Annotated in this window: 55 protein-coding genes, 1 pseudogene and 1 riboswitch (1 of these 57 running past the window's edge); of the genes and pseudogenes, 29 read left to right on the top strand and 27 right to left on the bottom strand. The window is 72.0% G+C overall.

Annotation, left to right across the window (positions count from 1 at the left end; all coding sequences use genetic code 11):
- On the top strand, positions 1 to 619 hold the 3' portion of the coding sequence (locus tag ACF08N_RS33030; RefSeq protein WP_392328405.1) for a transglycosylase SLT domain-containing protein. Its footprint begins 92 nt before the window's first position; only the last 619 of its 711 coding nucleotides appear in the window; the start codon falls outside the window, past its left edge; the stop codon is at positions 617 to 619.
- 105 nt (positions 620 to 724) lie between these two features.
- On the opposite strand, the gene ACF08N_RS33025 is transcribed toward ACF08N_RS33030, so the two are convergent.
- On the bottom strand, positions 725 to 3,256 hold the full coding sequence (locus ACF08N_RS33025; RefSeq protein WP_392328404.1) for an FHA domain-containing protein: 2,532 nt from the start codon (positions 3,254 to 3,256) through the stop codon (positions 725 to 727).
- A 309-nt stretch (positions 3,257 to 3,565) separates the two neighbouring features.
- On the opposite strand from ACF08N_RS33025, the gene serB reads away from it, so the two are divergent.
- Positions 3,566 to 4,810 carry a phosphoserine phosphatase SerB gene (gene serB / locus ACF08N_RS33020; protein ID WP_392328403.1) on the top strand — a complete coding sequence of 415 codons (1,245 nt, stop codon included), beginning with the start codon at positions 3,566 to 3,568 and terminating at the stop codon, positions 4,808 to 4,810.
- A 115-nt stretch (positions 4,811 to 4,925) separates the two neighbouring features.
- Here the strand turns inward: serB and ACF08N_RS33015 are convergent, their stop codons facing one another.
- The 4 genes from ACF08N_RS33015 to ACF08N_RS33000 form a co-directional block, all read right to left on the bottom strand.
- Positions 4,926 to 5,477: a SixA phosphatase family protein gene (locus tag ACF08N_RS33015; protein WP_392328402.1), complete on the bottom strand. Its 552-nt coding sequence runs from the start codon at positions 5,475 to 5,477 to the stop codon at positions 4,926 to 4,928.
- 73 nt (positions 5,478 to 5,550) lie between these two features.
- Positions 5,551 to 5,766 carry a hypothetical protein gene (locus tag ACF08N_RS33010; protein WP_392328401.1) on the bottom strand — a complete coding sequence of 72 codons (216 nt, stop codon included), beginning with the start codon at positions 5,764 to 5,766 and terminating at the stop codon, positions 5,551 to 5,553.
- A 295-nt stretch (positions 5,767 to 6,061) separates the two neighbouring features.
- Positions 6,062 to 6,178, bottom strand: coding sequence for an SGM_5486 family transporter-associated protein (locus ACF08N_RS33005; RefSeq protein ID WP_392328400.1), 117 nt, complete (start codon positions 6,176 to 6,178; stop codon positions 6,062 to 6,064).
- Between the two features lie 4 nt (positions 6,179 to 6,182).
- Positions 6,183 to 7,481 (bottom strand): CynX/NimT family MFS transporter, encoded by a 1,299-nt coding sequence (locus tag ACF08N_RS33000; RefSeq protein WP_392328399.1) that lies wholly within the window; start codon positions 7,479 to 7,481, stop codon positions 6,183 to 6,185.
- Positions 7,482 to 7,596: 115 nt separating this feature from the next.
- On the opposite strand from ACF08N_RS33000, the gene ACF08N_RS32995 reads away from it, so the two are divergent.
- Positions 7,597 to 8,283 (top strand): FadR/GntR family transcriptional regulator, encoded by a 687-nt coding sequence (locus ACF08N_RS32995; protein ID WP_392328398.1) that lies wholly within the window; start codon positions 7,597 to 7,599, stop codon positions 8,281 to 8,283.
- Here ACF08N_RS32995 and ACF08N_RS32990 read toward each other — a convergent pair.
- The 3 genes from ACF08N_RS32990 to fabG form a co-directional block, all read right to left on the bottom strand.
- The gene (locus ACF08N_RS32990; RefSeq protein ID WP_392328397.1) at positions 8,246 to 8,629 is read right to left on the bottom strand and encodes a hypothetical protein; all 384 of its coding nucleotides are present in this window, start codon (positions 8,627 to 8,629) and stop codon (positions 8,246 to 8,248) included. The genes ACF08N_RS32995 and ACF08N_RS32990 overlap by 38 nt on opposite strands.
- 179 nt (positions 8,630 to 8,808) lie before the next feature.
- Positions 8,809 to 9,576 (bottom strand): enoyl-ACP reductase FabI, encoded by a 768-nt coding sequence (gene fabI, locus ACF08N_RS32985; protein ID WP_392328396.1) that lies wholly within the window; start codon positions 9,574 to 9,576, stop codon positions 8,809 to 8,811.
- A gap of 4 nt (positions 9,577 to 9,580) precedes the next feature.
- Positions 9,581 to 10,285, bottom strand: coding sequence for a 3-oxoacyl-[acyl-carrier-protein] reductase (fabG, locus tag ACF08N_RS32980; protein WP_392328395.1), 705 nt, complete (start codon positions 10,283 to 10,285; stop codon positions 9,581 to 9,583).
- Between the two features lie 281 nt (positions 10,286 to 10,566).
- On the opposite strand from fabG, the gene ACF08N_RS32975 reads away from it, so the two are divergent.
- The 3 genes from ACF08N_RS32975 to tyrS are packed head-to-tail and all read left to right on the top strand — an operon-like array spanning position 10,567 to position 14,831.
- Entirely contained in the window at positions 10,567 to 12,120 is a 1,554-nt protein-coding gene (locus ACF08N_RS32975; protein ID WP_392328394.1) for a TldD/PmbA family protein, read from the top strand.
- Positions 12,117 to 13,508 carry a metallopeptidase TldD-related protein gene (locus tag ACF08N_RS32970; RefSeq protein ID WP_392328393.1) on the top strand — a complete coding sequence of 464 codons (1,392 nt, stop codon included), beginning with the start codon at positions 12,117 to 12,119 and terminating at the stop codon, positions 13,506 to 13,508. The genes ACF08N_RS32975 and ACF08N_RS32970 overlap by 4 nt, the downstream gene beginning before the upstream one ends.
- A gap of 54 nt (positions 13,509 to 13,562) precedes the next feature.
- Entirely contained in the window at positions 13,563 to 14,831 is a 1,269-nt protein-coding gene (tyrS, locus tag ACF08N_RS32965; protein ID WP_392328392.1) for a tyrosine--tRNA ligase, read from the top strand.
- An 81-nt stretch (positions 14,832 to 14,912) separates the two neighbouring features.
- On the opposite strand, the gene ACF08N_RS32960 is transcribed toward tyrS, so the two are convergent.
- A complete protein-coding gene (locus tag ACF08N_RS32960; protein WP_392328391.1) occupies positions 14,913 to 15,191 on the bottom strand; it encodes a GlsB/YeaQ/YmgE family stress response membrane protein in 279 nt (92 codons plus the stop codon).
- Positions 15,192 to 15,416: 225 nt separating this feature from the next.
- Between ACF08N_RS32960 and ACF08N_RS32955 the strand changes: the two genes are divergently transcribed.
- Together ACF08N_RS32955 and ACF08N_RS32950 are read left to right on the top strand one after the other, a co-directional pair.
- Positions 15,417 to 15,782, top strand: coding sequence for a DUF3099 domain-containing protein (locus ACF08N_RS32955; RefSeq protein ID WP_392328419.1), 366 nt, complete (start codon positions 15,417 to 15,419; stop codon positions 15,780 to 15,782).
- A 188-nt stretch (positions 15,783 to 15,970) separates the two neighbouring features.
- Positions 15,971 to 16,210, top strand: a complete 240-nt coding sequence (locus tag ACF08N_RS32950) for a hypothetical protein (RefSeq protein ID WP_392328390.1) — start codon at positions 15,971 to 15,973, stop codon at positions 16,208 to 16,210.
- Here ACF08N_RS32950 and moaA read toward each other — a convergent pair.
- The 3 genes from moaA to ACF08N_RS32935 all read right to left on the bottom strand — a co-directional run bounded on the left by moaA (position 16,193) and on the right by ACF08N_RS32935 (position 19,319).
- On the bottom strand, positions 16,193 to 17,182 hold the full coding sequence (moaA, locus tag ACF08N_RS32945; RefSeq protein ID WP_392328389.1) for a GTP 3',8-cyclase MoaA: 990 nt from the start codon (positions 17,180 to 17,182) through the stop codon (positions 16,193 to 16,195). The genes ACF08N_RS32950 and moaA overlap by 18 nt on opposite strands.
- Positions 17,183 to 17,334: 152 nt before the next feature.
- Positions 17,335 to 18,957, bottom strand: coding sequence for a cation acetate symporter (locus ACF08N_RS32940; RefSeq protein WP_392328388.1), 1,623 nt, complete (start codon positions 18,955 to 18,957; stop codon positions 17,335 to 17,337).
- A complete protein-coding gene (locus ACF08N_RS32935) occupies positions 18,954 to 19,319 on the bottom strand; it encodes a DUF485 domain-containing protein (protein WP_392328387.1) in 366 nt (121 codons plus the stop codon). The genes ACF08N_RS32940 and ACF08N_RS32935 overlap by 4 nt, the downstream gene beginning before the upstream one ends.
- Positions 19,320 to 19,598: 279 nt before the next feature.
- Here ACF08N_RS32935 and ACF08N_RS32930 point away from each other — a divergent pair, with 279 nt between their 5' ends.
- Positions 19,599 to 21,131 (top strand): S8 family serine peptidase, encoded by a 1,533-nt coding sequence (locus tag ACF08N_RS32930; RefSeq protein WP_392328386.1) that lies wholly within the window; start codon positions 19,599 to 19,601, stop codon positions 21,129 to 21,131.
- Positions 21,132 to 21,210: 79 nt separating this feature from the next.
- Positions 21,211 to 22,593: a CoA transferase gene (locus tag ACF08N_RS32925; protein ID WP_392328385.1), complete on the top strand. Its 1,383-nt coding sequence runs from the start codon at positions 21,211 to 21,213 to the stop codon at positions 22,591 to 22,593.
- 37 nt (positions 22,594 to 22,630) lie between these two features.
- On the opposite strand, the gene ACF08N_RS32920 is transcribed toward ACF08N_RS32925, so the two are convergent.
- The gene (locus ACF08N_RS32920) at positions 22,631 to 23,353 is read right to left on the bottom strand and encodes a VIT family protein (protein WP_392328384.1); all 723 of its coding nucleotides are present in this window, start codon (positions 23,351 to 23,353) and stop codon (positions 22,631 to 22,633) included.
- 182 nt (positions 23,354 to 23,535) lie between these two features.
- On the opposite strand from ACF08N_RS32920, the gene ACF08N_RS32915 reads away from it, so the two are divergent.
- The 5 genes from ACF08N_RS32915 to ACF08N_RS32895 all read left to right on the top strand — a co-directional run bounded on the left by ACF08N_RS32915 (position 23,536) and on the right by ACF08N_RS32895 (position 28,392).
- Positions 23,536 to 24,648 (top strand): DEDDh family exonuclease, encoded by a 1,113-nt coding sequence (locus tag ACF08N_RS32915; RefSeq protein WP_392328383.1) that lies wholly within the window; start codon positions 23,536 to 23,538, stop codon positions 24,646 to 24,648.
- A gap of 63 nt (positions 24,649 to 24,711) precedes the next feature.
- The gene (locus tag ACF08N_RS32910) at positions 24,712 to 24,945 is read left to right on the top strand and encodes a hypothetical protein (protein WP_005319131.1); all 234 of its coding nucleotides are present in this window, start codon (positions 24,712 to 24,714) and stop codon (positions 24,943 to 24,945) included.
- An 83-nt stretch (positions 24,946 to 25,028) separates the two neighbouring features.
- Entirely contained in the window at positions 25,029 to 25,817 is a 789-nt protein-coding gene (locus ACF08N_RS32905; protein ID WP_392328382.1) for an SURF1 family protein, read from the top strand.
- Between the two features lie 30 nt (positions 25,818 to 25,847).
- Positions 25,848 to 27,632 carry a glycoside hydrolase family 15 protein gene (locus ACF08N_RS32900; protein ID WP_392328381.1) on the top strand — a complete coding sequence of 595 codons (1,785 nt, stop codon included), beginning with the start codon at positions 25,848 to 25,850 and terminating at the stop codon, positions 27,630 to 27,632.
- Positions 27,633 to 27,636: 4 nt separating this feature from the next.
- The gene (locus tag ACF08N_RS32895; RefSeq protein ID WP_392328380.1) at positions 27,637 to 28,392 is read left to right on the top strand and encodes an SDR family oxidoreductase; all 756 of its coding nucleotides are present in this window, start codon (positions 27,637 to 27,639) and stop codon (positions 28,390 to 28,392) included.
- 201 nt (positions 28,393 to 28,593) lie between these two features.
- On the opposite strand, the gene amaP is transcribed toward ACF08N_RS32895, so the two are convergent.
- Genes amaP through ACF08N_RS32870 form a run of 5 tightly spaced genes read right to left on the bottom strand, consistent with a single transcriptional unit; the run spans position 28,594 to position 30,917 of the window.
- The gene (gene amaP / locus ACF08N_RS32890; protein ID WP_392328379.1) at positions 28,594 to 29,175 is read right to left on the bottom strand and encodes an alkaline shock response membrane anchor protein AmaP; all 582 of its coding nucleotides are present in this window, start codon (positions 29,173 to 29,175) and stop codon (positions 28,594 to 28,596) included.
- A 19-nt stretch (positions 29,176 to 29,194) separates the two neighbouring features.
- Positions 29,195 to 29,845 (bottom strand): DUF6286 domain-containing protein, encoded by a 651-nt coding sequence (locus ACF08N_RS32885; RefSeq protein WP_392328378.1) that lies wholly within the window; start codon positions 29,843 to 29,845, stop codon positions 29,195 to 29,197.
- Entirely contained in the window at positions 29,842 to 30,207 is a 366-nt protein-coding gene (locus ACF08N_RS32880) for a hypothetical protein (RefSeq protein ID WP_392328377.1), read from the bottom strand. The genes ACF08N_RS32885 and ACF08N_RS32880 overlap by 4 nt, the downstream gene beginning before the upstream one ends.
- 6 nt (positions 30,208 to 30,213) lie before the next feature.
- Positions 30,214 to 30,405 (bottom strand): hypothetical protein, encoded by a 192-nt coding sequence (locus ACF08N_RS32875; protein ID WP_392328376.1) that lies wholly within the window; start codon positions 30,403 to 30,405, stop codon positions 30,214 to 30,216.
- Between the two features lie 11 nt (positions 30,406 to 30,416).
- Positions 30,417 to 30,917 (bottom strand): Asp23/Gls24 family envelope stress response protein, encoded by a 501-nt coding sequence (locus ACF08N_RS32870; protein ID WP_392328375.1) that lies wholly within the window; start codon positions 30,915 to 30,917, stop codon positions 30,417 to 30,419.
- 91 nt (positions 30,918 to 31,008) lie between these two features.
- On the opposite strand from ACF08N_RS32870, the gene ACF08N_RS32865 reads away from it, so the two are divergent.
- Positions 31,009 to 31,677 (top strand): hypothetical protein, encoded by a 669-nt coding sequence (locus ACF08N_RS32865; RefSeq protein WP_392328374.1) that lies wholly within the window; start codon positions 31,009 to 31,011, stop codon positions 31,675 to 31,677.
- 79 nt (positions 31,678 to 31,756) lie between these two features.
- On the opposite strand, the gene ACF08N_RS32860 is transcribed toward ACF08N_RS32865, so the two are convergent.
- From ACF08N_RS32860 to ACF08N_RS32850, 3 genes are all read right to left on the bottom strand, one after another.
- Positions 31,757 to 32,548, bottom strand: coding sequence for an enoyl-CoA hydratase/isomerase family protein (locus ACF08N_RS32860; RefSeq protein ID WP_392328373.1), 792 nt, complete (start codon positions 32,546 to 32,548; stop codon positions 31,757 to 31,759).
- 135 nt (positions 32,549 to 32,683) lie between these two features.
- A complete protein-coding gene (locus ACF08N_RS32855) occupies positions 32,684 to 32,905 on the bottom strand; it encodes a helix-turn-helix domain-containing protein (protein ID WP_392328372.1) in 222 nt (73 codons plus the stop codon).
- Positions 32,906 to 33,267: 362 nt separating this feature from the next.
- The gene (locus ACF08N_RS32850; RefSeq protein WP_392328371.1) at positions 33,268 to 34,866 is read right to left on the bottom strand and encodes an ABC-F family ATP-binding cassette domain-containing protein; all 1,599 of its coding nucleotides are present in this window, start codon (positions 34,864 to 34,866) and stop codon (positions 33,268 to 33,270) included.
- A gap of 269 nt (positions 34,867 to 35,135) precedes the next feature.
- Between ACF08N_RS32850 and ACF08N_RS32845 the strand changes: the two genes are divergently transcribed.
- Positions 35,136 to 35,540 carry a VOC family protein gene (locus tag ACF08N_RS32845; RefSeq protein ID WP_392328370.1) on the top strand — a complete coding sequence of 135 codons (405 nt, stop codon included), beginning with the start codon at positions 35,136 to 35,138 and terminating at the stop codon, positions 35,538 to 35,540.
- 36 nt (positions 35,541 to 35,576) lie between these two features.
- Here ACF08N_RS32845 and ACF08N_RS32840 read toward each other — a convergent pair whose 3' ends face one another.
- The 3 genes from ACF08N_RS32840 to ACF08N_RS32830 all read right to left on the bottom strand — a co-directional run bounded on the left by ACF08N_RS32840 (position 35,577) and on the right by ACF08N_RS32830 (position 39,228).
- Positions 35,577 to 37,019, bottom strand: coding sequence for a hypothetical protein (locus ACF08N_RS32840; RefSeq protein WP_392328369.1), 1,443 nt, complete (start codon positions 37,017 to 37,019; stop codon positions 35,577 to 35,579).
- Positions 37,020 to 37,099: 80 nt separating this feature from the next.
- On the bottom strand, positions 37,100 to 38,221 hold the full coding sequence (locus tag ACF08N_RS32835) for an alpha/beta hydrolase (protein WP_392328368.1): 1,122 nt from the start codon (positions 38,219 to 38,221) through the stop codon (positions 37,100 to 37,102).
- 338 nt (positions 38,222 to 38,559) lie between these two features.
- Complete coding sequence (locus ACF08N_RS32830; RefSeq protein ID WP_392328367.1) at positions 38,560 to 39,228, bottom strand: class II aldolase/adducin family protein; 669 nt, start codon at positions 39,226 to 39,228, stop codon at positions 38,560 to 38,562.
- A 210-nt stretch (positions 39,229 to 39,438) separates the two neighbouring features.
- Here ACF08N_RS32830 and ACF08N_RS32825 point away from each other — a divergent pair, with 210 nt between their 5' ends.
- From ACF08N_RS32825 to ACF08N_RS32795, 7 genes are all read left to right on the top strand, one after another.
- Positions 39,439 to 40,665: an anion permease gene (locus ACF08N_RS32825; RefSeq protein WP_392328366.1), complete on the top strand. Its 1,227-nt coding sequence runs from the start codon at positions 39,439 to 39,441 to the stop codon at positions 40,663 to 40,665.
- Between the two features lie 12 nt (positions 40,666 to 40,677).
- Positions 40,678 to 40,899, top strand: a complete 222-nt coding sequence (locus tag ACF08N_RS32820) for a hypothetical protein (protein ID WP_392328365.1) — start codon at positions 40,678 to 40,680, stop codon at positions 40,897 to 40,899.
- Between the two features lie 155 nt (positions 40,900 to 41,054).
- Positions 41,055 to 41,190, top strand: a riboswitch (cobalamin riboswitch).
- 89 nt (positions 41,191 to 41,279) lie between these two features.
- Positions 41,280 to 42,230 (top strand): cobalamin biosynthesis protein, encoded by a 951-nt coding sequence (locus ACF08N_RS32815; protein ID WP_392328364.1) that lies wholly within the window; start codon positions 41,280 to 41,282, stop codon positions 42,228 to 42,230.
- Entirely contained in the window at positions 42,227 to 43,759 is a 1,533-nt protein-coding gene (locus ACF08N_RS32810; RefSeq protein WP_392328363.1) for a cobyric acid synthase, read from the top strand. Before ACF08N_RS32815 ends, ACF08N_RS32810 begins: the two co-directional genes overlap by 4 nt.
- Positions 43,760 to 43,949: 190 nt before the next feature.
- Positions 43,950 to 45,980, top strand: coding sequence for a putative cobaltochelatase (locus ACF08N_RS32805; protein WP_392328362.1), 2,031 nt, complete (start codon positions 43,950 to 43,952; stop codon positions 45,978 to 45,980).
- On the top strand, positions 45,981 to 46,589 hold the full coding sequence (gene cobO / locus ACF08N_RS32800; RefSeq protein WP_392328361.1) for a cob(I)yrinic acid a,c-diamide adenosyltransferase: 609 nt from the start codon (positions 45,981 to 45,983) through the stop codon (positions 46,587 to 46,589). It begins immediately after the preceding gene.
- Positions 46,583 to 47,977, top strand: coding sequence for a cobyrinate a,c-diamide synthase (locus ACF08N_RS32795; protein ID WP_392328360.1), 1,395 nt, complete (start codon positions 46,583 to 46,585; stop codon positions 47,975 to 47,977). Before cobO ends, ACF08N_RS32795 begins: the two co-directional genes overlap by 7 nt.
- A gap of 11 nt (positions 47,978 to 47,988) precedes the next feature.
- Here ACF08N_RS32795 and ACF08N_RS32790 read toward each other — a convergent pair whose 3' ends face one another.
- Positions 47,989 to 48,708, bottom strand: coding sequence for a ZIP family metal transporter (locus tag ACF08N_RS32790; RefSeq protein WP_392328359.1), 720 nt, complete (start codon positions 48,706 to 48,708; stop codon positions 47,989 to 47,991).
- A gap of 107 nt (positions 48,709 to 48,815) precedes the next feature.
- On the opposite strand from ACF08N_RS32790, the pseudogene ACF08N_RS32785 reads away from it, so the two are divergent.
- Positions 48,816 to 49,226: pseudogene (locus ACF08N_RS32785) on the top strand (cobalamin biosynthesis protein); the annotation flags it as partial.
- Positions 49,227 to 49,327: 101 nt separating this feature from the next.
- Positions 49,328 to 50,431, top strand: coding sequence for an Rv2231c family pyridoxal phosphate-dependent protein CobC (cobC, locus tag ACF08N_RS32780; protein ID WP_392328358.1), 1,104 nt, complete (start codon positions 49,328 to 49,330; stop codon positions 50,429 to 50,431).
- 362 nt (positions 50,432 to 50,793) lie between these two features.
- Here the strand turns inward: cobC and ACF08N_RS32775 are convergent, their stop codons facing one another.
- Entirely contained in the window at positions 50,794 to 51,723 is a 930-nt protein-coding gene (locus ACF08N_RS32775; protein ID WP_392328357.1) for an SCO1860 family LAETG-anchored protein, read from the bottom strand.
- Positions 51,724 to 52,100: 377 nt separating this feature from the next.
- Entirely contained in the window at positions 52,101 to 53,186 is a 1,086-nt protein-coding gene (locus ACF08N_RS32770) for an amidohydrolase family protein (protein WP_392328356.1), read from the bottom strand.
- A 105-nt stretch (positions 53,187 to 53,291) separates the two neighbouring features.
- Here ACF08N_RS32770 and ACF08N_RS32765 point away from each other — a divergent pair, with 105 nt between their 5' ends.
- The 3 genes from ACF08N_RS32765 to ACF08N_RS32755 form a co-directional block, all read left to right on the top strand.
- Positions 53,292 to 54,389, top strand: a complete 1,098-nt coding sequence (locus ACF08N_RS32765) for a pyridoxal-phosphate-dependent aminotransferase family protein (RefSeq protein WP_392328355.1) — start codon at positions 53,292 to 53,294, stop codon at positions 54,387 to 54,389.
- Positions 54,390 to 54,736: 347 nt separating this feature from the next.
- Complete coding sequence (gene ectA, locus ACF08N_RS32760; RefSeq protein WP_392328354.1) at positions 54,737 to 55,285, top strand: diaminobutyrate acetyltransferase; 549 nt, start codon at positions 54,737 to 54,739, stop codon at positions 55,283 to 55,285.
- 23 nt (positions 55,286 to 55,308) lie between these two features.
- A partial coding sequence (locus tag ACF08N_RS32755) for an aminotransferase class III-fold pyridoxal phosphate-dependent enzyme (RefSeq protein WP_392328353.1) occupies positions 55,309 to 55,565 on the top strand: 257 nt, incomplete at its 3' end.

Below are 55,565 nucleotides of genomic sequence, written 5' to 3'. Positions count from 1 at the left end.
GACCCTGACTCCGGCGGACGCCGAGGCCGGCACGACGACCGAGGTCGCCGCGGCCGCCCCCGTGGCCTGGAAGGTCAACGAGAAGCAGGCCGCCGCGGTGCAGGAGAGCATCGCCAACCAGCAGACCGCCTTCGAGGCCCAGTTCAAGGCCACGCAGGCGAAGAAGAAGGCCGAGGCCGCCGCCGAGGCGAAGAAGAAGGCTGAGGCCAAGAAGAAGGCCGAGGCCGCCGCGAAGAAGCGCGCCGCCGAGCAGGCCGCCAGCCGGTCCGCCGCCCGCAAGCCCGCCAAGGTGACCTACCCGAACAACCTGGACGGCTGGATCCGCGAGGCGCTGTCCATCATGAAGAAGCACAACATCCCCGGCACCTACGAGGGCATCCACCGCAACATCATGCGGGAGTCCAGCGGTAACCCGCGGGCCATCAACAACTGGGACATCAACGCGATCAACGGTGTCCCGTCGAAGGGCCTGCTGCAGGTCATCAAGCCGACCTTCGACGCGTACCACGTCCCCGGCACCTCCTGGGACCAGTACGACCCGGTCGCCAACATCGTCGCCGCCTGCAACTACGCGGCCGACCGCTACGGCTCCATGGACAACGTGAACAGCGCCTACTGAGGCACTGCCACGGACGGCACCGCGACGAAGCGGTAGCAGGACATACGCCGAAGGGCGCACCCCGTGCGGGGTGCGCCCTTCGGCGTCGTCAGCGGACGTGCGCCCTCACTTGCGCATGACCTCGGGCTCGTGGCGGCGCAGCAGGCGCTGGACCACGAAGCCGCAGATGATGCCGATGGCGAGCAGGACGGTGATGTTCATGCCCCACTGGCCCGCCGTGTGCTCCCACAGCGGGTCGAGGTCGGTGGGGTTCTTCGGGTCCCACGGCGGCATGAGGTGTGCCAGGTCGAGCGTCGTACCGGCACCGGCGATGGCCCAGCGGGACGGCATCAGCCAGGCGAACTGCTCCAGGCCGGGCGAGCCGTAGACCTGGAAGAGGATGCCGGTGAAGACGACCTGGACGATGGCGAACATGACCAGCAGCGGCATGGTCTTCTCGGCGGTCTTCACCAGCGAGGAGATGACCAGGCCGAACATCATCGACGTGAAGCCGAGCGCGATCACGACGAGGCAGATCTCGACGGCCGGCGGCATGATCAGGCCCTCTTCGGGCAGCTCGCGGGTCGCGAAGCCGATGCCGCAGATGATCACGCCCTGCAGGGCGGTGATCACGCCGAGCACGATGACCTTGGACATCAGGTACGCCGAGCGGGACAGACCGGTGGCCCGCTCCCGTTCGTAGATGACCCGTTCCTTGATCAGCTCTCGTACGGAGTTCGCGGCGCCGGAGAAGCACATGCCGACCGCGAGGATCAGCATGATCGTGCCGGCGTCGCCGTTGAACCTGGACGGCGGCTCGGGCGCCGCGAGGCCGAAGTCCGCGGGGATGACGACCGAGACCAGGCCGAGGACGGCAGGCAGGATCACCATCAGGCCCATGAAGCCCTTGTCGGACGCGATCACCGACGAGTAGCGGCGGATCAGGGTCCACAGCTGGGAGCCCCAGCTCTGCGGCTTGGGCGGGTTCATCTGCTGCGGCGGCGGCATGTTGACCGCCTGCGGGGCGACGGCGTCGAGGTCGGCCGCGTACATCTGGTAGTGCTGCGAGCCGCGCCAGCGGCCGGCCCAGTCGTAGTCGCGGTAGTTCTCGAACGCCGAGAACACGTCCGCCCACGTGCTGTAGCCGAAGAAGTTGAGCGCCTCCTCCGGCGGGCCGAAGTAGGCGACGGAGCCGCCGGGCGCCATGACGAGGAGCTTGTCGCACAGCTGGAGCTCGGCCACGGAGTGGGTGACCACCAGGACGGTGCGCCCGTCGTCGGCGAGGCCGCGCAGCAGCTGCATGACGTCGCGGTCCATGCCCGGGTCGAGGCCGGAGGTCGGCTCGTCCAGGAAGATCAGCGACGGCTTGGTCAGCAGCTCCAGCGCCACGGAGACGCGCTTGCGCTGGCCACCGGACAGGGAGGTGACCTTCTTGTCCTTGTGGATGTCGAGCTTGAGCTCGCGCAGCACCTCGTCGATGCGGGCCGCGCGCTCGGCCGGCGTGGTGTCCGCGGGGAAGCGGAGCTTGGCCGCGTACGTGAGCGCCTTCCGGACGGTCAGCTCCTTGTGCAGGATGTCGTCCTGCGGGACCAGACCGATGCGCTGGCGCAGCTCGGCGAACTGCTTGTAGAGGCTGCGGTTGTCGTAGAGGACGTCACCCTGGTTGGCGGGCCGGTAACCGGTCAGCGCCTTGAGCAGGGTGGACTTTCCGGAGCCGGACGGGCCGATGACGCCGATCAGGGACTTCTCCGGGACACCGAAGGAGACGTCGCGCAGGATCTGCTTGCCGCCGTCGACCGTGACGGTCAGGTGACGGGCGGAGAAGGAGACCTCACCGGTGTCGACGAACTCCTCGAGGCGGTCACCGACGAGCCGGAACGTGGAGTGACCGACACCGACGATGTCGTTCGGGCCGATGAGGACCGAGGACGACTTGGCGATCGGCTGACCGTTGACGTAGGTGCCGTTGTGGGATCCCAGGTCGCGGATCTCGAAGCGGCCGTCGGGCGTCGCGACGAATTCGGCGTGGTGGCGCGAGACCTGCAGGTCGGAGACGACCAGCTCGTTCTCGAGAGCACGACCGATGCGCATCACCCGGCCGAGGGCCAGCTGGTGGAACGTCGTGGGACTGCGGTCGCCGTAGACCGGCGGGGCGTCCTGCGCCTTCTGCACGCCCTGCTGGTGCGGGACCTGGGGCGGCTGCTGTGCGTGCGGCTGCGGGGCTTGCGGCTGCTGCCATCCCTGCTGCGCGGCCTGCGGAGCCTGGCCCTGCGGCCAGCCCTGCTGGGCGGCCGGGGCCTGTTGGGCAACGGCCTGCTGAGGGGCTGCGGCCTGGGCGCTGTAGGCGCCGGCCGCTGCGGCCGTGAGGCTCAGGCGCGGACCGTCGGTGGCATTGCCCAGATGTACGGCCGAGCCGGCGCCGATCTCCATCTGGTGGATCCGCTGGCCCTGTACATAGGTGCCGTTGGTGCTGCCGTGGTCCTCGATGACCCAACTGCGCCCGCCCCAACTGATCGTGGCGTGCCGCCACGAGACCCTGGCGTCGTCGATCACCAGATCACCCTGCGGGTCGCGGCCGAGGGTGTACGACCTGGACGGATCGAGGGTCCAGGTCCTTCCGTTCAATTCCAGTACGAGTTCCGGCACTCCATGCCCCACTAGTTGTCCCCCGAGCTCCCCCCGTTGCCGAGGGTCTAGGGATGGCGAACATCGTGGGGAACTATTTCAGGCCCGGGTCCGTATCCGAAAGTCGGGCCTTGTGAAGACCCTGTTCGGTACGGAGTTGGGACCTTCGTCGCCGCTCCGGGACGTGTCGCGGGGCGGCACATCGCCCGCACTGCGCACGGATCACTGCCAACAGTCTGTAATCGTGACGAACCAGGCCGTGAGCGGCGTCCCGGGCCACGAATGTCCGGCAGGCGGGACAGGAGGTGGGATCGCGCCCCCGCCCGATACGGTGGTAGCACCATGAGCGCATCACAGCCCCCTCTCGGCCCGGACGACCCGACACTTGCCGACGTCCCGACCCTTCTCGTCAAGATCTTCGGGAAGGACCGTCCCGGTATCACCGCCGGGCTCTTCGACACCCTCGCGTCCTACGCGGTCGACGTGATCGACATCGAGCAGGTCGTCTCGCGGGGCCGGCTCGTCCTGTGCGCGCTCGTGACCGCGCCGACGACCGGCGGCACCACGGAGGGCGAGCTGCGGGCGACCGTGCACAGCTGGGCGGAGTCCCTGAAGCTGCAGGCCGAGATCATCTCCGGTACGGGCGACAACCGGCCGCGCGGCAGCGGCCGTTCCCATGTGACCGTGCTCGGCCACCCGCTGACGGCCGAGGCCACGGCGGCCATAGCGGGCCGGATCAGCGACATGGGCGCCAACATCGACCGCATCTTCCGGCTCGCCAAGTACCCGGTGACCGCCGTGGAGTTCGCGGTGTCCGGCGTGGAGACCGAGCCGCTGCGCACCGCGCTGGCCACCGAGTCGCACGAGATCGGTGTCGACGTGGCGGTCGTGTCGGCGGGCCTGCACCGCCGGGCCCAGCGCCTGGTCGTGATGGACGTCGACTCCACGCTCATCCAGGACGAGGTCATCGAGCTGTTCGCGGCCCACGCGGGCTGCGAGGACGAGGTGGCCGCGGTGACGGCCGCGGCGATGCGCGGCGAGCTGGACTTCGAGCAGTCCCTGCACGCGCGGGTGGCGCTGCTGGAGGGACTGGACGCGTCGGTCGTGGACAAGGTGCGTACCGAGGTACGGCTCACGCCGGGGGCGCGCACCCTGATCCGTACGCTGAAGCGGCTCGGCTTCCAAGTGGGCGTCGTCTCCGGCGGGTTCACCCAGGTCACCGACGATCTCAAGGAGCGCCTCGGCCTCGATTTCGCCTCGGCGAACACCTTGGAGATCAAGGACGGCAAGCTGACCGGCCGGGTCGTCGGCGACATCGTGGACCGGGCGGGCAAGGCGCGGCTGCTGCGCGCCTTCGCGGCGGAGGCCGGGGTGCCGCTGGCGCAGACGGTCGCGATCGGCGACGGCGCCAATGACCTGGACATGCTGAACGCTGCGGGTCTCGGGGTCGCGTTCAACGCCAAGCCCGTGGTCCGCAAGGCCGCGCACACCGCGGTGAACGTGCCGTTCCTGGACACGGTGCTCTACCTGCTGGGCATCACCCGCGAAGAGGTCGAGGCGGCCGACGACGGCACCGAGGAGCACTGACCCCCGCCTGCGTAAAGGCCCCGGCGCACGGTGTGTGCGCCGGGGCCTCGCTCGTCCGGGGCTTTGCTGGTCCGGGCCTCGCCTTTGCTGGTCCGGGGCCTCGCTGGTCCGGGGCTCAGTCGTGCGGGGTCCAGTAGTCGAGGAGCCTGCCCACGCCGTGCTCGACCGACTTCCAGGAGCCGGTGAACGAGACGACGGCGAACGCCGAGGTCGGGAAGCCGTCCCGGGTCATCCGGGCCAGCGCGTCGCCCTCCGCGGAGCCCGCGAGGGCGTCGGCCAGCGCGTGCATACCGGGGTTGTGGCCGATGACGAGCAGGTCGTCGACCTCGTCGGGGGTCTCGTTGAGCAGGGCGATCAGTTCGCCCAGGGATGCCTCGTACAGCCGCTCCTCGTAGACCGTCCTGGGGCGGTGCGGCAGCTCGTGCACGGCGAGCTTCCATGTCTCGCGCGTTCTGGTCGCGGTGGAGCACAGGGCCAGGTCGAAGGCGATACCGGTCTCGGCGAGCCTGCGGCCGGCCACCGGGGCGTCCTTGCGGCCGCGCTCGGCGAGCGGGCGCTCGTGGTCGGACACCTGGGGCCAGTCGGCCTTCGCGTGCCGGAGGAGGACGATCCTGCGGGACTCGGGGGATCCGGGGGACGTCCCCCCGGAAGACACAGCGGCGCTCATGCACCCCAGCTTCGCATGAAATGCGCCAGTGGGCGCAGGGTGTTGACGGGCTCTCCCCCGAAGGGGGATGGGGTCAGCGGACCAGTATCCGCAGGATCTGCCGCAGGACGTCACCGGCCGCCGGATCGGCCGCGGCCGCGTGCGCGTCGCCGGGAGCGGCGATGAGCGCCAGCAGTGCGACGAAGGCGAGCACGGGCAGCGCGAGCGCCCACCAGGGCAGCTTGGCCACGACGACGCCCGCGGTCGGGGAGGTCGCGGAGTGGGACCGGGTGTGCGGCTGGGCCGGCATGGCCGCCTCCGTGAGGTCTGAGGTCGAGTGCCTCAAACGTACGGATCATGAGGGGCCGGGCCCATCCGGTGACCCACCCACTTCACCCTGAGCCCGACCCCCTAGGGGTCGGTGGGGCTGGCACCACCTTTTCCGGGGCTCGGTTCTCCTCCGGGGCGCTTTGAGCGGGTGTCGACGGTCGATCGTGCTCGACTGCTCGTTCCTCGCAGCCTCCGCTCCCCCAGCCACCGCTGGGAGGTGCCCCCACCGCCTTTCGACACCCGCGCGCCGCTTCGGCGCCACGGGGTGGGCTGCGTCAGGGCGCGGCGATCGTCGCGATGATCGCGATCACCACACCGATGAGAAGCATCGCGCCGAAGACTCCGAGGAGCTTCTTCTGGCCGTTCTGGGGGTTCGGGTCGAGCACAGGCATGGGATCAGTCTCGCACCCGCGTCTCGTCCTCGATCGTCCGGTCCCGCCCTGCCATCACGCCCAGGATCATCTGGGGCACCAGCAGGCCCGCCATCAGGCCCAGCGGCAGTGTCCAGCCGCCGCTGTGCTGGTAGAGCACACCCACCAGCAGCGGGCCCGGGATGGAGATCAGGTAGCCGGTGGACTGGGCGAAGGCCGACAGCCGTACGACTCCGGAGCCGGTGCGCGAGCGCATGCCGATCATGGTGAGGGCGAGAGGGAAGGCGCAGTTGGAGACGCCCAGCAGCAGCGCCCAGACCCAGGCGCCGGCCGCCGGCGCGAGGAGCAGGCCGAGGTAGCCGGTGAGTCCGCACACGCCCAGGGCGATGACGATCGGGCCCTGGTTCTTCATGCGGCTCGCGAGCCTGGGGATGACGAAGGCGAGCGGCACGCCCATGACCATGGTGACGGCCAGGAGCACCCCCGCGGTGGACGCGGAGACGCCCGCGTCGCGGAAGATCTGCGGCATCCAGCCCATCGTGATGTACGCGCCGGTGGCCTGGAGCCCGAAGAAGCAGGCGAGGGCCCACGCCGTGCGGCTGCGGGTGATGCGCAGCGCGGGAACGTCCGCGGCGGCGGGCGCACCGCTCGCGTCCCGGCGTGCGCGGCCACGGTCGCGCACCAGGGCGATCCAGGGCAGTACGGCCACCGCGGCGACCGCGGCCCACACCGCGAGCCCGACGCGCCAGCTGCCGCCCAGGGCATGGGTGACGGGCACGGTCGCGGCGGCGGCGAGCGACGTGCCGAGCGCCAGGGCCATGGAGTACAGGCCCGTCATCGAGCCGACCCGGTCAGGGAAGTACCGCTTGACGATCACCGGCATGAGGACGTTGCTGACGGCGATGCCCATGAGGGCGAGCGCGCTGGCGGCGAGGAATCCCGGCGTGCCGCCGGCGAAGGGGCGGACCACGAGTCCGACGGCGATGGCCGCCATGCCGGCGCAGACGACGGCGCCGGGCCCGAAGCGGCGCGCCAGCCGGGGCGCGGCGACGCCGAAGACGGCGAAGCACAGCGGAGGCACGGACGTGAGGAGTCCCGCGACGCTGCCGCTCATGTGCAGGCCGACGCGGGCCTCTTCGAGGAGGGCACCGAGGCTGGTGATGGCGGGCCGCAGGTTGAGCGCCGCGAGGACGATGCCGACGACGACGAGCCGGATGGTCCACACCGAGGGCCGCGTGCTCTCGGGGGCGGTGGAGTCCGGGGATGCGGCGGAGGAGGAAGGCGCCGTGGCGGCGGGGCGGAGGGTCCGGGTCTCGTCGGGCATGGGTCCATCATAGAATCATGGGATGATTGGTTGTCCAATCCCGTACGAACCCTGGTTCCCCGCGGCCGGGTCGGCGTACGACCATGAGTGGGCGACTTCCACGACAAGGAGCACCATGGCGCTGTCCTCTCCCCGGCGTTCCGCGCTCTCGGACCAGGTGATCGCCGAGCTGCGGAACCAGATCACCTCGGGCGAGTGGCCGGTCGGTTCGCGGATCCCGACCGAACCGGAACTGGTCGAGCAGCTGGGCGTGGCCCGCAACACCGTCCGTGAGGCGGTGCGCGCGCTCGCCCACAACGGTCTGCTGGACATCCGGCAGGGCTCGGGCACCTATGTGGTCGCCACCAGCGAGCTGGCCGGCGTGATGCACCGCCGGTTCGCCGACGCCGACCCCCGCCATGTCGCCGAACTGCGCTCCACGCTGGAGTCGTCGGCCGCCCGGCTGGCCGCCGAGCGCCGCACCGCCAAGGACCTCAAGCAGCTGGACGCGCTGCTGGCCCGCCGCGAGGAGGCGTGGGCGTCCGGCGACGCCGAGCGGTTCGTCGCGGCCGACGCGACGTTCCACCTGGCCGTGGTGGCCGCCTCGCACAACGAGGTCATGACCGAGCTGTACGCGGACCTGGCGGACCTGCTGCGCGACTGGCTGCGCGACGACGTCGGCGGGGAACTGCGCGAGGAGAACTACATGGACCACGCGCGGATGGTCGAGGCGATCCGGGCCGGGGACGGCGAGGCCGCCGCGACGGAGGCGGCGGGCTATCCGTTCATGTGCCTGCGGCGGCCCGCTGGGGCTGGTGGCTGACCCAGGCGGCCCGGATCTCCTTCCAGCACCGCTGGGTGAGCTCCGCGTATCCCGCGGGGTGCAGCTCGACCGGCTCCGAGTCGGCATCGACGTCCCACCATCGCTTGCACTCGACGTGCAGCTGCACGCGGTCGGTGGCGGGATAGGGGTTGTGGCAGTACGCCGTGACCTCGGAGCCCTCGATCACGGTGCCGCAGTCGGCCCGGTAGTCGGGGGGCTGCTCCCGCGTGTGCTGCCGGGGGCTCTGCCGCTCCTGACGACTGCCGGTCTGGGACGCCGTCGGTGTCGCCCACAGCAGGACCGCCACTGTGGCGAGTACGCAGGCATGACGCCAGTTCGTACGCACAAGCAGTACCCCCTCGGCCGAGCTGCGGCGCGAGCGCCGCAAAAGCACCACAAGGAAGAGTCGCCCCTCCAGCATCACCGCGCCCCGGCCGCGCCGCCCACCCGTAGGGCCGAACGGGCGACGCCCCGCCCCCCGCGCGCTGCGGGGGACGGGGCGTCGCTCGTGTACGTTCTGCCTGGTCAGGCGCCCATCATGTGCACGCCGCCGTCGACGTGGATGATCTCGCCCGTGGTCTTCGGGAACCAGTCGGACAGCAGCGCGACGACACCGCGGCCGGTGGGCTCCGGGTCGGTCATGTCCCACTCCAGCGGGGAGCGGTGGTTCCACACGTCCGCGAGATCGGAGAAGCCCGGGATGGACTTGGCGGCCATCGAGCCGAGGGGGCCCGCCGAGATCAGGTTGCAGCGCACGTTCTGCTTGCCGAGGTCGCGGGCGATGTAGCGGCTGGTCGCCTCCAGCGCGGCCTTGGCCGGGCCCATCCAGTCGTACTGCGGCCAGGCGAACTGCGCGTCGAAGGTGAGGCCGACGACCGAGCCGCCCTCCTGCATCAGCGGCAGGCACGCCATCGTCAGCGACTTCAGCGAGAACGCCGAGACGTGCATGGCCGTCGAGACCGACTCGAAGGGGGTGTTGAGGAAGTTGCCGCCCAGGGCGTCCTGCGGCGCGAAGCCGATGGAGTGGACGACGCCGTCGAGGCTGCCCAGCTCCTCGCGGACCAGGTCCGCCAGCCGGTTCAGGTGCTCCTCGTTGGTGACGTCGAGCTCGATGACCTTGGCGGGCTTGGGGAGCTTACGGGCGATGCGCTCGGTCAGCGTGGGACGCGGGAACGCGGTCAGGATGACCTCGGCGCCCTGCTCCTGCGCGAGCTTGGCGGTGTGGAAGGCGATGGAGGACTCCATCAGCACACCGGTGATCAGGATGCGCTTGCCGGCGAGGATTCCACTCATGTGATCAGTGACCCATGCCCAATCCGCCGTCGACGGGAACGACGGCTCCAGTGATGTACGAGGCGTCGTCGGAGGCGAGGAAGCGCACGGTGGCGGCGATCTCCTCCGGCTGCGCGTATCGGCCGAGCGGCACCTGGGAGACGATCCCGGCGCGCTGCTCGTCCGTGAGCGCCTGGGTCATGTCGGTGTCGACAAAGCCGGGCGCGACGACGTTGAACGTGATGTTGCGCGAGCCGAGCTCACGCGCGAGGGAGCGGGCGAAGCCGACGAGACCGGCCTTGGAGGCCGCGTAGTTCGCCTGCCCGGCGGAGCCCAGGAGCCCCACGACGGAGGAGATCAGCACGACGCGGCCCTTCTTGGCGCGCAGCATGCCGCGGTTTGCCCGCTTCACGACCCGGAAGGTGCCGGTGAGGTTGGTGTCGAGGACGGAGGTGAAGTCCTCCTCCGACATGCGCATCAGCAGCTGGTCCTTGGTGACACCGGCGTTCGCCACCAGCACCTCGACGGGACCGTGCTTCTCCTCGATCTCCTTGTACGCCTGTTCCACCTGCTCGGCGTCGGTGATGTCGCACTTGACCGCCAGGAAGCCGGCCGGGGGCTCCCCCGAGCGGTAGGTGATCGCGACGTTGTCGCCGTTCGCGGCGAACGCGCGGGCGATGGCGAGGCCGATGCCCCGGTTACCTCCGGTGACGAGAACCGAGCGGCTCAACGGATCACCCTTTCCCTATGCGGTCTGGTACGTCTGCAAACTATCGGTCCGGCACGGCGTACGGAGAATCGGGGCCTGACAGCGCCTTCCACCCTTCGCTGTCGGATCCCTACAGAAAGTCCCGCCCAACCGGGTGAACGTCACCCCGGCGTCCGAGGGGAAAGGTCTCCGCTGTCTCCGCGAAAAAGGCACCGGGCCGCCGTCCCGGCGAACTCGCTGGCGACGGCACCGCCCGGCGCGACATGATCGGGGCGACCACGTCTCGACGACAGGAGACATTCGTGCCTCATTCCATCGACGCGGCCTTCACGGCGCTGCCGCTGCGGGCGCTCGCCGACGCGGCGCTCGCCCGGGCGCGTGCGCTCGGCGCCGAGCATGCCGACTTCCGTCTGGAGCGCGTCCGCAGCGCCTCGTGGCGGTTGCGCGACGCCAAGCCCGCCGGATCGGCCGACTCCACGGACCTCGGATACGCGGTGCGCGTGGTGCACGGCGGCGCCTGGGGGTTCGCCTCCGGCGTCGACATGACCATGGACGCCGCCGCCAGGGTGGCCGGCCAGGCCGTGGCGATGGCAAAGCTGTCCGCGAAGGTGATCGCGGCGGCGGGCTCGGACGTGGGGGCACCCCCTGGACGAAGTCCTTGGGGGAGGGTGGAGCTGGCGGACGAGCCGGTGCACGCGGACAAGACGTGGGTCTCCTCGTACGAGATCAACCCCTTCGACGTGCCCGCCGAGGACAAGTCCGCGCTGCTCGCCGACTGGAGTTCGCGCCTCCTGCGCGCCACGGGGGTCGCGCACGTGGACGCCTCGCTGCTGACCGTGCAGGAGAACAAGTTCTACGCGGACACCGCGGGCACCGTCACCACACAGCAGCGGGTACGGCTGCACCCGCAGCTCACCGCGGTCGCGGTCGACGAGACGACCGGCGAGTTCGACTCCATGCGCACCATCGCCCCGCCGGTGGGACGCGGCTGGGAGTACCTGACCGGCACGGGCTGGGACTGGGACTCCGAACTGGAGCAGATCCCCGACCTCCTCGCGGAGAAGATGCGCGCCCCGAGCGTCACCGCGGGGCGCTACGACCTGGTCGTCGACCCGTCGAACCTGTGGCTGACGATCCACGAGTCGATCGGCCACGCCACGGAGCTGGACCGCGCGCTCGGCTACGAGGCCGCGTACGCGGGGACCTCGTTCGCGACCTTCGACCAGCTGGGGAAGCTGGCGTACGGCTCCTCGGTGATGAACGTGACCGGGGACCGGACCGCCGAGCACGGGCTGGCGACGATCGGGTACGACGACGAGGGCGTCGAGGCGCAGAGCTGGGACCTGGTCAAGGACGGCACGCTGGTGGGCTACCAGCTGGACCGGCGCATCGCGAAGCTGACGGGTCTCGGCCGCTCCAACGGCTGCGCCTACGCCGACTCCCCCGCCCATGTGCCGGTGCAGCGGATGGCGAACGTGTCCCTCCAGCCGGACCCGGGCGGTCTGTCGACGGAGGACCTGATCGGCGGGGTGGAACAGGGGATCTACGTGGTCGGCGACCGGTCGTGGTCGATCGACATGCAGCGCTACAACTTCCAGTTCACCGGGCAGCGGTTCTTCCGCATCGAGAACGGGCGGCTGGCCGGTCAGCTGAGGGACGTCGCGTACCAGGCGACGACGACGGAGTTCTGGGGCTCGATGGAGCAGGTCGGCGGCCCGCAGACCTATGTGCTGGGCGGCGCGTTCAACTGCGGCAAGGCCCAGCCGGGCCAGGTCGCGTCGGTGTCCCACGGCTGCCCCTCCGCCCTCTTCCGGGGCGTCACCATCCTCAACACGACGCAGGAGGCGGGCCGATGAGCCGCGTGAGCAAGCCGCACGAGATCGTCGAGCGCGCGCTCGAGCTGTCCAGGGCCGACGGCTGCGTCGTCATCGCCGACGAGCACTCCTCGGCCAATCTGCGCTGGGCCGGCAACGCGCTGACCACCAACGGCGTGACCCGCGGCCGGACCCTCACCGTCGTCGCCACGGTCGACGGCTCCGAGGGCACCGCCTCGGGCGTGGTGTCGCAGTCCGCCGTGACCGCCGACGACCTGGAGCGGCTGGTGCGCGCCGCGGAGGACGCCGCGCGGTCCGCCGGGCCCGCCGAGGACGCGCAGCCGCTCGTCGCGGGCGTGGCCGCCTCCCCGGACTTCACGGACGCGCCGGGGGAGACGTCGTCGGCGGTGTTCGCGGACTTCGCGCCGGCGCTCGGCGAGGCGTTCGCCCGGGCCCGCGCGGGAGGCCGGGAGCTGTACGGCTTCGCCCAACACGAGCTGACCTCGACCTACCTCGGTACGTCGACCGGCCTGCGACTGCGCCACGACCAGCCGACCGGCACGCTGGAGCTCAACGCCAAGTCGCCCGACCGTATGCGCTCGGCCTGGGCGGGCCGTTCCACGCGGGACTTCAAGGACGTGGATCCGGCGGCTCTCGACGCCGGGCTGGCGGAGCGGCTCGGCTGGGCCGCGCGCCGCGTCGACCTGCCGGCGGGCCGCTACGAGACGTTGCTGCCGCCGACCGCCGTGGCCGACCTGCTGATCTACCAGATGTGGTCGGCTGCGGCCCGGGACGCGGTGGAGGGCCGTACGGTCTTCTCCAAGCCCGGCGGCGGCACCCGTATCGGCGAGGCGCTGTCCTCGCTGCCGCTGACGCTGCGCAGCGATCCGCACGAGCCGGGCCTGGAGGCGGCGCCCTTCGTGATCGCGCACTCGTCCGGCGACGACGCCTCGGTGTTCGACAACGGTCTGCCGCTGTCGCCGACGGACTGGGTGCGGGACGGCAAGCTGGAGCACCTGGTCACCACGCGGCACAGCGCCGGCCTGACCGGGCTGCCGGTCGCGCCGGGGACGGACAACCTGATCCTGGACGCGGGCGGCGAGCGCTCGCTCGAGGAGATGGTGTCGGCCACCGAGCGCGGGCTGCTGCTGACCTGCCTCTGGTACATCCGCGAGGTCGACCCCGCGACGCTGCTGCTGACCGGGCTGACCAGGGACGGCGTGTACCTGGTCGAGAACGGCGAGGTCGTGGGCGAGGTCAACAACTTCCGCTTCAACGAGTCGCCCGTCGACCTGATCGGCCGCGCCACGGAGGCGGGCCGGACGGAGAAGACGCTGCCGCGCGAGTGGGGCGACTGGTTCACCCGGGCCGCCATGCCCGCGCTGCGGGTGCCGGATTTCAACATGAGCTCGGTCAGCCGGGGCGTGTGACCCGCCTAGACTGGCTCCCACCGATCCATTCACCCACGAGGAGACGGAAGAACTGTGACGGACATCGTCGACGAGCTGAAGTGGCGCGGGCTGATCGCCCAGTCCACTGACGAGGACGCTTTGCGCAAGGCGCTCGCGGACGGTCCCGTCACGTTCTATTGCGGCTTCGACCCGACCGCGGCGAGCCTGCACGTCGGACACCTGGTGCAGGTGCTGACCGTGCGCCGGCTCCAGCAGGCCGGGCACCGGCCGCTGGCGCTGGTGGGCGGGGCCACGGGTCAGATCGGTGACCCGCGGCCGACCGCCGAGCGCACGCTGAACGATCCGGAGACGATCGCGCAGTGGGTGACCCGGCTGCGTGCCCAGATCGAGCCGTACCTCTCCTTCGAGGGCGACAACGCCGCGATCATGGTGAACAACCTGGACTGGACCGCGGGCATGTCCGCGATCGAGTTCCTGCGGGACATCGGCAAGCACTTCCGCGTCAACAAGATGCTCACCAAGGACTCCGTCGCACGGCGCCTGGAGTCCGAACAGGGCATCAGCTACACGGAGTTCAGCTACCAGCTGCTCCAGGGCATGGACTTCCTGGAGCTGTACCGGCGCTACGGCTGCACCCTGCAGCAGGGCGGCAGCGACCAGTGGGGCAACCTCACGGCGGGCCTGGACCTGATCCACCGCCTGGAGCCCGACGCCGAGGTGCACGCGCTGGCCACCCCGCTGATGACCAAGGCGGACGGCACCAAGTTCGGCAAGTCGGAGACCGGCACGCTCTGGCTCGACCCGGAGATGACCACGCCGTACGCGTTCTACCAGTACTGGCTGAACACGGACGACCGGGACATCAGCCGGTTCCTGCGCATTCTCAGCTTCAAGAGCCGTGAGGAGCTCGAGGAGCTGGAGAAGCAGACCGCGGAGCGTCCCCAGGCCCGCGCGGCGCAGCGCGCGCTGGCCGAGGAGCTGACGACCCTGGTGCACGGCGCCGACCAGTGCGCCGCGGTGATCAACGCGTCGAAGGCGCTGTTCGGGCAGGGTGAGCTGGCCGAGCTCGACGAGCCGACGCTGCGGGCGGCGCTGTCGGAGCTGCCGCACGCGCGGGTCACCGAGCTCGCCCCGGTCGTCGACCTGTTCGCCGAGGTGGGTCTGGTCGCCAGCAAGTCGGCCGCCCGGCGCACGGTGAAGGAGGGCGGCGCCTACGTGAACAACGTGAAGGTGACCGCCGAGGACGCCGTGGCGACGCGGGAGGAGCTGCTGCACGGGCGCTGGCTGGTGCTGCGCCGCGGCAAGAAGAACCTGGCTGCGGTCGAGGTCACGGCCGGCTGACCGGGCGCAACGAACGACGGCGGCGGCCGGGCGGGCTCTGTGCCCGCCCGGTCGCCGTCGTGTGTCACGCCGTCGCGGCGATCACGCGTGCCGTTTTCTGCCGCCGCGGACCGCGGTGTAGGCCATGTCGCCCAGGAACACGATGACGATGGCCGCCGCGAGCTGGAGCGCGTGCCGGCCCCAGTCGATGCCGCTGGTCTCCTCGATGCCGAAGCCTCGCGCGACGGCGTTGCCGATGATCGCTCCGATGATGCCGAAGATGGTGGTCAGCCAGAGGGGACTGTGCTGCTTGCCGGGGATGACCGCTTTTGCGATCAGGCCGAGCACGAATCCCACGATGATCGCCCACAACCAGCCCATGGCTGCCTCCTTGTTTCGGCTCCGCGTGAGCAGTTACGCCTGCCAGTGTCGGCCTGTGGGCCGTACGGCGCATGTCGGAGGCGCCCGTACGCGTCCGAGCGCAGATGCGCCACGCAGACCTGGGGGTGCCCCGCTCTCGTAGGCGGCGCAGCCGCGGCGTACCGTGGAGGTGGTGAGGGTGGGATGTCCGGGATCGTCCGGCGCGGGATTCGGGTGGTGGAGCAGATGCGCAGGCGGGGCGGCACGGAGGTCTTCCGTATCACGGGAGCCCGGCAGGGGCTCGCCGACGATGTCCGCGGCCGGCAGCGGCGCTATGTGATCTCGATGTCCGTGCGCACCGTGGCGGTGATCCTGGCCGCGACGCTGTGGAACGTGGAACGTCATGTGGCCGTTGTGGCCCTGGTGCTCGGTGTTCTCCTGCCGTACATCTCCGTGGTCATCGCCAACGCGGGCCGGGAGAGCGCGCCGTCGCTGCCGTCGACCTTCGTCCAGCCCCCGTCGCGGCCCATGCTCGAGCCGGGGCCCGACGACTCCGGACCGGCCGACGGGTCTTTCGCGCATGAGCGCCACGTGTCCGAACAGGGCTCATGACGACCGTCTGCGACAGGGTCCGCGAACCTCAGGAAAACCTCAGATCAATCATGAAGTTCCTGTGCACCTGGGCCCGTTACCCGTGACATACTGCGTACGCGCTCCGCATCCCCCGTCGGAGCGACGGACCGACGCCGGGCAGCTCCCCCCGTGGCTGCTCGGCGTCGCCATGTGGGGACAATGATCAGGTGACTGACGAAACCCCGATCTGTTCCGCCAAGGGCTGCCGCGCCGACGCCGTCTGGGTCCTGGCCTGGAACAACCCGAAGCTGCACACTCCCGAGCGCCGCAAGACCTGGCTGGCCTGCGAGGAGCACCGGGAGCACCTGTCGCAGTTCCTCGGCGTGCGCGGGTTCCTCAAGGACGTCGTGACCCTGGAAGAGTGGGAGCGGCGGCAGCCGGAGGGCGGGTCAGCCGCCGATCGCTGACATGGGGCGCTCGGGCTGGAGGAACGAGGGGTCGTCCAGACCGGATCCGGCCTTTTTCCCCCACATCGCCAGCCGCCATATGCGGGAGATCTCCTCGTCCGGCGCGTCGGAGCGCAGCGCCGCCCGCAGGTCCGTCTCCTCGGTCGCGAACAGGCAGGTGCGCACCTGGCCGTCCGCGGTGAGGCGGGTGCGGTCGCAGGCCCGGCAGAAGGGGCGGGTGACGGAGGCGATGACGCCGACGCGGTGCGGTCCGCCGTCGACGACCCACCGCTCCGCGGGCGCGGAGCCGCGCGCGGCGTCCCCTTCGGGGGTGAGCTCGAAGCGCGTCCGCAGCGAGACGAGGATGTCACCAGCGGTGATCATTCCGTCACGCTTCCAGCCGTGCTGGGCGTCCAGCGGCATCTGCTCGATGAACCGCAGCTCGTAGTCGTTCTCCACCGCCCAGGCGAGCAGGTCGGGGGCCTCGTCGTCGTTCAGTCCCGGCATGAGGACCGCGTTGACCTTGACCGGGGTGAGGCCGGCGGCGCGGGCGGCCTCGAGGCCGTCGAGCACGTCGTGGTGACGGTCGCGGCGGGTGAGCGTCTTGAAGACGTCGGGGCGCAGGGTGTCGAGGGAGACATTGACCCGGTCCAGGCCGGCGGCCTTGAGGGCGGCGGCGGTGCGCTTGAGTCCGATGCCGTTGGTCGTCAGGGACATCCTGGGGCGGGGCTCCAGGGCGGCGACGCGCTCGACGATACCGACGAGACCGGGGCGCAGCAGGGGCTCGCCCCCGGTGAAGCGGACCTCGGTGATGCCGAGGTCGGTGACGGCGACGCGGATCAGGCGCACGATCTCGTCGTCGGTGAGCAGATCGGGCTTCTTCAGCCACTGCAGCCCTTCTTCGGGCATACAGTACGTGCACCGCAGATTGCAGCGGTCGGTCAGGGAAACCCGCAGGTCAGTAGCCACTCGGCCATAGGTGTCGATGAGCACTGTGGGCCCCCTCCCCGGATCGCGGATGTGACTCTTACGAGCCTACGTCAGGGCACCGACACCGAGTGCGGCCCATTTGGCACGAGGCGCGGCAGGGCCGCGTCGTAGGACCCTACGACGCGGCCGCTACGGCTGTGTGTCGGCGGGCTCACTCAATGGGCGCCGACGCCGGTGAGGGACTTGACCTCCAGCTCGGCGTACTTGCCCTTGTCGGGCTCCTCCTTGGACAGCAGGGAGCCGATCCACCCGAGCAGGAAGCCGACGGGGATCGAGATCAGGCCGGGGTTCTCCAGCGGGAACCAGGAGAAGTCGATCTCGGGGAACATCGAGGTGGGCTTGCCGGAGACGACCGGCGAGAAGAGCACCAGGACGACCGAGGACACCAGTCCGCCGTAGATGGACCACAGGGCGCCCTGGGTGGTGAATTTCCTCCAGAAGAGGCTGTAGAGGATCGTCGGCAGGTTCGCGGAGGCGGCGACCGCGAAGGCGAGGGCGACCAGTCCGGCGACGTTCAGGTCGCGGGCGAGGGCGCCGAGCGCGATGGACACGATGCCGATGGCGACGGTCGCCCAGCGGGCCGCGCGGACCTCCTCCTTCTCGGTGGCCTGTCCCTTGCGGATGACGTTCGCGTAGATGTCGTGCGCGAAGGACGACGAAGAGGCGAGGGTGAGGCCCGCCACCACGGCCAGGATGGTGGCGAAGGCGACGGCGGAGATCACGGCGAGGAGGATCGCGCCGCCCGCCGAGTCGACGCCGCCGATGTGCAGGGCCAGCAGGGGCGCCGCCGTGTTGCCCGCCTTGTTGGACGCGGTGATCTCGGCCGGTCCGACGAGCGCCGCCGCGCCGAAGCCGAGCGCGATGGTCATCAGGTAGAAGGCGCCGATGATGCCGATGGCCCAGTTGACGGACTTACGGGCGGCCTTGGCGGTGGGCACCGTGTAGAAGCGGATCAGGATGTGGGGCAGGCCCGCGGTGCCGAGGACGAGCGCGATGCCGAGCGAGATGAAGTCCAGCTTGGACGTCCCGGTGGCACCGTACTTGAGGCCGGGCTCCAGGAACGCCGCGCCCTTGCCGCTCTTCTCGGCGGCCTGGCCGAGCAGGTCGGAGATGTTGAAATTGAACTTGAGCAGCACCAGGAACGTGATGAGCAGGGTGCCCGCGATGAGCAGGACGGCCTTGACCATCTGCACCCAGGTGGTGCCCTTCATACCGCCGATGGTGACGTACACGATCATCAGCAGGCCGACCAGGGCCACGATGGCGATCTTCCCGCCGTCGCTGGTGATGCCGAGCAGCAGCGAGACGAGGACGCCGGCGCCCGCCATCTGGGCCAGCAGGTAGAAGATCGAGACGACGATCGTGGACGTGCCCGCCGCGGTGCGCACGGGGCGCTGGCGCATGCGGTAGGCGAGGACGTCGCCCATCGTGTAGCGCCCGGAGTTGCGCAGCGGTTCGGCGACGAGGAGCAGGGCGACGAGCCAGGCGACCAGGAAGCCGATCGAGTAGAGGAAGCCGTCGTAGCCGAACAGGGCGATGGCGCCGGCGATGCCGAGGAACGAGGCGGCCGACATGTAGTCGCCGGAGATGGCGAGGCCGTTCTGGAAGCCGGTGAACTGGCGGCCGCCCGCGTAGAAGTCGGAGGCGTTCTTGGTCTGCCGACCCGCCCATACCGTGATGAAAAGGGTGGCAACGACAAAGGCCGCGAACAGGGTGATGATGAGCGGCCGGTGCTCGGTGGTCGCGCTCGACGCCGCAAGCTGGAACGTGGTGCTCATGCGTCGGCCTCCATACGGGACTTGATGGCTTCCGCCTTCGGGTCGAGCTTCGCGGCGGCGTGCCGCGAGTAGAACCAGGCGATGAGGAAGGTGGTGGCGAACTGGGCGAGACCGAAGACCAGGGCGACGTTGATGTTGCCGAAGACCTTCGCGCCCATGAAGCCGCCCGCGTAGTTCGAGAGCAGGACGTAGAGCAGGTACCAGGCGATGAACGCGACGGTCAGGGGAAAGGCGAAGGAGCGGTAGGTGCGGCGCAGCTCGCCGAATTCCGTACTCTCCTGCACCGAGACGAACGACTCTGTCGTGGGCTGGGCGGGGGTGGTGTCCGAACCGCTCTGGGGCGGCGGTGCATCGGTGGCCACGGAGACTCCTCGCGACGCGGGTGCGGTGGTAATGGTCATGGGGATCGTGCCTGCGGGAGCGGTTTGATGTTGCTCCACTCCCTGACAACGGCACGGAGTCGACACCGAACCGGTTCACCTTCGGTCTTTTTTCTGCGCACTTCTTGTCCGACTTGTTGTCGTACATCTGCCCGGATCCATTGAAGAGCCACGGTGATCGGCGATAGCTTCGCCCGGCATGAACCCGCCCATTCGCAAGGGGTGTTTGGGCGGTTTTTTCACGGATGATGTGGAGAACCCATGGCTCATCTGGGATCCAGACGGCGGCGCGCCCTCGCGCTCCCTGCCGGTCTGGCGCTCACGGCGTCACTCGGTTTCCTGCCGGCGGGTACGGCGTCGGCAGCAGTCACCGACGACGTCCTGGCAGCGGTCTCGACCGATGGCCCGAAGCTGTCGTACGTGGTCAATGTGAACGGCGGTCACGGCACCGCGAAGGCCGTCAAGAAGGCGATAGCCGAGGCCGGCGGGACGGTCGTCCACTCGTACGACCAGATAGGCGTCATCGTCGTCCACTCGCAGAACCCTGCGTTCGCGGAGACGATCCGTCAGGTCCGCGGCGTCCAGTCGGCCGGTGCCACGCGCACCGCCCCGCTCGCGCCCGTGACCGACACGGCCATCGAGTCGGAGCGCCCGCTCACCGCCGAGGAGGCCAAGGCGGCGGCGGGCCAGGCGACGGCGGGGCAGGACGCGCTCGAGCCGCTGCAGTGGGACCTGCCCGCCATCAAGGCGGACAAGGCCCACGAGAAGACGCTCGGCAGCAAGAAGGTGACGGTCGCCGTCATCGACACGGGTGTCGACGACACGCATCCGGACCTCGCGCCGAACTTCGACCGGGAGGCGTCCGTCAGCTGTGTCGGCGGCGTGCCGAACACGGCGGACGGCGCCTGGCGTCCCGGCCCGAAGGAGAGCGACCACGGCACGCACGTCGCGGGCACCATCGCGGCGGCGAAGAACGGCACCGGCATCACGGGTGTCGCGCCGGGTGTGAAGGTCTCCGGCATCAAGGTCTCGCAGCCCGACGGCTTCTTCTACACCGAGGCCGTCGTCTGCGGCTTCGTGTGGGCCGCCGAGCACGGTGTCGATGTGACCAACAACAGCTACTACACGGACCCGTGGCTGTTCAACTGCAAGAACGACGCCGACCAGGCGGCTCTGATCGAGTCGCACCGGCGCGCCCTGCGGTACGCGGAGAGCAAGGGCACGGTGAACGTGGCCGCCGCCGGCAACTCGCGGATGGACCTGGCGGCCGACGAGCTCACCGACACCACGAGCCCGAACGACACCACGCCGGTCGAGCGCAAGGTGAACCCGAGCGAGTGCCTGGACATCCCGACGCAGATCCCGGGCGTCGTCACGGTCTCCGCGCTGGGCGCGAAGAACCTGAAGTCCTCGTACTCCAACTACGGCAACGGCGTCATCGACATCTCCGCGCCGGGCGGCGACTCGACCGTCTACCAGACGCCGGATGCTCCTGCCGTCGACGGCCGGATCCTGTCGACGCTGCCGGGCGGCGGTTTCGGCTACAAGGCCGGTACGTCGATGGCCTCCCCGCACGTCGCGGGTGTCGCCGCGCTGATCAAGTCGACCCACCCGTACGCGTCGCCGGCGATGGTGAAGGCCCTGCTCTCCGTGCAGGCCGACGACACCGCCTGCACCAACCCGTACGACATCAACAAGGACGGCAAGATCGACGCCGTCTGCGAGGGTGACGAGGACGAGAACGGCTTCTACGGCGAGGGCGTCGTGGACGCTCTCGACGCCGTTCGCCGGTAGTCCCGGTCTGTGTCGGGGCCCGGTGCGGAGTTCTCCGTACCGGGCCCCTTCGCGTGGCACGCGGCGCCATAGTGGATGTATGGATCAGACATCTTCGAGCGGTGCGGTCGGCGTCTGGGCCGTTCTGGGCGGCGATCCCGCCCTGGTGGACCGCGTGGCGTACGAGGGCCGGGGCGCGCTGCCCGCCCGCCTGCCGGTCATGGAACTGGCGCGTTCCACCGTGGCGGTGTGCTCGCTGGCCGCCGCGGAGCTCGCCGGCCGCCGCACCGGAGGCCTCGTCCCCGCGGTCCGGGTGGACGACGGCGCCGTGACGGCGGCGTTCCTGAGCGACCGGCTGGTGCGGGTGGACGGGACGGCGCCGACCACCTTCGCACCGCTGTCCCGCTTCTGGCGCACCGCCGACGGCTGGGTGCGCACGCACGCCAACTACCCGCACCACCGGGCCCGTTTGCTCAGTGCGCTCGGCCTGCCCGGTGACGCGGACGAGGACGCCGTCGCGGCCGCCGTCGGCGAACGGCGGGCGCTGGAGGTCGAGGAGAGCGTGTACGCGGCGGGCGGCCTGGCGGTCGCCGCACGCGCTCCGAAGGAGTGGGCCGCGCATCCTCAGGGCGCCGCGGCGGCCGCGCACCCGCTGCTGGTCATGCGGCGCATCGGCGATGCTCCCCCGCCGAGGGCCCCCGGCGGCTCGGCGGCCCTGCCCTGCGCGGGGCTGCGGGTGCTCGACCTGACCAGGGTGCTGGCCGGCCCGGTCGCGACCCGCACGCTGGCCCTGCTCGGCGCGGATGTGCTGCGGATCGACTCCCCCGGCCTGCCGGAGAGTCAGGAGGCCCATAACGACACGGGCATGGGCAAGCGGTCCACCCGGCTGGATCTGGCCGACGCCTCGGACCGGGGCACGTTCGAGGAACTGCTCGCCTCCGCCGACGTGGTGGTGACCGGCTACCGGCCGGGCGCGCTGGACCCGTTCGGTCTCGCACCCGAGGAGCTGGCTGCGCGGCGCCCGGGCCTGGTGGTGGCCCGCCTGTCGGCATGGGGCCGGTACGGGCCGTGGGCGGGCCGGCGCGGCTTCGACAGCCTGGTCCAGGTCGCCTCCGGTATCGCGGAGATCGAGGGCGACGGCGAGCGGCCGGGCGCGCTGCCCGCGCAGGCCCTGGACCACGGCACCGGGTATCTGCTCGCCGCCGGAGTGCTGCGCGCGCTGACCGAACGGCACGGGACCGGCGGCACCCGGCTCGTCGAACTGGCCCTGTCACAGACGGCCGCGTGGCTGGTCAACGGCCTGGAGAAGGCACCGGACGACGCCCCCGGAGAGTACGACCCGCAGCGGTGGCTCACCGAGACGGACAGTCCCATGGGCCGGCTGCGCCATGCCCTGCCCGCGGTCTCGTACGACGGCGGACCCGTCGACTGGGTCCGCCCGGCCGGGCTTTGGGGGACGGACGCGCCCGAGTGGCGCGACTGACGCGCGCGCCGGCGGCATGACCGTCCCCGCCCGGTCCTCATACCCCCGCCGCGCCCAGCAGCGTCCCGGCCGCGTACGTCACCGCCATGGCCAGTGCCCCGCCGCCGGTGTTGCGCAGCACGGCGGGGCCCGGGTGCGCCGCGCCCAGGCGGGCGCTCCACCAGCCGGTGAGCGCCAGGGCCGCGAGGACGGACACGACCGTGACGTACAGGCGGACCGTGGGGGGCGGCAGGACGATCGCGAGCAGCGGCAGCAGCGCGCCCGTCGTGAAGGCGAGGAAGCTCGCGCCGGCCGCGTGCCAGGGATTGGTCAGCTCTTCGGGGTCGATACCGAGCTCCACGCGCGCGTGGGCGCGCAGGGCGTCCCGTTCGGTGAGCTGTTCGGCGGCCTCCCTGGCCACGTCGTGGGACAGGCCTCGTTGGGTCAACAGCTCGGTGAGTTCGTCGAGTTCCGCCTCGGGCTGCTCGCGCAGCTCGCGCTTCTCGACGGCGAGGGCCGCCTTCTCCGAGTCGCGCTGGGTGGACACGGAGACGTATTCGCCGGCGGCCATGGACATGGAGCCCGCGAGCAGCCCCGCGAGGCCCGCGGTGAGCAGAGTGCCGCGCGCGTCCGTGGCTCCGGCGACGCCGACGACGAGGCCGGCGGTGGAGACGACTCCGTCATTGGCGCCGAGGACCGCGGCGCGCAGCCAGTTGAGGCGCGTGCCGAGTCCGCCGCCCTGCGGCTGGTCGTGCCCTGCGCCCGTGGTCTCGTCACTCATCCCGGGAGGGTCTCACCGGTGCGTGCCGGGTACCCGGGCAACCCGCCGGACGACGGGTGGAGACCCGCCGGGCCGGGGCGGATTGACGCCGACGGGACGGGAACGGGCTGCCGCCGGACGGCCCGGCAAGGGCGGGCAGGCAAGGGGCGATCGGGCGTTGTCGGTCCCGGCCCGTATTCTCTGTGACCATGCTCGACGACCGTACGACCGCAGCGACGACGTGGCCGACCGCGTACCCGGAGGGGTACGCGGTCGTCGACGTGGAGACCACCGGCCTGTTCCACTACGACCGGATAGTGTCCGCTGCCGTCTACCGCCTGGACGCCCGGGGCAACATCGAGGACCACTGGTACACCCTCGTCAATCCCGAGCGGGACCCCGGTCCGGTGGAGATCCACGGTCTGACGAGCGAGATGCTCCACGGCGCGCCGCTCTTCGGCGACATCACGGGTGAGCTCACCGAGCGTCTGGAGGGCCGTGTCCTGGTCGCGCACAACGCCAAGTTCGACTGGGGCATGATCGCGCGGGAGTACGCCCGCGCGCGGCGGACCGCGCCGACCCGGCAGCGGCTGTGCACCATCGCGCTCGCCCGGGAGCTCGCCCTGCCGCTGCCCAACTTCAAGCTGGAGACGCTCGCCGCGCACTTCGGCGTCGTGCAGCAGCGCGCCCACCACGCGCTGGACGACGCGCGGGTGCTGGCCGAGGCGTTCCGGCCGAGTCTGCACTCGGCGGCCCGCGACGGCGTCCGGCTGCCGCTGCTGGAGTGCCGCCCGCTGACCGAGTGGTCGGACACCGCGCCCGCACCGCGCATCGGCTACCAGCCGTCGTACGGGCGGAGCAGCTGGCGGCCGTCGCGCAAGCGTCCCCCGTGCCCCTACCCGAACCCGGGCAGGTACGAGCCGGGCGGCCAGCTGAAGCAGGGCATGCGGGTGGCGTTCTCCGGCGACACCTCCATAGAGCGCGAGTTGCTGGAGGACCGGGCGACCGAGGCGGGCCTGCACGTCGCCACGAGCGTGTCGCGGCTGACGAGCCTGCTGGTGACCAACGATCCGCACGCGTCGACGGCGAAGACGGTCAAGGCCGCGTCGTACGGCACTCCGGTCGTCGACGAGACGGCGTTCACCCAGCTGTTGGGGCACGTGACCCCGGCGGCGGGCGCGCCCGTGGACCAGGGAGGCGTCCCGGAGCGGGGACGGTCGGCGAGCCCGCCCGCGCAGGCGGCGGAGCCCGGGCCGAAAACGGAGACGGGGACGGCGCAGGGAATGCTGCCGGGCATGGCACCCGCATCGGAGTGAACCCGGCGCGACTCGCCCGCCACCCGCTCGCCCGCGCCCTCCTCGCGTCCCACCCTGTGGCGCATGGCACGTTGCGAGGTTTGCGGAAACGACTACGGCATGTCCTTCGAGGTGCACGCGCAGGGCGCGGTGCACGTCTTCGACTGCTTCTCCTGCGCCATTCACCGCATGGCGCCCATCTGTGAGCACTGCCGGGTCCAGATCATCGGCCAGGGGGTCGAGGCCGAGGGCCACTGGTACTGCGGCGCACACTGCGCCCGCGCCGAGGGGAGGGCCGGCATCGTCGACAGGGTGTGACCACGCCGTGCCCCGGGCCGGGGGCGGGGCGCCATCGGGACCCCCCGTCCCGGCGCCGGGGCACTACAGGTACGGTCGAAGCCGTGTACCGCTTCCTGTTGTCCCGGCAGTGGGTGATCCTCACCCTCATCGCCCTCGTCCTCATCCCCACGATGGTCGAGCTGGGCTTCTGGCAGCTGCACCGCCACGAGCGCCGCGTCGCGCAGAACTCCCTGATCGCCCGGAACCTCGACGCCGAGCCGGTGCCGGTCGGCGAGCTGACCTCCCCCGGGCACACCGTTCCGCGGGCCGACTACTGGCGGCAGGTCACCGCGACGGGCACGTTCGACGAGGCCCACGAGGTCGTCGTACGCCGTCGGACCAACGCCGACGACCGCGTCGGCTTCCATGTGCTGACCCCCCTGGTGCAGGCGGACGGCTCGGCCGTGCTCGTCAACCGCGGCTGGGTCCCCGCCGCCGCCGACCAGAAGACGTTCCCCGAGGTGCCGCCCGCGCCCACGGGCACCGTCACGGTCACCGGCCGGCTCAAGGCCGACGAGACGACCGGTGCCAGCGGGATCAAGGACCTGGCGGGCCTTCCGCCGCGCCAGGTGATGCTGATCAACAGCGAGCAGCAGGCGAAGCTGCTGGACCGCCCGGTGGTCGGCGGCTATCTGGAGCAGACGGAGCCGAAGTCGGCCGCCGCCGGCCCGGAACAGATCCCCGACCCCGACCACGACTCGATCGGCGCGCACATGGCGTATGCCGTCCAGTGGTGGCTCTTCGCGGCCGCCGTGCCTGTCGGCTGGGTGATCCTGGTGCGCCGGGAGAAGCGGGACAGGGCGGCGGCCGCCGCGAACGGCACGCCGGAACCGGTCGGCGCGGCTGCTTAGCGGCCAACCCCGCCGGGAACACGCCAGAGCGTGACCCAACGTATCGAGGACTACGCCCTCATCGGTGATCTGCAGACCGCTGCACTGGTCGGTGCGGACGGTTCCATCGACTGGCTGTGCCTGCCCCGGTTCGATTCCGGGGCGTGCTTCGCGGCGCTCCTCGGCGACGAGGAGAACGGACACTGGCGGATCGCTCCCCAGGGCGCCGGCCGGTGCACGAGTCGTCGTTATGTCGATGAATCACTGGTGCTCGAAACGGTGTGGGAGACCCGCACCGGCACGGTCAAACTGCTCGATTTCATGCCACAACGTGACGAAGCCCCCGACGTGGTGCGCATCGTGGAAGGCGTCAGCGGCACCGTCGAGATGGCCGCCGCACTGCGGCTGCGCTTCGACTACGGCAGCGTCGTGCCCTGGATGCGGCGCCTGGACGGCCACCGGGTGGCCGTGGCCGGCCCCGATTCGGTCTGGCTGCGCAGCGAACCGCAGGTGCACACCTGGGGCCAGCAGTACAGCACTCGCTCGGCGTTCACGGTCTCCGCGGGCGAGACGGTCGCGTTCGTCCTCACCTGGCACCCCTCGCACAAGCCGCGCCCCGCACTCATCGACCCCCACGAGTCGCTGCGCCACTGCCTGGAGGACTGGGCGGAGTGGTCGTCCCGGTGCCGCTACCAGGGCCCCTACCGGGAAGCGGTGCTGCGCTCACTGATCACCCTCAAGGCCCTCACGTACGCGCCCACGGGCGGAATCGTCGCGGCCGCGACCACGTCCCTGCCCGAGGAGATCGGCGGCGTACGCAACTGGGACTACCGCTTCTGCTGGCTGCGCGACTCGACCCTGACGCTCGGCGCCATGATCGCGGCCGGCTATGTCGACGAGGCCGGGGCCTGGCGCGACTGGCTGCTGCGCGCGGTGGCCGGCGATCCCGCCGACCTGCAGATCATGTACGGGGTGGCGGGGGAACGCCGGCTGGCCGAGATGGAGCTGGGCTGGCTCGGCGGCTACGCGGGATCCGTCCCGGTCCGCGTCGGCAACGACGCGGCCTACCAGCTCCAGCTCGATGTCTACGGCGAGGTCATCGACTCGCTCTTCCTGGCCAGGGGGGCGGGCCTGAAGGCGGAGCGGCACGCGTGGAACATCCAGTTGAGCCTCCTCGGCTTCCTGGAGTCCAAGTGGCGCGAACCGGACGAGGGTCTGTGGGAGGTGCGCGGGCCGCGCCGCCACTTCGTGCACTCCAAGGTCATGGCCTGGGTCGCGGCCGATCGTGCCGTACGCACCCTGGAGGCCGACCCGACGCTGCGCGGGGACGCGGCGCGGTGGCGTGCGATGCGCGACGAGGTGCACCGTGAGGTGTGCGAGAAGGGCTTCGACCCGGTGCGCAACACCTTCACGCAGTCGTACGGCTCGACGGACCTGGACGCGGCGACGCTGCTGATCCCGCACGTCGGCTTCCTGCCCCCGGACGATCCGCGGGTCGTCGGCACGGTCAAGGCGGTACAGGCCGAACTCGGCAGCGGCGCGCTGGTGCGGCGCTACAGCACGGAGGGCGTCTCCGTCGACGGCCTGCCGGGCGACGAGGGCGCGTTCCTGGCGTGCTCGTTCTGGATGACGGACGCCCTGTGCATGACGGGGCGCGAGGAGGAGGCGCGCGAGCTGTTCGAGCGACTGCTGGCACTCCGCAACGACGTGGGACTGCTCTCCGAGGAGTACGACCCGGTGGCCGGCCGCCAGCTCGGCAACTTCCCCCAGGCATTCAGTCATATCGGGCTGGTGAACACCGCCCTCGCGCTCGGCAGGCACGAGGCGGCAGGATAGGGCCATGGATCTTGGACTCACAGACCGCGTCTACATCGTCACCGGCGCCTCCCGTGGCCTCGGCAACGCCTCCGCGCGGGCGCTGGTGGCCGACGGCGCGAAGGTCGTCATCACCGGCCGGGATGAGCAGACGGTCAAGGACGCCGCGGCCGAACTCGGCGTCGGCGCCGTGGGCGTGGCGACGGACAACGCCGACCCCGCGGCCGCCGAGCGCCTGATTGCGGCGGCCCGGGCGCACTTCGGCCGCTTCGACGGCATTCTCATCAGCGTGGGCGGCCCGGCACCGGGCTTCGTCGCGGACAACACGGACGAGCAGTGGCAGTCGGCGTTCGAGTCCGTCTTCCTCGGCGCGGTGCGGCTGGCGCGGGCCGCGGCGGCGGAGCTGAACGAGGGCGGCGTGATCGGGTTCGTCCTCTCCGGCTCGGTCCACGAACCGATCCCCGGCCTGACGATCTCCAACGGCCTGCGCCCGGGACTCGCGGGCTTCGCGAAGTCCCTCGCCGACGAACTGGGCCCGCGCGGTATCCGCGTGATCGGCCTGCTCCCGGCGCGCATCGACACCGACCGGGTGCGCGAGCTCGACGCGCTCTCCGGCGACGCGGAGGCGGCGCGCGCGGGGAACGAGTCCCGGATCCCGCTGCGGCGCTACGGCACGCCGGCGGAGTTCGGCACGGTCGCCGCGTTTCTGCTGTCGCCGGCGGCGTCGTACCTGACGGGCGTGATGCTCCCGGTGGACGGCGGGGCGCGGCACGGGTTCTAGCCGCGGGGGCGGTTTTCCCCTCCCCGCCCTTTCCCGGGTCCGGGCAAGCCCCGGACCCGGCCCGCGCTTCGCGCGGTGTCCTCAATCGCCGGACGGGCTGCCTGCGCAGCCCCGCTGGGGGCACTCCCCCTACGCCTGGCGGCGTAGGAGGTACCCCCACCCACGGCCGCCAGGCCGTAGGGGAGATTGAGGCGCTGGGGCTCACGCCACGCGTTCCGGCCGGTGCCTCGACTCGCGCAGGCGCGCCTCCACCGGCAGCGACGACAGGCCCGCCGACTCCCGCGCGTGCGTCACCGCCTCGTCGACGAGTCGTGACAGCCTCTCCGCCGGAGCCGCGTGGGGCTCCAGTTGCAGCAGGACCCTTGCCTGAGGAGCACGGCGGCTGCGGCCTGTCAGCATGACCCGGGCGTGGGACACGCCCTCCAGCGACTCCGCCTCCCCCGTCATCACATTCTCCAGCGCCCGGCCGCGAACCAGCGCGCCCTCGCCGTCGCCGGTGTCCACGAGGACCTCGGCGAGGCGGGCACGGCGCAGCTGCGCGAGCAGCCACCACAGGGCGAGCAGCACCAGCAGCGCGAGCACCGCGATGACGACCGGCCACCACCAGCCCTCGTCCCGCCACCTCGTCCGGTCCGCGTCGCTGAGCAGCACGTCGTTCCGCCCGCTCCAGGGCCACCACGAGGGCACGGGCAGCCCGGTCCCGGTTACCAGCACCGCGCCGCCCAGACACAGCAGCACCAGCCCCACGAGACCGAGCACGACCCGGTTGACCGTTCTGAGCATCCGTCTCACCCCTTGCCCGTCACCGCTTCTTGGCCGGCGGCCGGCCGACGTGCACGGCCAGAGCCGGGGATCTGGCGAGGCCCAGCTCCTTGATGCCCACGGCGAGCGCGGCGTCCAGATCGGCGCGTACGTCGTCGAGTTCGCGGAAGTGGGCGCGGGCACGCACCGTGGCCTTGGAGCGTCCCATCCGTACGCGTACGGACTGCACTCCGGATACCTCCATCGCACGGTCGCGCAGCGCGAGCGCCGCCGCCCGGCGGTCGAGCCCGGCCCGTACGTGCGGACGGTCGCGGTGCATGGGCAGGATCCCGCGCAGCCCCGGCGTCACCGCGAGAACGATCAGCCAGATACCGACGAGCACCGCGGCAGCCGCGACCGCGAGGACCGCCACCTCGTCGAGGCGCCACCGGTCGAGGTGGTCGGCCAGGGCGCGCCGCCAGTGGAGGGCGGGCCGGTCGACGCGTACCGCGGCGATGTCGTAGACCAGCAGCCCGGATCCGCCGAGGACCACCAGGGCGAGCAGCGCGGCGGGAACGCGCCGCGCCGACCAGAAGCGCCCTGCCCTGCCGTACTCCCCTTCCGCGGGGCCCGGCGCGGGGTCGTAGTCCGCGGCGGACGCGGACTGGTCCAGTTCGAGGACGGGTCGGTCGGTCTGTTCGGGCTCGGTCATCGGATCCTCCCCTGCGCCGCGTGACGCGAGTGGACGGAGTGCAGGCGCTCGACCTGCACCGCCACCTCGGGTACCTCCATTCCCGTCAACATCCTTACCCTGTCGGCAACTTGGCGACGCACGGCGCCGCATTGACGGCCGATGTCGCCGGGGTAGTCGAGTTCGAGGCTGACGCGGACGCGGGCGGTGTCATGGTGCACGACGACCATCGCGTGGGGCGGCGAGCCGCCCTCGGGCACGCGCGCGAGCGCCTCCCGCGCCGCCCGCCCGGCGATCTTCGCCACGACGCGGTCGGCGATGGTGGTCGCCCCGCGGTCGGCGGGGGCGACGCGGTCGGCGGGGGCGACGCGGTCGGCGGCCACCGGGCGTCACCGTCGCCCTTCGCGACGATCGCGGCCCCGGAAGAAGTCGCCGACCTCCAGATCGCCCTCGAGCAACCTGCCCACCACGAAACCGACCGCCCCCAGGGCGGCGACCAGGAGAAACGCCCCGAACCCACCGAAGTACCCGGCGAATCCGAGCGCCATGCCGGCGACCATGCCGACCACGGCCATGCTCATGCTGAGCTCCTCTACTGGAGACGTGGCTCCGGCTCTTCCTCTTCCTCATCGGGCAGCTTGACGTCACTCACGGCGATGTTGACCTCGACCACCTCCAGTCCGGTCATACGTTCCACGGCGGCGACGACGTTCTCACGGACGGCGCGTGCGACATCGGAGATGGCGACGCCGTAGTCGACGACGATCTCCAGGTCCAGGGCGGTCTGCACTTCTCCGACCTCGGCCTTGACGCCGCGCGTGACGCTGGACCTGCTGCTGCCGCCGCCCGGGACGCGGTCGCGTACGGCGCCGAAGGTGCGGGAGAGGCCGCTGCCCATGGCGTGGACGCCGACGACGTCGCGCGCGGCAAGTCCGGCGATCTTCTCCACGACGCCGTCGGCGATCGTGGTGCGTCCGCGGACACCCGCTTCCACGCGTTTGCCGATCGTGGTCCTGCGGGACGACGGCTCGCCGCCGCCGGCCGTCTCGTTCCCCATGGTCTGGGGCCGGTTGCGCTCACCTGTCTCGGTCATCGCGGTGTCCTCTCGGGTCGTGGTGACCTCCCTTTGCCCACATTAAGTGCGGTTCCCCCGTCTCGCGCCGGGGATGCGGCAGGCTGGAGGAATGAGCACTGCAGGAGCGATAGGGCGGATGCGGCGGGCGATGGGGCTCGGCAGGCTGGTGGCGCTGGGAGGTCCTACGGATGGCACCTGGCTCGCGGAGAGCGCGGCCCGGTCGGTGCTCGTGAAGGCCGCCGCGACGGCGGTGCGGGGTGTGGCCGTGACCCGGCTGGATGTGACACTCGCCGACCCGGAGACGGCCGGTGAGCCCGCCGTGCCTCCGCCGCCGAGCGCGCTGCCCCCAGGTCCCCACCGGCTCGCCGCGGAGGTCGCGGTGTGGAGCGGCGAGCCGCTGCCCGCGGTGACGGCGGCCCTGCGGTCGGCGCTGTCCAGGGCGGCGGAGGACCGGCTGGGTCTGGTGGTCACCGAGGTGGATCTGCGGGTGGTGTCGCTGCCGGACCATCCGCTGCGGCCGGGTCCGGTCTCTGTCCCTACGCCCGCACCGCCCTCGGACGCGGCGGGCGAGGCCGCGGCGTCGACGGCGGGTGTGGTGTGCCTAACGGCGGAACTGGGCGGCAGCGCTGTGCAGGCGGCTGGGGACCATGTGCGGGTCGAGGTCGCCACGGCCGACGGGTTCCGGGCGCTGGACGTGGCCCGCGCGGTGCGCGCGTCGGTGTCCGCGGCGCTCGCGGACGGGCGCCCGGTCACGGTCCTGGTCTCGTCGGCCGCCTGATGCCGCGGGCAGGCCGCCGCCCCCACCGGCCGCGCCGAAGGGCGCGGCAGGTGTGGGTCGGTCGTACGCGCGGCGCCGGTCAGTCGCCGAGACCCGCGAGGTCCCGCAGCCGCCGGGCCTGGGCGGCGCGCTCGGCCGCCCGCTGCTCCTCGTAGGAGCGGCCCGCCGCGCCCTGGAGCAGCGCCTTGGTCTCGATCACCGCGTCGCGGGGCGCGGCGACGAGCGCCGCGGCGAGGTCCCGTACGGCGGCGTCGAGTTCGGCGCCGGGCACGACGAGGTTGGCGAGTCCGGTGCGCTCGGCCTCCTCGGCGTGGACGAACCGGCCGGTCGCGCAGATCTCGAGCGCGCGGGCATAGCCCACGAGCGCCACGAGGGGATGCGTGCCGGTGAGGTCGGGGACCAGCCCGAGGCTGGTCTCCCGCATGGCGAACTGGACGTCCTCGGCCACGACCCGCAGGTCACAGGCCAGGGCGAGCTGGAATCCCGCGCCGATCGCATGGCCCTGGACGGCCGCGATCGTGACGATGTCACTGCGGCGCCACCAGGTGAAAGCTTCCTGGAACTCGGCGATGGCCCCGTCGATCTCCGTGTCGCTGCCGCGTGCGAGATCGATGAACGACGGCTCGCCCTCGAAGCCCTCAGGAGTGAAGGCCTGCCGGTCGAGCCCCGCGGAGAAGGATTTGCCCTCGCCGCGCAGCACCACGACACGCACGTCGCCCGGCAGTGACCGGCCGGCCTGCGTCAACGCCCGCCACAGCGCGAAGTCCTGGGCGTTGCGCTTGTCCGGCCTGGTCAGGGTCACCGTGGCAACGGCGCCGTCGACGGTGAGTCGCACACCGTCCTTGTCGAGCACGGGGTCGAGCGAAGTCATGGGACGCCTCCGGATCGGTGCAGTAGTGCCTACGAAGATAAGCTACTGCACAGTAACCACCCGGGCCGGTCGGACGACCGACCGGGTGGCCACCGCGGAACCGATGGGCCGAAGGAGTCCTTACGACGAGCTGCATCAGGCCGTGGTGGCCTTCTTGCCCCTCGTCGCTCCGCCGCGTCCACGCAGGACGACTCCGGACTCACTCAGCATCCGATGGACGAATCCGTAGGAGCGACCGGTCTCTTCGGCCAGCGCCCGGATGCTCGCACCGGAGTCGTACTTCTTCTTCAGGTCTGCCGCGAGCTTGTCGCGCGCGGCGCCGGTCACCCGGCTGCCCTTCTTCAGAGTCTCGGCCACCCGTGCCTCCTCATGGGAAGTGCGCTCTGGACTTCTCATGATCACCCCTCTCGGGCGTCCTGGCCACCCATTCGACAAGGTCGGTACGGAACGCTTGGCCGTGCGATAAGCGGCCACCATGACCGGAATCAATCCCTCCGGTCGCACGAGAGGGAACGTATCGCCTGGCCGGTCGCGGAAACGCCTGGTCAGCGGGGCAGTGGGGAGGACGGACGGCCCTGAAGGCGCCCGGCGGCGGGCGGCGAGCCGCCACGCCGCAGTACGAGACGCCCTCACACAGATGATGGATCACACGTAGGCCGAATGATCCATACGGAGTGGATCAACGGGCGCACGGAGGCAACCGGAGGCGCCCTCGCGCGTCAGGCGAGCGCCACCAGGTCCGCGTAGTCCGCACCCCACAGGTCCTCGACCCCGTCCGGGAGCAGGATGATCCGCTCCGGCTCCAGTGCCTCGACGGCGCCCTCGTCGTGCGTGACGAGGATGACGGCGCCCTTGTAGGTGCGCAGCGCGCCGAGGATCTCCTCGCGGCTGGCCGGGTCCAGGTTGTTGGTGGGCTCGTCGAGCAGCAGGACGTTGGCCGACGAGACGACGAGCGTGGCCAGCGCGAGACGGGTCTTCTCACCGCCGGAGAGCACCCCGGCCGGCTTGTCGACGTCGTCGCCGGAGAAGAGGAAGGAGCCCAGCGTCTTGCGCACCTCGACGAGGTCGAGGTCGGGCGCGGCGGAGCGCATGTTCTCCAGGACGGTGCGGTCCGGGTCGAGGGTCTCGTGCTCCTGGGCGTAGTACCCGAGCTTGAGGCCGTGGCCGGAGGTGACCATGCCGGTGTCGGGCTTCTCGACACCGGCGAGGAGACGCAGCAGCGTCGTCTTGCCCGCGCCGTTGAGACCGAGGATGACGACGCGCGAGCCCTTGTCGATGGCGAGGTCGACGTCCGTGAAGATCTCGAGGGAGCCGTAGGACTTCGACAGGCCCTCGGCGGTCAGCGGCGTCCTTCCGCACGGCGCGGGCTCGGGGAAGCGCAGCTTGGCGACCTTGTCGGCGACCCGGACGTCGTCGAGACCGGCGAGCAGACGCTCGGCGCGGCGGGCCATGTTCTGCGCGGCGACCGTCTTCGTGGCCTTGGCGCGCATCTTGTCGGCCTGGGAGTTGAGGGCGGCGGCCTTCTTCTCGGCGTTCTGCCGCTCGCGCCTGCGGCGCTTCTCGTCGGCCTCGCGCTGCTGCTGGTAGAGCTTCCAGCCCATGTTGTAGACGTCGATCATCGAACGGTTGGCGTCGAGGTAGAAGACCTTGTTGACCACCGTCTCGACGAGGTCGACGTCGTGGGAGATCACGATGAACCCGCCGCGGTACGTCTTCAGGTAGTCGCGCAGCCAGACGATCGAGTCGGCGTCGAGGTGGTTGGTCGGCTCGTCGAGGAGCAGGGTGTCGGCGTCCGAGAAGAGGATGCGGGCGAGTTCCACACGGCGGCGCTGACCGCCGGAGAGCGTGTGCAGCGGCTGGCCGAGGACCCGGTCGGGCAGGCCGAGCGCGGCGGCGATGGTGGCGGCCTCGGCCTCGGCCGCGTACCCGCCCTTGGTCAGGAACTCGGTCTCCTGCCGCTCGTACTGCCTGAGCGCTTTCTCCCGGGTCGCGCCCGCCCCGTTCGCGATGCGGTCCTCGTTCTGGCGCATCTTGCGGATCAGCAGGTCGAGGCCGCGCGCGGAGAGGATGCGGTCGCGGGCGAGGACGTCGAGGTCGCCGGTGCGGGGGTCCTGCGGGAGGTAGCCGACCTCGCCGGAGCGGGAGATCGTGCCGGCGGCGGGGATGCCCTCACCGGCAAGGCACTTGGTGAGGGTGGTCTTGCCCGCTCCGTTGCGGCCGACGAGGCCGATGCGGTCGCCCTTGGCGATACGGAAGGAGGCGGACTCGATGAGGACGCGCGCGCCGGCGCGCAGCTCGATACCGGATGCGGTGATCACGGGGAAATACTCCAGGGCGGTTGGACGGCGGAAGGGACGGGCGAGCGACGCTTCGACGCCGTCTAATGCACAAGGAGAATTGCCATACGGCTCAGTCTAACGGGGCGTGGCAAGTGCTTTTCGGCCGCGGCGAGGCCCGCGGCCGTTCGGCTGAGCCTGCGGGAACGGTGTTGACGGGCGGGCGGCTGCGGGCCGGGATTGTCGGTGGGCGGTGCCAGACTGAGACGCAGATCACCATCCTGTCGTCGAGCGAGTGAGGAGTGATCGGGATGACGCAGTCGCCGAGCATCTGTCCCACACTGGTCTACACGGACGCCAAGGCCGCGATCAGACAGCTCACCGAGGCTTTCGGCTTCACCGAACACGCGGTGTACGAGGACGAGGACGGCGGGGTGCTGCACGCCGAGCTGACGTACGGCAACGGCATGGTGATGCTGGGCAGCAGGGGCACCGGGAGCGAGTTCGACAAGCTGATGCAGGGCGCCGGGCCCGCGGGGGTCTTCGTGCATGTCGACGACGTGGACGCGCACCACGGCACGGCGGTGGAGCACGGCGCGGAGATCGTGATGCCGCCGACCGACCAGGACTACGGGGCCCGGGACTACATGGCCCGCGACGTCGAGGGCAACATCTGGAGCTTCGGTACGTACACACCGGGGGCGGCGGAGTCGTAGCGCTGCGCCGCCCCCGGTGGGTGCGTGTGCTGTCTGTCAGGCGCCGCCGGTGTGCACCTGGAAGGCCGCGCGCCGGACCGCCTTGGCCAGGGCCGGGTCGGGGTGCGCGGCGGCGAGGGCGACGAGGACCTGGACCGTACGGGGGTGGCCGCCGGCCCGGACCGCCTCGATGAGCGCCGGGACCGTGCCCTGCACCGCGGAATCGAGGTGGCGCAGCAGGAGTTGGGGCTCACCGTGGTCCGCGACGGCGGCCGCGGTGTCGACCCAGAGCCAGGTGGCCTCCTCGCGGGTGAGGACGTCGGCGGCGTCCTCGGGGTCGGCGCCCTCGTACTCGGCGAGCCACAGCAGGGCGTAGGGGCGCAGGGACGGTTCGGCGGCGGCCGCGCGCACCTCGGGCTCGGCGGGGGCGCCGACGACGCGCAGCGCCTCGAAGGCGAGTCCGCGCAGCAGGGCGTCCTCGCCGCGTGCGACGGAGAGGAGTTCACCGACGGCGCTGGAGACGGTGCGGGCGGCGAGCCAGGCCCGGTACTCGGCACGTGCGGGCCCGGGGGTGAGGCGGGCGCACCCGCGGAGCATGTCCTCGGCGGACTGCTCGATGTTGCCCGCGGGGCTCTGGGCGGCGACGCAGATCTGTTCGAGTTTGACCCACACCGCCCAGTTGCCGAGGGGGGTGAGCGTGGCCTGGCCGTGCTCGAGGGTCAGCGCGCCGACGGCGGCGAGCCCTTCGAGGGCCCAGTCGAGCAGCACGGAGAGGGGGACGTCGCCTTCGGGGGCCGCGGCGCCCGGCTCGGCGGCCGTGGGCTGCGTCTCGCCGCGGGGGCCGTAGGGGACCTCGCAGCGCTCCTCGCGCAGTTCGGCGACGCGCTGCTGGAGCAGATCGAGCAGGGCCGGTACGAGCACCGGGCCGGCCGAGAGCTGAAGGAGGGAGAGCACCTGGGGCACGGCCTCGACGACCTCGGCCACGACGGTGGGTGCGACGTCCTCGGGGGCGGGATGCGCGAGGGACCAGGCGTCGAAGAGGGCGACCCAGCCGCGCAGCACGGCCATGTCGTCACGGTCCCAGGCACGCAGCCGCCAGCCGGGGCGTGCGGTGCCGTCGTGCAGCTCGACCAGGCCGGCGAGGCGGGCCCGGTCCCAGCCCGCGCGGACCTGGTCCGGCGTCAGGTCCAGTGCGGCAGCGGCCTGTTCCCGCGCGCCCACGGTCGGCGGGACGGTGGCCGGGCCGCTGCCGAAGGGGCCTTCCGGCATTGACGGGGCGGCTCCCGCGGCTGCCCAGCGGGCGATGCGTACCGCGTCGGCGAGGACCGCGCGGGCCTGTCGGGCCAGCTCGGCGGGGGCGGGCGTGCCCTCCGGCGGACGGGGCGCCGGACGGGTGCGCCGGGTCGTCACGGCCCGTCGTGCGGTGGCCAGGGATCGCGGGCGGACAAGACGGAGTCTGGAGTTGCGCGCCAATTGCTCATCAGGCTTTCGGGACGTCACGGGGAGCAGTCTTCCCGCTGACGGCCCGAAAGCCCAAACGGAAGGCAGGAGACCGCACCGGACACGCCTCCCGCCTGCGGTTACATGAGAGGAGTGAGGAAGCGGCGGAGGGTTTCCTCGTACGCCGTGGGGTCGGCGTTCCACATCGCCGCGTGCGGGGCGCCGGGGACGGTCTGCAGGCTGACCAGGCTCGGGCGCTCGGCCGCGAGCCGGCGCGAGTCCTGCCAGGGAGCGATGGTGTCGTCCGGCCCGTGGAAGATCAGCATCGGGACGCGGACGGCCGACGGGTCGGCGGCCTCGGCGAGCCGGTCGCCGTGCGGGCCGGTGCGGCCGAGCGCGGCGCGCACGGCGAGGGGCATCAGCGGGGCCGGGGTGCGCCGGGCGGCGGCCAGGGCGCGCAGGGTCGCCTCCCAGTCGAGGACCGGGGAGTCGAGCACGAGGCCGCTGATGCGGTCGCGCAGAGCGGAGTTGGCGGCGGCGCGCAGCGCCATCGAGGCGCCGGTGGACCAGCCGTGGACGATGACGCGTTCGGCGCCGTGCCGCAGGGCGTGCCGTACGGCCGCGTCCAGGTCGCGCCACTCCGAGTCACCGAGGTGGCTCAGGCCGTCCGGCGGCCGGGGAGCGCCCTCGTCTCCGCGGTAGGCGAGGTTCAGCACGGGGAACTGCTGGTCGCGCAGGAAGGGGAGCAGGTTCAGCGGGTGCTCCCTGGTCGTGCCGATGCCGTGGACCGTGATCACCCAGGTGGAGCGGGCGCCGGGTACGAACCAGGCGGGTATCGCGCCGAGTTCGCCGGGGACGAGGACGTCGGCGTACGGGATGCCGAGGGCGTCGGCCGGGTCGCCGCTGTGCACCTGCGGCGTGAAGCGGACCCGGCTGCCGGGCCGGAGGCCGCCTTCGCCGACGCGTTCCAGGCGGCGTACGACGGTGTCCGCGGAGTGTGTGACGCCGTCCAGGACGGGCCCGACGACGGCGTGGACGCCGGAGCCCTGCAGACCGTACGTCCCCCGTCGCAGGGAGGCGAGGCTGCGGGTGAGCGTCACGCGGCCGGGACCGGTCCCGTGCACGGTGAGTCTCGGGTCGCCCGGGAGGGGGCGGGTCGCCCCGAGGGCGGCGCTGCTCGCGTGGCGGCCGGCGGCGACCGTGGCCGCGCCGACGCCGATGAGTGTGGTGACGGCCGCTGCCGTCGCTGTAGCCGGGCGCACGGATCCAGTGTCGACGGGTGCGGGCGGGGGTGCCAGTGGGCGCGGCGGGTGGCTGCTCGCGCGGGGGCGTTTTCCCCCACCCCGCCCCTTCCCGTGACCGGGGCTTCGCCCCGGACCCCGGTGCGGCCGTGGGCCGTGTCCCCGGGCTTCGCCCGGGCCCCGACCGGGCTGCCATTGCCGCTGCGCGGCAACCGGCCTGCCGGCCCAGCGCGGCCACTCGCCGGCGTCCCGCCATGCCGCCCGGCTCACCGGACGCACGCACCACGAGAGCGCCGCGCACCTCCAGCCCCGCCGGCGATTCAGGCGCGGGGCTCGGGGCGGAGACCCGGTGTGGTCCGTCAGTGCCGGTGGGGCTGGCCGTAGGTGTGGAGCTGGGTCGCCGCCGCCGAGAGTTCCGCGGCGGAGAGGAGGCGGGGGGAGTGCGACGGGAGCGAGGACGCCGTCAGCCAGACCTGGCACATCCATTCCAGCTGGGCCGTGCGGTCGTACGCCTGGGCCAGGGTCGTGCCGTACGCGACGGTGCCGTGGTTCTGGAGGAGGCAGGCCGTGCGGTCGCGCAGCGCCGTGATCATGTTGCGGGCCAGCTCCGGCGTGCCGTACATAGCGTAGGGGGCCACCCGGACCGGGCCGCCGAGGGCTGCCGTCATGTAGTGGACCGGTGGCAGCTCGGGGACCAGTGTGGAGACGGCGGTGGCATGCACCGCGTGGGTGTGCACGACGGCCTCGGCCGGTGTGTTGCGGTACACCTCCAGGTGCAGCGGCAGCTCGCTGGTGGGGGCGAGCGTGCCGACGACCTGGTGGCCGTCGAGGTCGACGGCACAGGTGTCGTCAGGTCCGAGCCGGTCGTAGGGCACCCCGCTCGGGGTGACGAGCACGAGGTCGCCGACCCGTACGGAGACGTTGCCGGAGGTGCCGACCACGAGGCCCTCCGCCGCGGTTCTGCGGGCCGTCGCGACGACGTCCTGCCAGGCCCGTTCGATCGTGTCCTTCTCGGCGTGATCACTCATGCCGAGGATCCTGTCAGGAGTCCGATTCGGGGCGACAGACGACGGAGGGTGTTCGAGTGGATGCCGGCTGCTGTCATAACGCCCCGGACAGCCAAACGGAATGTCTCGTACCTACTTACGGACACCACAGAGCCCGACCCAGTTCATCTTCCGTTCACCCAGGTTGCCTACGGTCGGCGGGTCAATGACGTCAAACGATTGCCTGGGTAAATGGAACACATCACGCTGCTGCTCGCGATTGTGATCGTGACAGCTCTCGTGTTCGATTTCACGAACGGTTTCCACGACACCGCCAACGCGATGGCGACGACCATCTCGACCGGCGCTCTGAAGCCCAAGACCGCGGTGGCCATGTCCGCCGTTCTGAATCTCGTCGGCGCTTTCCTGTCCGTGGAGGTCGCGAAGACGATCTCCAGTGGCCTCGTCGACGAATCAGGCATCTCACCTGAAGTCATCTTCGCGGCGCTCGTCGGCGCCATCCTGTGGAACCTGATGACCTGGCTCATCGGTCTCCCCTCCAGCTCCTCGCACGCCCTGATGGGCGGCCTCATCGGCGCCACCGTCGCCTCCGTCGGTTTCGACGCGGTCAACGGCGGCGTCGTCGTCACCAAGGTGCTGATCCCCGCGGTCGCCGCGCCGCTCGTGGCCGGTCTGGCCGCGTTCCTCGCGTCCCGGCTGACGTACAAGATCGGCCGGAACGCCGACCCGAAGGCCACCGCCAAGGGCTACCGCGCCGGTCAGATCGCCTCCGCCGGCCTCGTCTCGCTGGCGCACGGCACCAACGACGCGCAGAAGACGATGGGCATCATCACCCTGGCCCTGGTCGCGGGGAACGTCATCGCCCCGGGTTCCAACCCTCCCCTGTGGGTCATCGTCTCCGCGGGTGTCGCCATCGCGCTCGGCACCTACCTCGGCGGCTGGCGCATCATCCGCACCATGGGCAAGGGCCTGACCGACCTCCAGCCGCAGCAGGGCTTCGCCGCCCAGACCGGCGCGGCGAGCGTCATCCTCGCCTCGTCCAACCTCGGCTTCTCCCTGTCGACCACCCACTCGTGCTCCGGCGCGGTGATGGGCGCGGGCCTCGGCCGCAAGGGCGGTGTGGTCCGCTGGTCGACCGCGACCCGGATGTTCGTCGCCTGGGGCCTGACCCTGCCGGCCGCCGGTCTGGTGGCCGCGGGCTCGGAGTTCGTCACCCAGCAGGGTGACTGGGGCGTCGCCGCCGTCGCCGTCTTCCTGGTCGCGGCCTGCACCGCGATCTGGTTCGTCTCCCGCCGCCAGGTCGTCGACCACACCAACGTCAACGACGTCGAGGACCAGGAGCCCGCCGGCGTCGTCACGACCGCCATCGCGGCCGTCACCCCGCCGCCCGCGGGCGACCTCAAGACCACCATCCCGGCCCCGGCCGAGCCCGAGCCGGTCCGTCCGGCCACGGTGTAAGGAATCATCAGCATGAAGATCGACTGGGCAGCTCTCGGCTCCGTGTTCGGCGTGAGCCTCTTCGCCACCGTCGCCCTGGTGGGCCTGTTCACCCTGGGCATCGTCGGCCTGACCAAGCACGAGGCGGCGACCGCGAACGGCGGGTCGGCCACGATGGTCCGCACCGGCGCCTACGCCTGCTTCGCCCTGTGCGCCGCGGCCGTGACGTACGGCATCTATCTGATCGTCAGCTGACTCCCGCTGACTGCTGTCGTCCGCCGACGACGGCGACCCGCCCGGAGCCGGGCCGGTGGCACCTCGCGTGCCTCCGGCCCGGCTTCGGCGCATCCGGGTGTGGGGCTTCGCACACTGTCCCGCCGCAGGTCAAGGGTGAGTTGACGGGCGTTCGCGGGGCGTGGTGGACTGCCGTGGCCATCTACGGCGGCAGAAGAGGAAGTCCGGTGCGAATCCGGCGCGGTCCCGCCACTGTCACCCGGACGAACACTCCGGGGAGCCAGGAACTCTCGCCGCCGGTCACGTCGAACCAGGGCGCGGACCCTGAGTGAGGACTCTCGCCATGCCTGGCTGCCGATCAGCGCTGTCCGCCGGACACCACTTCAGGGATCGCTGACCCCGTGCGTGCCGACCGGATATTCGTGTACGGCGCCACCGTCGGCCTCGTCGTCGACCGGCTCGTCGGCGACCCCCGCCGCGGACACCCCGTCGCCGCCTTCGGGCGTGCCGCGGCCGCCGTCGAGCGCCTGCTGTGGCGCGACGACCGGGGCCGGGGCGCCCTGCACACCGCTGTCTGCGCCGGCGGCGCCGTGGCTCTGGGCGCGCTCGCGTCCCGCGCCGTGCGCCGCTCCCCCGCCGCGTCCGTCGCCCTGACCGCCGCCGCCACCTGGGCGGTCGTCGGCGGCACGTCGCTGAGCCGGGAGGCGCGCCTCGTCGGCGAGGCGCTGGCCGCCGGCGACGTCGAGGCGGCCCGCGCGCGGCTCCCCCATCTGTGCGGGCGTGACCCGCAGTCCCTGGACGAACAGCAGATCGCCCGTGCCGTCGTCGAGTCGGTCGCCGAGAACACCTCGGACGCCGTCGTCGGCGCGCTGGTGTGGGGCGCGGTCGCGGGCGTGCCCGGTCTCGTCGGCTTCCGTGCGGTGAACACGCTCGACGCGATGGTCGGCCACAAGTCGCCGCGTCACCGTCGCTACGGCTGGGCATCGGCCCGTCTCGACGACGTGGCGGGCTGGCCCGGCGCACGGCTCACCGCCGTACTCGCCGCGATCGCCGGCCCCGACCCGCGGGGGGCGGTACGCGCGTGGCGTGCCGACGCGGCGAAGCACCCGAGCCCCAACGCGGGCCCGGTGGAGGCATCATTCGCCGGAGCGCTCGGGGTACGGCTGGGCGGGACCCTCTCGTACGGGGGCCGGGTCGAGCACCGGCCCGTGCTGGGCGGGGAGGGCCGGGCCGTGGAGTTCGGCGACATCGACCGGGCCGTGCGGCTGTCGCAGCGCATCGGCGTGCTGGCGCTCGTGGCGTGCGCGGGCGCGCGACTGGCCTTGGGGGCCATGAGGGGGAGGCGTACATGAGCGGCGGCGGACTGCTGGTCGCGGGGACCACGTCGGACGCGGGAAAGAGCGTCGTCACCGCCGGCATCTGCCGGTGGCTGGTGCGGCGCGGAGTGAAGGTCGCGCCCTTCAAGGGGCAGAACATGTCCCTGAACTCGTTCGTGACGCGCGAGGGCGCGGAGATCGGGCGGGCCCAGGCGATGCAGGCGCAGGCGGCCCGAGTGGAGCCGACCGCGCTCATGAACCCGGTGCTGCTCAAGCCCGGCGGCGACCGCTCCAGCCAGGTCGTCCTGATGGGCAGGCCCGTCGGCGAGATGAGCGCGCGGGGCTATCACGGGAACCGGCAGCGCGAGCTGTTCGAGCCGGTGATGGCGTGCCTGGAGGAGCTGCGGGGCACGTATGACGCCGTGATCTGCGAGGGGGCGGGCAGTCCGGCCGAGATCAACCTGCGGCGCACGGACATCGTGAACATGGGCATCGCGCGGGCCGGACGGCTGCCCGTGGTGGTGGTCGGGGACATCGACCGCGGCGGGGTGTTCGCGCAGTTCTTCGGGACGACGGCGCTGCTCGCGCCCGAGGACCAGGCACTCGTCGCCGGCTATCTCGTGAACAAGTTCCGCGGTGACGTGAGCCTGCTGGAGCCCGGGCTCGACATGCTGCGAGGGCTCACGGGGCGGCGGACGTTCGGCGTCCTGCCGTACGCGCACGGGCTCGGCATCGACGAGGAGGACGGCCTGAGGGTCTCCCTGCGCGGCGCGGTCCGGGAGTCGGTCGTCGCTCCGCCGGTCGGCGAGGACCTGCTGCGGGTCGCGGTGTGCGCGGTGCCGCTGATGTCGAACTTCACCGACGTGGACGCACTCGCCGCCGAACCGGGCGTCGTGGTCCGGTTCGTGGACCGGCCCGAGGAGCTGGCCGATGCCGACCTGGCGGTCGTCCCCGGCACGCGGGGCACGGTGAAGGCGCTGGCGTGGCTGCGGGAGCGCGGGCTGGCGCAGGCCCTGGTCCGCCGCGCGGCGGAGGGCAGGCCGGTGCTCGGCATCTGCGGCGGCTACCAGGCGCTGTCGGAGCGCATCGAGGACGAGGTCGAGTCGAAGGCGGGCGCGGTCGACGCGCTCGGGCTGCTGCCGGTACGCGTGCGGTTCGCGCGGGAGAAGACCCTTGCGCGCCCCGTCGGCGAGGCGCTCGGCGAGCGGGTGGAGGGGTACGAGATCCACCACGGCGTCGCCGAGGTGCTGGGCGGGGAGGGGTTCATCTCTGATGACAAGGGACACAGCCTGGACGGCTGCCGGGTCGGGTCCGTGTGGGGCACGCACTGGCACGGCTCGCTGGAGAGCGACGGCTTCCGCCGGGCGTTCCTGCGGGAGGTCGCCGCGCAGGCGGGCCGCCGGTTCGTGCCGGCGCCGGACACGAGCTTCGGCACGCTGCGCGAGGAGCAGCTGGACCGGCTCGGCGATCTGATCGAGGAGCACGCGGACACGGACGCGCTGCTGCGGCTGATCGAACAGGGCCCGCCGGCCGGACTGCCGTTCGTCCCACCGGGTGCGCCGTGAACGCGGGTGGCGCCTGCGGTGCGCTTGTTCCCTGCCCCTCCCCCTACGCCTGGCGGCGTGGGGGGACCCCCACCTCCCGAACCGGGGCCCCGCCCCGGACCCCGTTTCGGGGGCTCTGCCCCCGTACCCCCGCGCCTCAATCGCCGGCGAGGCTCCCTCTGCCCGGCCCCAGCCAAGGAGTGATCGACGGATGAGCACCTCCTATCCGTTCACCGCGGTCGTCGGGATGGACGATCTGCGGCTGGCGCTGCTGCTCAACGCGGTCAGTCCGGCGGTCGGCGGCGTGCTCGTGCGCGGGGAGAAAGGGACCGCCAAGTCGACTGCGGTCCGTGCGCTCGCGTCGCTCCTGCCGGACGTCGACGTCGTCGCCGGATGCCGTTTCTCCTGCGCGCCCGCGGCGCCGGACCCGGCCTGCCCGGACGGGACGCATGAGGACGACTCGGGGACGCGGCGCCCCGCGCGCATGGTCGAACTGCCCGTCGGCGCCTCCGAGGACCGGCTCGTCGGCGCACTCGACATCGAACGGGCCCTCGCCGAGGGCGTGAAGGCCTTCGAGCCGGGACTGCTCGCCGACGCGCACCGCGGGATCCTGTACGTCGACGAGGTGAATCTGCTCCACGACCACCTGATCGACCTGCTGCTGGACGCGGCCGCCATGGGCGCCTCGTACGTCGAGCGCGAAGGCGTCTCCGTACGGCACGCCTCGCGCTTCCTGCTCGTCGGCACGATGAACCCCGAAGAGGGCGAACTGCGGCCGCAGTTGCTGGACCGCTTCGGCCTCACGGTGGAGGTCGCCGCCTCCCGGGACCCGGACCAGCGGGTGGAAGTCGTACGGCGCAGGCTGGCGTACGACGACGACCCTGCGGGTTTCACTGCCCGCTGGGCGGACGAGGAGACGGCGCTGCGGGAGCGTGTCGTGGCGGCGCGGGAGCTGCTGCCGCGCGTGGTCCTGGGCGACGCGGTGCTGCGTCAGATCGCGGCCACGTGCGCGGCGTTCGAGGTGGACGGCATGCGCGCGGACATCGTGATGGCGCGCACCGCGACGGCCCTGGCGGCCTGGGCGGGGCGCGACGAGGTCACCACCGACGATGTGCGCCAGGCCGCGCTGCTCGCACTGCCGCACCGCCGGCGGCGCAATCCCTTCGACGCTCCGGGCCTCGACGAGGACAAGCTCGACGAGACCCTGGAGCAGTTCCGCGACGACGAGCCCGACCCTGACCCCGACCCGGACCCGGACCCCGGCTCCGGTCCTGACGGCGGCGGCCCCGGCGGCGGGGTGCCCCCTCAGGGCCAGGGCCCGGACGCGCCGTCCGAGCCGGCCGAGGCGGACCCGCAGCCCGCACCGGCCCCCGGTGCCGGACGCGGTGAGCAGCAGCCCGTACGGGCCTCCGAGCCGTTCCGCACCAAGACGCTCAGTGTGCCCGGGCTCGGTGAGGGCGCGGCGGGCCGCAGGTCCCGGGCGCGGACCGAGCACGGGCGGACGACCGGGTCCCGGCGCCCCCGGGGCACGCTCACGAAACTGCACCTCACTGCCACTGTGCAGGCCGCGGCGCCCCATCAGCGCGCTCGCGGACGCAGCGGTCCCGGCCTGGTGGTGCGCCGCGACGATCTGCGGCAGGCGACCCGCGAGGGACGTGAGGGGAACCTCGTGCTGTTCGCGGTGGACGCCTCGGGCTCCATGGCGGCCCGGCAGCGGATGAGCGCGGTCAAGGGCGCGGTCCTGTCTCTGCTGCTCGACGCCTACCAGCGGCGTGACAAGGTCGGCCTGATCACGTTCCGCGGGAAGGACGCGGAGCTGGTGCTGCCGCCCACGTCGTCGGTGGACGCGGCCGCGGCCCGGCTGGAGCAGCTGCCGACGGGCGGGCGTACGCCGCTGGCTGCGGGCCTGCTGAAGGCGCACGAGGTGCTGCGCGTCGAGCGCCTGCGCGACCCCTCGCGCCGCCCGCTGCTCGTCGTGGTGACGGACGGCCGCGCCACGGCACGGGGTGCGGGCGACGCGTTCGCGCTCGCGCTGCGCGCCGCGCGGCTGCACGCCGCCGAGGGCACGGCATCGGTCGTCGTGGACTGCGAGTCCGGATACGTACGGCTCGGTCTGGCCGGCACCCTCGCCGGCGAACTCGGCGGCACCGCCGTCACGCTCGACGAACTGCGCGCCGACTCGATCGCCGGGCTCGTCAAGGACGTTCGCAACGTACACGCCATCAGCAGAAGGGCCGCGTAAATGCCGCAGGGACAGCCGTCCGTCGTACCGGACGACGGACTCACCACCCGTCAGCGCCGCAACCGTCCGCTCGTTTTCGTCCACACGGGCATCGGCAAGGGCAAGTCGACCGCCGCGTTCGGACTCGCGCTGCGGGCCTGGAACCAGGGCTGGCCGGTGGGGGTCTTCCAGTTCGTGAAGTCGGCCAAGTGGAAGGTCGGCGAGGAGAACGCGCTCAAGGTGCTCGGTGCGAGCGGCGAGGGCGGCACGGTCGCCTGGCACAAGATGGGCGAGGGCTGGTCGTGGATCCAGCGCCCCACCGCCGAGGGCGAGCTGTCCAACGAGGACAAGGCCCGCGAGGGCTGGGAGCAGGTCAAGCGGGATCTGGCCGCGCAGACGTACAAGCTGTACGTGCTCGACGAGTTCGCCTACCCGATGCACTGGGGCTGGATCGACACGGACGAGGTCGTCGAGGTGCTGCGCGAGCGGCCCGGCACCCAGCACGTGGTGATCACCGGCCGCAACGCCCCGCAGAAGCTGATCGACTTCGCCGATCTGGTGACCGACATGTCGAAGGTCAAGCACCCGATGGACGTCGGGCAGAAGGGCCAGCGGGGCATCGAGTGGTAGCACGTCTCGTCATCGCCGCGCCGTCCTCCGGCGCGGGCAAGACCACGGTGGCGACGGGGCTGATGGCCGCGTTTGCCGACCGTGGTCTCGCGGTCTCGCCGCACAAGGTCGGCCCGGACTACATCGACCCCGGCTACCACGCGCTGGCCACCGGGCGGCCGGGGCGCAACCTCGACGCGTACCTGTGCGGCACGGAGCTGATCGCACCGCTCTTCGCGCACGGCGCGCGCGGCTGCGAACTGGCCGTCGTCGAAGGCGTGATGGGCCTGTACGACGGCGCCGCGGGCCAGGGCGAACTGGCGTCGACGGCACAGGTCGCGAAGCTGCTGCGGGCACCCGTGGTGCTGGTGGTGGACGCGTCGTCGCAGTCGCGGTCGGTGGCGGCGCTGGTGCACGGGTTCGCGTCGTGGGACCCGGAGGTGCGGATCGGCGGCGTGATCCTGAACAAGGTCGCCACCGACCGGCACGAGCGCCTGCTGCGGGAGGCGCTGGAGGAGTCGGGCGTGCCGGTGCTGGGCGTGCTCCGGCGGGCGCCTGCGGTGGAGACGCCGTCGCGGCATCTCGGGCTGGTGCCGGTGGCCGAGCGGCAGGCCGAGGCCGTCGATGCCGTGCGGGCGCAGGCGGAGCAGGTGCGGGAGGGGTGCGATCTGGATGCGTTGCTGGCGTTGGCGCGCAGCGCGCCGGGGTTGGCCGACGCTCCGTGGGAGCCTGAGGTCGCAGGGCGGCCGTCCGCCGGTGGGCGGGTTGTGCCCACCGGTTCCGCCTCAGCGGAACGAATGCCCACAACGAGGCCGGTCGTCGCGGTCGCGGGCGGGGCCGCGTTCACCTTCTCGTATGCCGAGCATGTCGAACTGCTGAGGGCCGCCGGGGCCCAGGTGGTCGCCTTCGATCCGCTGCGGGACGAGCAGCTCCCCGACGGGACCGCCGGGCTTGTCATCGGCGGCGGCTTTCCGGAGGTGTACGCGCCCGAGCTGTCCGCGAACGAGTCGCTGCGCAAGGCCGTCGCCGAGCTGGCGCGGTCGGGCGCGCCGGTCGCCGCCGAGTGCGCCGGGCTGCTGTACCTGGCGCGTTCGCTGGACGGGAAGCCCATGTGCGGGGTGCTGGACGCGGACGCCCGCATGACGGGGCGGCTCACACTCGGCTACCGGGAGGCCGTCGCCGTGGGCGACAGCCCGCTGGCCGCGGCCGGGACGCGGATGCGCGGCCACGAGTTCCACCGCACGGTGCTGGAGCCTGGGGCCGGGGCCACGCCCGCGTGGGGCATGGTGCGTCCGGAGCGCCGGGTCGAGGGCTTTGTGCACCAGGGGGTGCATGCCAGCTATCTGCACACGCACTGGGCGTCGCGGCCCGAGGTCGCCGCCCGGTTCGTCGAGGCGTGCCGGGCATGACGCGGGCGGGGTCATTCGGCGATGCCGACCACCAGCCAGATGAAGCCCACGCCGCCGATCGTGCACAACAGCGTGGAGCGGGCGGGGTGTTCGTGGTGCGCCTCGGGCAGGATCTCGGCCGCCGCGAGGTAGAGCAGCGCACCGCCGAAGAACCCGAGGTAGCTGCCGAGAAGTTCCTCAGGAAGAGTGAACAGCAGGGTGGACGCGGCGCCGAGTACGGGCGCGAGCGCGTCGGCGACCAGCATGGCGACCGCCTTGCGGCGTGTGTTCCCGTACAGGCTGGTGATCGTGTACGTGTTGAAGCCGTCGGCGAAGTCGTGGGTGATGACGGCGAGCGCGACGGTGGCGCCCATGCCGCCGCCGACCTGGAAGGCGGCGCCCAGGGCGATGCCGTCCATGAGGCTGTGGGTGACCATCGCCGCGGCGGCCGTCATGCCCACCTGCGGTACGCGGCGTTCGCCGCCGTGCGCGGCCTGCCGTACGGCCAGCAGCCGTTCCACGCAGTGGGCCGCGAGGAAGCCGCCGGCGAACAGCAGCAGCGCCTGCGGTACGCCGAACACCGGCCGGCCCGCCGCCTCCGTCGACTCGGGCAGCAGGTCGAGTCCGACCACGCCGAGCATGAGGCCGCCCGCGAGGCCGAGCACGAGGTGGCGGCGGTCGGTGACGCGGTGCGCCATCCAGCCGCCGAACAGCGTCATCAGGAACGCGCCGAGCGCGACGAACACCGCCATGCGCCTTTGCTAGCCCATGAGTCCGCCCCCGCGCACATCGCCGCCGCACCGGATTGACCCGCTTGCCCGCCTGCCGCCACGACTTGGAGGAGTGCTCCATGACCGGTCCGCCCGCTCTCGTCGTCGGAGTCGGAGCGTCGAGGGGCGTGCCGGTCGACGAGGTCGTGGAACTCGTCCTGGCGGCGCTGCGCGAGGCCGGCCTGGCGGCGGCCGACGTGGTGGAAGTCGCCACACTCGACGTGCGGGCCGGTGAGCCGGGGATCGTGGGCCTGGCCGGGCGGCTGGGCGTTCCCCTGGTGGCGTACTCCGCCGCGCGGCTGGCCACGGTCCCGGTCCCCGGCCCCTCCGCGGCGGCGCTGGCGGCGGTGGGGACGCCGTCGGTCGCCGAGGCGGCGGCGCTGGCGGGCGGCGGCCAACTGCTGGTGCCCAAGCGCCGGTCGAGTCCCGCCGGGCGACCCGCGGGTGTGACATGCGCCATCGTGCGCAGGCCCACGCGTACGTCCCCGGCATCTGCCGGGAACCGGCGGCAGGAGACATGATGACCGTCGTGCGTTCTTCCACCCCCCACTCATCGAGGAGACCCCAGTGATCCGTCTTCCCGTACCGCTGCGCGGCGGCCATGTACACGCGCACTGACGACCGGGGCCATCCCGAGCACCCCGAGCGCTCCGAACCGTCCGGCGGGCACGACCTGCGGCACCACGGGGACGCGGAGGTCCGGGACGGCGGCACCGGCCTGGTCGACCTCGCGGTCAACGTCCGTACCGGCACGCCTCCGCAGTGGCTGCGGGAGTGCGTCGCCGCGTCGATCGGCTCACTCGCGGCCTATCCCGACGGGCGCGCTGCCCGGGCCGCCGTCGCGGCTCGGCACGGGCTGCCGGTGGAGCGGGTGCTGCTGACGGCGGGCGCGGCGGAGGCGTTCGTGCTGCTCGCGCGGGCGCTGCCGGTGCGCAGGCCGGTCGTCGTGCACCCGCAGTTCACGGAGCCGGAGGCGGCGCTGCGGGACGCGGGCCACGACGTGGGGCGCGTGCTGCTGCGGGAGGAGGACGGCTTCCGGCTGGATCCGAAGGCGGTGCCGGAGTCGGCGGACCTGGTCGTGATCGGTAATCCGACCAATCCGACGTCCGTCCTGCATCCGGCCTCGCGGATCGCCGAACTGGCGCGTCCCGGGCGGCTGCTGGTCGTGGACGAGGCGTTCATGGACGCGGTGCCCGGCGAGGTGGAGGCGCTCGCGGGGCGCACCGACGTACCCGGTCTCGTCGTGCTGCGCAGTCTCACCAAGACGTGGGGGCTCGCGGGTCTGCGGATCGGCTATGTGCTGGCGGAGCCGGAGACCGTCGCCGCGCTGGAGCGGGCCCAGCCGCTGTGGCCGGTGTCCACGCCCGCGCTGGCCGCGGCGGAAGCATGCATGGGGGATGCCGCGCTGGCGGAGGCCGAGGAGGCGGCGCGCCGGATAGCCGCGGACCGCGCCCATCTGCTGGCGGGTCTGGCGGAGTTCGACGAGGTACGGGCCGTGGAGAGCGCCGAGGGCCCGTTCGTGCTCGTACGGGTCCGGCGGGCGCGAGAGGTGCGGGAGAGGCTGCGGGGACTGGGCTTCGCCGTCCGGCGCGGGGACACGTTCCCGGGGCTCGACGGCGACTGGCTGCGGCTCGCGGTGCGGGACCGGGTGACGACGAATCGTTTCCTGCAGGCGCTGGACCAGGCCCTGGTCATGGTGGGCTGACGGGACGGCGCGCGCGGGGGCGCAGAGGCGCGTGCAGGGCTCGCGCGCTGTGCCTCGTACGGGCACGCACGGCTCGCGCGCCGCGGCCGGGCCGGTGCGCCCACACCGTCCCGGCGCAACGCGCCACCTGCGCGGCGCGCGCAGGGGCGCGTGTGCGGCCCGGCGCCCCGGACCGGGCGCATCCCGCCGGACGCGCCACGTGCGCCGCTCGCGCGCCGCGGCCGGGCCGATGGGCCCACACCGTCCCGGCGCAACGCGCCACGGCCGGTGCGCCGGCGGTCCCCCCGGACGCGCCACGTGCGCGGCGCGCTCGCCGCGGCCGGGCCCCTCCCCCTCGGTGGGGCCCGGCCGGGTCGGACGGGTCAGCTCCGCGAGCCGGAGCGGCGGCGCGTGACGACGATCGCGGCCGCGCCGACGGCGAGCAGCAGTCCGGCGCCGCCCGCGAGGTACGGGGTGGCGGCACTGCCGCCGGTCTCCGCCAGATTCTCTTCCGGCGCCTGCCCGGACTGGGGCGCGACGTTCTTGGCCGGGGCCTTCGACGGCTGCTCGGCCGGCTTCTTCGGGGCGTCGGGCGCTTCGCAGGCCGCCTCGGCGAGCGTGACCTCGCCGGTGACCTCGGCGACGTTGAGATCGAGGGGGTTGACCGACACCGTGAGCCGCAGGGCCGTCGCCGCGGCCGTACGGGACGTGGTCTGCGTCTTCGACAGGTCGAGGGCGACCTCGCCGACGCCGGGCACCTCGACGCGGGTCGGTCCGCCCGCCGCGAGCGTCACCTTCTTGCCGAGCACCCTGACGTGGCCGAGCACATTGGAGGTGGCGACCGGTTTCCTGCCCGCCGCGCACACGGCCTCGGAGGTGACCTTCTCGACCTCGACGAGCGACAGCAGGGGCAGTCCGGGCACATGAACCCGGGCGCGTGCCAGGTTGCTGTACGCCGCGGCCCGTCCGTCCTCGACGGTGGCCCTCGCCGTGGCCGCGTCGGCGCGCAGCACCTGGAACGGCCGTCCCCCGTCGACGCCGTCGACGCGCACGCTCAGCGCGGTCTTCTCGGCACTGCCGGGTGCCCGCACCTCGTTGAGGGTGGCTTTGAGCGGGACGTGGACGGTCTTGTCGAGCAGGGAGACGTCGAGGCCGGTACGGAGAACGACCGCGTTCGCCTTTCCGCCGCCGCCGGTGGCGTGCGCGGGCGTCGCGAGGGCCAGCGGGACGGCGGCCAGTGCGGCGGCGGCCGTCGCCGCCGCGGCCTTGCGTGCGGGCACACGGGCGGGCAGGCGGAAGGTGTTGCTGTTCACGGTGGTGGAACCCCCACAGGAGACATGGCGTCGCCCGCCGCCCACGGGGACACGTGGACGGCGGGGACGAAGACACCCGCATCTTTACGCACGGAGAGTGAACTGGCAGACACCTGAAGTGAGTTCACCCTAAAGTGAGGTTTCCGCGCCCACATTCGATTCCCGAGGCACGGGTGTTCCTCTCGGTCCCACCCGTCACCGCCCGCGAGTGGTGCGCCGGTCCGCTGGGCAGGCGCATGGGAAAGGTGCTTCAACGACGGACGGCACCGCCGGGTCACGCTCGGTCAACACGCCGCCCGGTCAACCTCACGACCGGGCCTACTACATGGCGTGGGGGTCCCCCGGCGAAGCCAGGGGGAGAACCGAGCCTCAAAAAATCAGCCGACGACCCGCCCGTTGAGCACCACCCGCCGCGGTCCCGCGAGCACCCGGACATCGGCCCGCGGGTCCTCCTCGTACACGACCAGGTCCGCCGGGGCGCCCTCCTCCAGCACCGGACGGCCGAGCCACTGCCGCGCACCCCAGGTGGTCGCCGACAGCGCCCGGACCGGCGGGATACCGGCCTTCACCAGTTCGGCGACCTCGTCGGCGACCAGGCCGTGCGCCAGCGAGCCGCCCGCGTCCGTGCCGACGAAGACGGGGATGCCCGCGTCGTAGGCGGCGCGCACGGTGTCGTACCGGCGCTCGTGCAGCCTGCGCATATGGGCCGACCAGCGCGGGAACCTGCTCTCGCCGCCGGCCGCGAGCGACGGGAACGTGGCGATGTTGACCAGCGTCGGGACGATCGCGACGCCGCGCTCGGCGAACAGCGGGATGGTGTCCTCGGTGAGCCCCGTCGCGTGCTCGATGCAGTCGATGCCGGCCTCGACCAGGTCGCGCAGCGAGTCCTCGGCGAAGCAGTGGGCGGTCACGCGCGCGCCCAGCCGGTGCGCCTCGGCGATCGCCGCCTCCACCGCGTCGCGCGGCCAGCAGGCGGTCAGGTCGCCGGCGTCGCGGTCGATCCAGTCGCCGACGAGCTTGACCCAGCCGTCGCCGCGCCGGGCCTCCTGGGCGACGTAGGCGACGAGGTCGTGGGGCTCGATCTCGTGGGCGTAGTTGCGGATGTAGCGGCGGGTGCGGGCGATGTGCCGACCCGCCCTGATGATCTTCGGCAGGTCGTCGCGGTCGTCGATCCAGCGGGTGTCCGACGGGGACCCGGCGTCGCGCAGCAGCAGGGTGCCCGCGTCGCGGTCGGTGAGTGCCTGCTTCTCACTGGTCGCGGCGTCGACCGGCCCCTGGTGGTCGAGCCCGACATGGCAGTGGGCATCGACGAGTCCTGGCAGGGCCCAGCCGTGCACGGTGACCGCCTCGGCACGGGGTCGGTCGTAGGTGATGCGGCCGTCCACCACCCACACCTCGTCCCGTACGTCCTCGGGTCCGACGAGCACCCGCCCCTTCACGTGCAGCACCGTGTCATCGCTCATGCACTGCACTGTACGAGGCGCACAAAGGCGGGCGCCCGGGGCCTCGGTAGGCTCGGCCCGAGGCCCGGACACCGGGCCGGCACCGCTGATCGAAGAGAGCTCGCCGTGACACACCCTCTGCTGGACCTGGCCCCGCTGACCGCCGCGCACTTCGCCTCCATCGAGCGCAGGGTCGCCGCGCTGCTGGGCACCGGCCAGGACGTCGTGATCATGCAGGGCGAGGCGCTCCTCCCGCTGGAGGGCTGCATCCGCGGCGGCGCGCGGGCGGGCTCGACGGCACTGAACGTGGTGACCGGCCCCTACGGGCAGACCTTCGGCAACTGGCTGCGGGACTGCGGGGCCCTTGTCGTCGACCTCGAAGTGCCGTTCCACACCGCCGTGACGCCGGAGCAGGTGGCCGAGGCGCTGGCGGCGCACCCGGAGATCGACTTCGTCTCGCTGGTGCACGCCGAGGCCGCGACCGGCAACACGAACCCCGTCGCGGAGATCGGCGATGTGGTCCGGGCGCACGGCGCACTGTTCATGCTGGACGCGGTCGCCTCGGTGGGCGCCGAGCCGCTGCTGCCGGACGCCTGGGGCGTGGACCTGTGCGTGATCGGCGCGCAGAAGGCGATGGGCGGCCCGGCGGGCGTGTCCGCGGTGTCGGTGAGCGAGCGCGCCTGGGAGCGCATGGCCGCGAATCCGGGGGCGCCCCGGCGTTCGTACCTGTCGCTGCTGGACTGGAAGGAGCGCTGGATCGACGGGGGCCGCAGGACCTTGCTGCACGCGCCCGCCCAGCTGGAGATGCTGGCGCTCGAGGCGTGTGTCGAGCGCATCGAGGCCGAGGGACTGGGCGCGGTGACGGCGCGCCACGCGTCGGCCGCCGCGGCCACGCGCGCGGGTGCGCTGGCGCTCGGCGGCGGCCTTTCGCCGTACGTCCACGAGGCGAGGGACGCGGCTCCGGTGGCGACGACGCTGCGTGTCCCGGACGGGGTGGACGCGCGCGACCTGGTGGCGGCGGCGCTCGCCGCCGACCCCTCGCTGCCGCTGATCGCGGGTGGCGGGGCGCTGGCGAAGGAGATGATCCGGGTCAACCACTACGGCGTGGACGCGACGCGCGGTGTCGTGCAGTCGTCGCTCGCGGCGCTCGGCGCGGCGCTGGCCGAGCAGGGCCGCCAGGTGGACCTGGAAGGTGCGCGGCGGGCGGCCGGCGAGAGCTGGTAGCACCTTCCCGCTCCTCTTCGCGCAAAACAAATACACAGCAGAGTCCATAAATGCGGGGAGCAAATTCGAGTAAACAGCTCCCCGCATTCTGCTGCCCCCGATCTCCGGGCCTAAACACATGGATTCCGATCGATCCCCGGAAGCGATTCAACCGGGTGTCAACGCCGTTACGGACATGTGACCGACCCCACAGTGAAGTCGATTTGCCCCCATAAATACGGGCAAAACAGCGCGATCGCCCGGCGAACGGCCAGGCGGCTCGCGCCCGCGCGATAACACAGAAGGTCTCCCGACCCAACCCCTTCGCCCGATGCAATCTCGAAATTTGCTCGGTAAATTCAATTCGCATGACCGCCGCACAAGAAGACCTTGTACGAGCCCGAGAAGGATTCACCGATACTCCGGACTTCCTGGAGATCGACACCCCACGAGTGGAGGACGGAGCCGCGATCTGGCGCATCGCCCGCGACTCCGAGGTCCTGGACCTCAACTCCTCGTACAGCTACCTGCTGTGGTGTCGCGACTTCGCGGCCACCTCTGTCGTGGCACGCGGCCCCGGCGGCGAGCCGATCGCCTTCGTCACCGGCTACGTACGGCCCGACCGCCCGGAGGCACTGGTCGTCTGGCAGGTCGCCGTCGACAGCGAGCACCGCGGCCGGGGGCTGGCCGGCATCCTGCTGGACGCCCTGACGGCCAAGGTCACCAGCGGCCGCGGGGTGCGCGAGGTCGAAACGACGATCACGCCGGACAACACGGCGTCCGACCGGCTCTTCACCTCCTACGCCCGGCGCCACGACGCGCCGCTGCGCCGCGAAGTCCTCTTCGACGGCGGCCTGTTCCCCGAGGGAACGCACCAGCCGGAAGTGCTCTACCGCATCGGCCCTCTCGCCGCCTGACCCCCACCCCCATGGAGACTGCTGTGACCATCACCCCGCCCGCCCTGAGCGTCTTCCAGACCCTCGAGTCCGAGGTGCGCAGCTACTGCCGCGGCTGGCCCGCCGTGTTCGACCGCGCGCAGGGCAGCTACCTGCACGACGAGGACGGCCACACCTACCTGGACTTCTTCGCCGGCGCCGGATCGCTCAACTACGGGCACAACAACCCTGTCCTGAAACGGGCGTTGATCGACTACATCGAGCGTGACGGCATCACGCACGGCCTGGACATGGCGACCAC

This window comes from Streptomyces sp. NPDC015127 (assembly GCF_043080095.1).
Lineage (GTDB): Bacteria > Actinomycetota > Actinomycetes > Streptomycetales > Streptomycetaceae > Streptomyces.
This window is presented reverse-complemented; position numbering and strand designations above follow the sequence as displayed.

What these genes read in the sequence shown, in the direction of transcription:
- serB (WP_392328403.1), top strand. Translation starts at nt 3,566, where the DNA reads ATGAGCGCATCACAGCCCCCTCTCGGCCCGGACGACCCGACACTTGCC.
- ACF08N_RS33015 (WP_392328402.1), bottom strand. Translation starts at nt 5,477, where the DNA reads ATGAGCGCCGCTGTGTCTTCCGGGGGGACGTCCCCCGGATCCCCCGAG.
- ACF08N_RS33010 (WP_392328401.1), bottom strand. Translation starts at nt 5,766, where the DNA reads ATGCCGGCCCAGCCGCACACCCGGTCCCACTCCGCGACCTCCCCGACC.
- ACF08N_RS33005 (WP_392328400.1), bottom strand. Translation starts at nt 6,178, where the DNA reads ATGCCTGTGCTCGACCCGAACCCCCAGAACGGCCAGAAGAAGCTCCTC.
- ACF08N_RS33000 (WP_392328399.1), bottom strand. Translation starts at nt 7,481, where the DNA reads ATGCCCGACGAGACCCGGACCCTCCGCCCCGCCGCCACGGCGCCTTCC.
- ACF08N_RS32995 (WP_392328398.1), top strand. Translation starts at nt 7,597, where the DNA reads ATGGCGCTGTCCTCTCCCCGGCGTTCCGCGCTCTCGGACCAGGTGATC.
- fabI (WP_392328396.1), bottom strand. Translation starts at nt 9,576, where the DNA reads ATGAGTGGAATCCTCGCCGGCAAGCGCATCCTGATCACCGGTGTGCTG.
- ACF08N_RS32970 (WP_392328393.1), top strand. Translation starts at nt 12,117, where the DNA reads ATGAGCCGCGTGAGCAAGCCGCACGAGATCGTCGAGCGCGCGCTCGAG.
- ACF08N_RS32960 (WP_392328391.1), bottom strand. Translation starts at nt 15,191, where the DNA reads ATGGGCTGGTTGTGGGCGATCATCGTGGGATTCGTGCTCGGCCTGATC.
- ACF08N_RS32955 (WP_392328419.1), top strand. Translation starts at nt 15,417, where the DNA reads ATGCGCAGGCGGGGCGGCACGGAGGTCTTCCGTATCACGGGAGCCCGG.
- ACF08N_RS32940 (WP_392328388.1), bottom strand. Translation starts at nt 18,957, where the DNA reads ATGAGCACCACGTTCCAGCTTGCGGCGTCGAGCGCGACCACCGAGCAC.
- ACF08N_RS32930 (WP_392328386.1), top strand. Translation starts at nt 19,599, where the DNA reads ATGGCTCATCTGGGATCCAGACGGCGGCGCGCCCTCGCGCTCCCTGCC.
- ACF08N_RS32925 (WP_392328385.1), top strand. Translation starts at nt 21,211, where the DNA reads ATGGATCAGACATCTTCGAGCGGTGCGGTCGGCGTCTGGGCCGTTCTG.
- ACF08N_RS32920 (WP_392328384.1), bottom strand. Translation starts at nt 23,353, where the DNA reads ATGAGTGACGAGACCACGGGCGCAGGGCACGACCAGCCGCAGGGCGGC.
- ACF08N_RS32910 (WP_005319131.1), top strand. Translation starts at nt 24,712, where the DNA reads ATGGCACGTTGCGAGGTTTGCGGAAACGACTACGGCATGTCCTTCGAG.
- ACF08N_RS32895 (WP_392328380.1), top strand. Translation starts at nt 27,637, where the DNA reads ATGGATCTTGGACTCACAGACCGCGTCTACATCGTCACCGGCGCCTCC.
- amaP (WP_392328379.1), bottom strand. Translation starts at nt 29,175, where the DNA reads ATGCTCAGAACGGTCAACCGGGTCGTGCTCGGTCTCGTGGGGCTGGTG.
- ACF08N_RS32885 (WP_392328378.1), bottom strand. Translation starts at nt 29,845, where the DNA reads ATGACCGAGCCCGAACAGACCGACCGACCCGTCCTCGAACTGGACCAG.
- ACF08N_RS32875 (WP_392328376.1), bottom strand. Translation starts at nt 30,405, where the DNA reads ATGAGCATGGCCGTGGTCGGCATGGTCGCCGGCATGGCGCTCGGATTC.
- ACF08N_RS32870 (WP_392328375.1), bottom strand. Translation starts at nt 30,917, where the DNA reads ATGACCGAGACAGGTGAGCGCAACCGGCCCCAGACCATGGGGAACGAG.
- ACF08N_RS32865 (WP_392328374.1), top strand. Translation starts at nt 31,009, where the DNA reads ATGAGCACTGCAGGAGCGATAGGGCGGATGCGGCGGGCGATGGGGCTC.
- ACF08N_RS32860 (WP_392328373.1), bottom strand. Translation starts at nt 32,548, where the DNA reads ATGACTTCGCTCGACCCCGTGCTCGACAAGGACGGTGTGCGACTCACC.
- ACF08N_RS32845 (WP_392328370.1), top strand. Translation starts at nt 35,136, where the DNA reads ATGACGCAGTCGCCGAGCATCTGTCCCACACTGGTCTACACGGACGCC.
- ACF08N_RS32830 (WP_392328367.1), bottom strand. Translation starts at nt 39,228, where the DNA reads ATGAGTGATCACGCCGAGAAGGACACGATCGAACGGGCCTGGCAGGAC.
- ACF08N_RS32825 (WP_392328366.1), top strand. Translation starts at nt 39,439, where the DNA reads ATGGAACACATCACGCTGCTGCTCGCGATTGTGATCGTGACAGCTCTC.
- ACF08N_RS32820 (WP_392328365.1), top strand. Translation starts at nt 40,678, where the DNA reads ATGAAGATCGACTGGGCAGCTCTCGGCTCCGTGTTCGGCGTGAGCCTC.
- ACF08N_RS32810 (WP_392328363.1), top strand. Translation starts at nt 42,227, where the DNA reads ATGAGCGGCGGCGGACTGCTGGTCGCGGGGACCACGTCGGACGCGGGA.
- ACF08N_RS32805 (WP_392328362.1), top strand. Translation starts at nt 43,950, where the DNA reads ATGAGCACCTCCTATCCGTTCACCGCGGTCGTCGGGATGGACGATCTG.
- cobO (WP_392328361.1), top strand. Translation starts at nt 45,981, where the DNA reads ATGCCGCAGGGACAGCCGTCCGTCGTACCGGACGACGGACTCACCACC.
- ACF08N_RS32790 (WP_392328359.1), bottom strand. Translation starts at nt 48,708, where the DNA reads ATGGCGGTGTTCGTCGCGCTCGGCGCGTTCCTGATGACGCTGTTCGGC.
- cobC (WP_392328358.1), top strand. Translation starts at nt 49,328, where the DNA reads ATGTACACGCGCACTGACGACCGGGGCCATCCCGAGCACCCCGAGCGC.
- ACF08N_RS32770 (WP_392328356.1), bottom strand. Translation starts at nt 53,186, where the DNA reads ATGAGCGATGACACGGTGCTGCACGTGAAGGGGCGGGTGCTCGTCGGA.
- ectA (WP_392328354.1), top strand. Translation starts at nt 54,737, where the DNA reads ATGACCGCCGCACAAGAAGACCTTGTACGAGCCCGAGAAGGATTCACC.